This is a genomic window from Pseudonocardia xishanensis (assembly GCF_039541715.1).
Taxonomy (GTDB): Bacteria; Actinomycetota; Actinomycetes; order Mycobacteriales; family Pseudonocardiaceae; genus Pseudonocardia; species Pseudonocardia xishanensis.
The window spans coordinates 223,220-278,328 of sequence record NZ_BAABGT010000122.1; the positions used below are offsets into that span (position 1 = coordinate 223,220).

Annotated in this window: 57 protein-coding genes, 2 tRNA genes and 1 riboswitch (2 of these 60 running past the window's edge); of the genes, 26 read left to right on the top strand and 33 right to left on the bottom strand. The window is 73.6% G+C overall.

The window, feature by feature from the left end:
• Positions 1-206, top strand: partial view of a PAQR family membrane homeostasis protein TrhA gene (gene trhA, locus ABD993_RS35025; protein ID WP_345428626.1) — the 3' end only. The gene continues 424 nt to the left of window position 1, outside the view; 206 of the gene's 630 nt are visible here — the last part of the coding sequence; its start codon lies beyond the left edge, outside the window; it ends in the stop codon at positions 204-206.
• A 247-nt stretch (positions 207-453) separates the two neighbouring features.
• On the opposite strand, the gene ABD993_RS35030 is transcribed toward trhA, so the two are convergent.
• The 4 genes from ABD993_RS35030 to mca form a co-directional block, all read right to left on the bottom strand.
• Positions 454-981 carry a DUF1097 domain-containing protein gene (locus ABD993_RS35030; RefSeq protein ID WP_345428077.1) on the bottom strand — a complete coding sequence of 176 codons (528 nt, stop codon included), beginning with the start codon at positions 979-981 and terminating at the stop codon, positions 454-456.
• 185 nt (positions 982-1,166) lie between these two features.
• Positions 1,167-1,760, bottom strand: coding sequence for a hypothetical protein (locus tag ABD993_RS35035; protein ID WP_345428628.1), 594 nt, complete (start codon positions 1,758-1,760; stop codon positions 1,167-1,169).
• 138 nt (positions 1,761-1,898) lie between these two features.
• Complete coding sequence (locus tag ABD993_RS35040; protein ID WP_345428087.1) at positions 1,899-2,144, bottom strand: hypothetical protein; 246 nt, start codon at positions 2,142-2,144, stop codon at positions 1,899-1,901.
• Between the two features lie 10 nt (positions 2,145-2,154).
• Complete coding sequence (mca, locus tag ABD993_RS35045; protein WP_345428098.1) at positions 2,155-3,060, bottom strand: mycothiol conjugate amidase Mca; 906 nt, start codon at positions 3,058-3,060, stop codon at positions 2,155-2,157.
• A 325-nt stretch (positions 3,061-3,385) separates the two neighbouring features.
• On the opposite strand from mca, the gene greA reads away from it, so the two are divergent.
• Complete coding sequence (gene greA / locus ABD993_RS35050) at positions 3,386-3,874, top strand: transcription elongation factor GreA (RefSeq protein WP_345428108.1); 489 nt, start codon at positions 3,386-3,388, stop codon at positions 3,872-3,874.
• Between the two features lie 30 nt (positions 3,875-3,904).
• Here the strand turns inward: greA and ilvA are convergent, their stop codons facing one another.
• Positions 3,905-5,170 (bottom strand): threonine ammonia-lyase, encoded by a 1,266-nt coding sequence (ilvA, locus tag ABD993_RS35055; protein ID WP_345428118.1) that lies wholly within the window; start codon positions 5,168-5,170, stop codon positions 3,905-3,907.
• A 179-nt stretch (positions 5,171-5,349) separates the two neighbouring features.
• Positions 5,350-6,525: a saccharopine dehydrogenase NADP-binding domain-containing protein gene (locus ABD993_RS35060; RefSeq protein ID WP_345428129.1), complete on the bottom strand. Its 1,176-nt coding sequence runs from the start codon at positions 6,523-6,525 to the stop codon at positions 5,350-5,352.
• Between the two features lie 52 nt (positions 6,526-6,577).
• Between ABD993_RS35060 and ABD993_RS35065 the strand changes: the two genes are divergently transcribed.
• Positions 6,578-7,135 carry a TetR family transcriptional regulator gene (locus tag ABD993_RS35065; RefSeq protein ID WP_345428140.1) on the top strand — a complete coding sequence of 186 codons (558 nt, stop codon included), beginning with the start codon at positions 6,578-6,580 and terminating at the stop codon, positions 7,133-7,135.
• Here ABD993_RS35065 and ABD993_RS35070 read toward each other — a convergent pair.
• The 4 genes from ABD993_RS35070 to ABD993_RS35085 are packed head-to-tail and all read right to left on the bottom strand — an operon-like array spanning position 7,132 to position 12,282.
• A complete protein-coding gene (locus tag ABD993_RS35070; RefSeq protein ID WP_345428150.1) occupies positions 7,132-8,280 on the bottom strand; it encodes a cystathionine gamma-synthase in 1,149 nt (382 codons plus the stop codon). The genes ABD993_RS35065 and ABD993_RS35070 overlap by 4 nt on opposite strands.
• A complete protein-coding gene (locus ABD993_RS35075) occupies positions 8,277-9,215 on the bottom strand; it encodes an endonuclease/exonuclease/phosphatase family protein (protein ID WP_345428182.1) in 939 nt (312 codons plus the stop codon). The genes ABD993_RS35070 and ABD993_RS35075 overlap by 4 nt, the downstream gene beginning before the upstream one ends.
• A gap of 39 nt (positions 9,216-9,254) precedes the next feature.
• Positions 9,255-10,616, bottom strand: a complete 1,362-nt coding sequence (locus ABD993_RS35080; protein ID WP_345428191.1) for a cystathionine beta-synthase — start codon at positions 10,614-10,616, stop codon at positions 9,255-9,257.
• 34 nt (positions 10,617-10,650) lie between these two features.
• Positions 10,651-12,282 (bottom strand): nSTAND1 domain-containing NTPase, encoded by a 1,632-nt coding sequence (locus tag ABD993_RS35085; RefSeq protein ID WP_345428201.1) that lies wholly within the window; start codon positions 12,280-12,282, stop codon positions 10,651-10,653.
• A 407-nt stretch (positions 12,283-12,689) separates the two neighbouring features.
• Between ABD993_RS35085 and shbA the strand changes: the two genes are divergently transcribed.
• Positions 12,690-13,268 carry an RNA polymerase sigma factor ShbA gene (gene shbA, locus ABD993_RS35090; RefSeq protein WP_425569241.1) on the top strand — a complete coding sequence of 193 codons (579 nt, stop codon included), beginning with the start codon at positions 12,690-12,692 and terminating at the stop codon, positions 13,266-13,268.
• 44 nt (positions 13,269-13,312) lie between these two features.
• Here the strand turns inward: shbA and ABD993_RS35095 are convergent, their stop codons facing one another.
• The 3 genes from ABD993_RS35095 to ABD993_RS35105 all read right to left on the bottom strand — a co-directional run bounded on the left by ABD993_RS35095 (position 13,313) and on the right by ABD993_RS35105 (position 15,223).
• Positions 13,313-13,774 carry a pyridoxamine 5'-phosphate oxidase family protein gene (locus ABD993_RS35095; protein ID WP_345428214.1) on the bottom strand — a complete coding sequence of 154 codons (462 nt, stop codon included), beginning with the start codon at positions 13,772-13,774 and terminating at the stop codon, positions 13,313-13,315.
• Between the two features lie 111 nt (positions 13,775-13,885).
• A complete protein-coding gene (locus ABD993_RS35100; protein ID WP_345428220.1) occupies positions 13,886-14,704 on the bottom strand; it encodes a Bax inhibitor-1/YccA family protein in 819 nt (272 codons plus the stop codon).
• Positions 14,705-14,815: 111 nt separating this feature from the next.
• Positions 14,816-15,223 carry a hypothetical protein gene (locus ABD993_RS35105; protein ID WP_345428229.1) on the bottom strand — a complete coding sequence of 136 codons (408 nt, stop codon included), beginning with the start codon at positions 15,221-15,223 and terminating at the stop codon, positions 14,816-14,818.
• Positions 15,224-15,283: 60 nt separating this feature from the next.
• On the opposite strand from ABD993_RS35105, the gene ABD993_RS35110 reads away from it, so the two are divergent.
• Together ABD993_RS35110 and ABD993_RS35115 are read left to right on the top strand one after the other, a co-directional pair.
• The gene (locus tag ABD993_RS35110) at positions 15,284-15,745 is read left to right on the top strand and encodes an NUDIX hydrolase (RefSeq protein ID WP_345428238.1); all 462 of its coding nucleotides are present in this window, start codon (positions 15,284-15,286) and stop codon (positions 15,743-15,745) included.
• Between the two features lie 27 nt (positions 15,746-15,772).
• On the top strand, positions 15,773-16,003 hold the full coding sequence (locus tag ABD993_RS35115) for a hypothetical protein (protein WP_345428247.1): 231 nt from the start codon (positions 15,773-15,775) through the stop codon (positions 16,001-16,003).
• Between the two features lie 138 nt (positions 16,004-16,141).
• Here ABD993_RS35115 and ABD993_RS35120 read toward each other — a convergent pair whose 3' ends face one another.
• Positions 16,142-16,450 (bottom strand): DUF899 family protein, encoded by a 309-nt coding sequence (locus ABD993_RS35120; protein ID WP_345428258.1) that lies wholly within the window; start codon positions 16,448-16,450, stop codon positions 16,142-16,144.
• 90 nt (positions 16,451-16,540) lie between these two features.
• On the opposite strand from ABD993_RS35120, the gene ABD993_RS35125 reads away from it, so the two are divergent.
• The 9 genes from ABD993_RS35125 to ABD993_RS35165 all read left to right on the top strand — a co-directional run bounded on the left by ABD993_RS35125 (position 16,541) and on the right by ABD993_RS35165 (position 23,075).
• A complete protein-coding gene (locus tag ABD993_RS35125; RefSeq protein ID WP_345428267.1) occupies positions 16,541-18,256 on the top strand; it encodes an FAD-binding dehydrogenase in 1,716 nt (571 codons plus the stop codon).
• Positions 18,257-18,269: 13 nt separating this feature from the next.
• Positions 18,270-18,731: a group II truncated hemoglobin gene (locus ABD993_RS35130; RefSeq protein ID WP_345428277.1), complete on the top strand. Its 462-nt coding sequence runs from the start codon at positions 18,270-18,272 to the stop codon at positions 18,729-18,731.
• A gap of 302 nt (positions 18,732-19,033) precedes the next feature.
• Positions 19,034-19,156 carry a hypothetical protein gene (locus tag ABD993_RS35135; protein ID WP_345428284.1) on the top strand — a complete coding sequence of 41 codons (123 nt, stop codon included), beginning with the start codon at positions 19,034-19,036 and terminating at the stop codon, positions 19,154-19,156.
• Positions 19,157-19,173: 17 nt separating this feature from the next.
• On the top strand, positions 19,174-20,325 hold the full coding sequence (locus ABD993_RS35140) for an alpha-hydroxy-acid oxidizing protein (protein WP_345428290.1): 1,152 nt from the start codon (positions 19,174-19,176) through the stop codon (positions 20,323-20,325).
• Positions 20,325-20,852, top strand: coding sequence for a dihydrofolate reductase family protein (locus tag ABD993_RS35145; RefSeq protein ID WP_345428297.1), 528 nt, complete (start codon positions 20,325-20,327; stop codon positions 20,850-20,852). The genes ABD993_RS35140 and ABD993_RS35145 overlap by 1 nt, the downstream gene beginning before the upstream one ends.
• A 71-nt stretch (positions 20,853-20,923) precedes the next feature.
• Positions 20,924-21,277 (top strand): glyoxalase superfamily protein, encoded by a 354-nt coding sequence (locus ABD993_RS35150; protein ID WP_345428304.1) that lies wholly within the window; start codon positions 20,924-20,926, stop codon positions 21,275-21,277.
• A gap of 5 nt (positions 21,278-21,282) precedes the next feature.
• Positions 21,283-21,519 carry a hypothetical protein gene (locus tag ABD993_RS35155; protein WP_345428312.1) on the top strand — a complete coding sequence of 79 codons (237 nt, stop codon included), beginning with the start codon at positions 21,283-21,285 and terminating at the stop codon, positions 21,517-21,519.
• A 72-nt stretch (positions 21,520-21,591) separates the two neighbouring features.
• Complete coding sequence (locus ABD993_RS35160) at positions 21,592-21,996, top strand: cupin domain-containing protein (RefSeq protein WP_345428320.1); 405 nt, start codon at positions 21,592-21,594, stop codon at positions 21,994-21,996.
• Between the two features lie 125 nt (positions 21,997-22,121).
• The gene (locus ABD993_RS35165) at positions 22,122-23,075 is read left to right on the top strand and encodes a cyclase family protein (protein WP_345428329.1); all 954 of its coding nucleotides are present in this window, start codon (positions 22,122-22,124) and stop codon (positions 23,073-23,075) included.
• A 104-nt stretch (positions 23,076-23,179) separates the two neighbouring features.
• Here ABD993_RS35165 and ABD993_RS35170 read toward each other — a convergent pair.
• Positions 23,180-23,253, bottom strand: a tRNA-Leu gene (locus ABD993_RS35170).
• 151 nt (positions 23,254-23,404) lie between these two features.
• On the opposite strand from ABD993_RS35170, the gene ABD993_RS35175 reads away from it, so the two are divergent.
• Positions 23,405-23,743 carry a YciI family protein gene (locus tag ABD993_RS35175; protein ID WP_345428630.1) on the top strand — a complete coding sequence of 113 codons (339 nt, stop codon included), beginning with the start codon at positions 23,405-23,407 and terminating at the stop codon, positions 23,741-23,743.
• Complete coding sequence (locus ABD993_RS35180) at positions 23,740-24,906, top strand: RNA polymerase sigma factor (RefSeq protein WP_345428337.1); 1,167 nt, start codon at positions 23,740-23,742, stop codon at positions 24,904-24,906. Before ABD993_RS35175 ends, ABD993_RS35180 begins: the two co-directional genes overlap by 4 nt.
• A 109-nt stretch (positions 24,907-25,015) precedes the next feature.
• On the opposite strand, the gene ABD993_RS35185 is transcribed toward ABD993_RS35180, so the two are convergent.
• The 3 genes from ABD993_RS35185 to ABD993_RS35195 form a co-directional block, all read right to left on the bottom strand.
• Positions 25,016-26,377 carry an NAD(P)/FAD-dependent oxidoreductase gene (locus ABD993_RS35185; protein ID WP_345428346.1) on the bottom strand — a complete coding sequence of 454 codons (1,362 nt, stop codon included), beginning with the start codon at positions 26,375-26,377 and terminating at the stop codon, positions 25,016-25,018.
• 62 nt (positions 26,378-26,439) lie between these two features.
• The gene (locus ABD993_RS35190) at positions 26,440-27,117 is read right to left on the bottom strand and encodes a uracil-DNA glycosylase (protein ID WP_345428354.1); all 678 of its coding nucleotides are present in this window, start codon (positions 27,115-27,117) and stop codon (positions 26,440-26,442) included.
• Positions 27,118-27,122: 5 nt separating this feature from the next.
• The gene (locus tag ABD993_RS35195; protein WP_345428363.1) at positions 27,123-28,067 is read right to left on the bottom strand and encodes a Ppx/GppA phosphatase family protein; all 945 of its coding nucleotides are present in this window, start codon (positions 28,065-28,067) and stop codon (positions 27,123-27,125) included.
• An 82-nt stretch (positions 28,068-28,149) separates the two neighbouring features.
• Here ABD993_RS35195 and ABD993_RS35200 point away from each other — a divergent pair, with 82 nt between their 5' ends.
• On the top strand, positions 28,150-29,745 hold the full coding sequence (locus ABD993_RS35200) for an acyl-CoA dehydrogenase family protein (protein WP_345428371.1): 1,596 nt from the start codon (positions 28,150-28,152) through the stop codon (positions 29,743-29,745).
• Between the two features lie 42 nt (positions 29,746-29,787).
• Here ABD993_RS35200 and ABD993_RS35205 read toward each other — a convergent pair whose 3' ends face one another.
• Genes ABD993_RS35205 through eno form a run of 3 tightly spaced genes read right to left on the bottom strand, consistent with a single transcriptional unit; the run spans position 29,788 to position 32,081 of the window.
• Positions 29,788-30,267 carry a DUF501 domain-containing protein gene (locus tag ABD993_RS35205; protein ID WP_345428380.1) on the bottom strand — a complete coding sequence of 160 codons (480 nt, stop codon included), beginning with the start codon at positions 30,265-30,267 and terminating at the stop codon, positions 29,788-29,790.
• Between the two features lie 23 nt (positions 30,268-30,290).
• Positions 30,291-30,791, bottom strand: a complete 501-nt coding sequence (locus ABD993_RS35210; protein ID WP_345428387.1) for an FtsB family cell division protein — start codon at positions 30,789-30,791, stop codon at positions 30,291-30,293.
• Positions 30,792-32,081, bottom strand: coding sequence for a phosphopyruvate hydratase (gene eno / locus ABD993_RS35215; RefSeq protein WP_345428393.1), 1,290 nt, complete (start codon positions 32,079-32,081; stop codon positions 30,792-30,794).
• A 163-nt stretch (positions 32,082-32,244) separates the two neighbouring features.
• On the opposite strand from eno, the gene ABD993_RS35220 reads away from it, so the two are divergent.
• The 4 genes from ABD993_RS35220 (at position 32,245) to efeB (ending at position 36,080) form a co-directional block, all read left to right on the top strand.
• Complete coding sequence (locus ABD993_RS35220; RefSeq protein ID WP_345428398.1) at positions 32,245-32,655, top strand: tetratricopeptide repeat protein; 411 nt, start codon at positions 32,245-32,247, stop codon at positions 32,653-32,655.
• Positions 32,656-32,794: 139 nt separating this feature from the next.
• On the top strand, positions 32,795-33,619 hold the full coding sequence (gene efeU / locus ABD993_RS35225; RefSeq protein WP_345428403.1) for an iron uptake transporter permease EfeU: 825 nt from the start codon (positions 32,795-32,797) through the stop codon (positions 33,617-33,619).
• 32 nt (positions 33,620-33,651) lie between these two features.
• Positions 33,652-34,794 carry an iron uptake system protein EfeO gene (efeO, locus tag ABD993_RS35230; RefSeq protein WP_345428412.1) on the top strand — a complete coding sequence of 381 codons (1,143 nt, stop codon included), beginning with the start codon at positions 33,652-33,654 and terminating at the stop codon, positions 34,792-34,794.
• A gap of 92 nt (positions 34,795-34,886) precedes the next feature.
• Positions 34,887-36,080 carry an iron uptake transporter deferrochelatase/peroxidase subunit gene (efeB, locus tag ABD993_RS35235; protein WP_345428632.1) on the top strand — a complete coding sequence of 398 codons (1,194 nt, stop codon included), beginning with the start codon at positions 34,887-34,889 and terminating at the stop codon, positions 36,078-36,080.
• A 77-nt stretch (positions 36,081-36,157) separates the two neighbouring features.
• On the opposite strand, the gene ABD993_RS35240 is transcribed toward efeB, so the two are convergent.
• From ABD993_RS35240 to ABD993_RS35255, 4 genes are all read right to left on the bottom strand, one after another.
• A complete protein-coding gene (locus ABD993_RS35240) occupies positions 36,158-36,853 on the bottom strand; it encodes a lysozyme family protein (protein ID WP_345428419.1) in 696 nt (231 codons plus the stop codon).
• Positions 36,854-36,977: 124 nt separating this feature from the next.
• A complete protein-coding gene (locus tag ABD993_RS35245; protein ID WP_345428426.1) occupies positions 36,978-37,880 on the bottom strand; it encodes a nucleoside triphosphate pyrophosphohydrolase in 903 nt (300 codons plus the stop codon).
• 41 nt (positions 37,881-37,921) lie between these two features.
• The gene (locus ABD993_RS35250) at positions 37,922-38,818 is read right to left on the bottom strand and encodes a hypothetical protein (RefSeq protein ID WP_345428430.1); all 897 of its coding nucleotides are present in this window, start codon (positions 38,816-38,818) and stop codon (positions 37,922-37,924) included.
• A gap of 32 nt (positions 38,819-38,850) precedes the next feature.
• Complete coding sequence (locus ABD993_RS35255; protein ID WP_345428434.1) at positions 38,851-39,453, bottom strand: RDD family protein; 603 nt, start codon at positions 39,451-39,453, stop codon at positions 38,851-38,853.
• 189 nt (positions 39,454-39,642) lie between these two features.
• Between ABD993_RS35255 and ABD993_RS35260 the strand changes: the two genes are divergently transcribed.
• Positions 39,643-40,350 carry a VOC family protein gene (locus tag ABD993_RS35260; protein ID WP_345428437.1) on the top strand — a complete coding sequence of 236 codons (708 nt, stop codon included), beginning with the start codon at positions 39,643-39,645 and terminating at the stop codon, positions 40,348-40,350.
• A gap of 44 nt (positions 40,351-40,394) precedes the next feature.
• Here ABD993_RS35260 and ABD993_RS35265 read toward each other — a convergent pair whose 3' ends face one another.
• The 4 genes from ABD993_RS35265 to mfd all read right to left on the bottom strand — a co-directional run bounded on the left by ABD993_RS35265 (position 40,395) and on the right by mfd (position 47,091).
• Entirely contained in the window at positions 40,395-41,054 is a 660-nt protein-coding gene (locus tag ABD993_RS35265; protein WP_345428440.1) for a response regulator, read from the bottom strand.
• The gene (locus ABD993_RS35270; protein ID WP_345428444.1) at positions 41,024-42,133 is read right to left on the bottom strand and encodes a hypothetical protein; all 1,110 of its coding nucleotides are present in this window, start codon (positions 42,131-42,133) and stop codon (positions 41,024-41,026) included. The genes ABD993_RS35265 and ABD993_RS35270 overlap by 31 nt, the downstream gene beginning before the upstream one ends.
• Positions 42,130-43,239, bottom strand: coding sequence for a sensor histidine kinase (locus tag ABD993_RS35275; protein WP_345428447.1), 1,110 nt, complete (start codon positions 43,237-43,239; stop codon positions 42,130-42,132). Before ABD993_RS35275 ends, ABD993_RS35270 begins: the two co-directional genes overlap by 4 nt.
• Before the next feature lie 261 nt (positions 43,240-43,500).
• On the bottom strand, positions 43,501-47,091 hold the full coding sequence (gene mfd / locus ABD993_RS35280) for a transcription-repair coupling factor (protein WP_345428451.1): 3,591 nt from the start codon (positions 47,089-47,091) through the stop codon (positions 43,501-43,503).
• Positions 47,092-47,281: 190 nt separating this feature from the next.
• Positions 47,282-47,385, top strand: a riboswitch (guanidine-I (ykkC/yxkD leader).
• Positions 47,386-47,425: 40 nt separating this feature from the next.
• Between mfd and ABD993_RS35285 the strand changes: the two genes are divergently transcribed.
• Both ABD993_RS35285 and ABD993_RS35290 read left to right on the top strand, forming a co-directional pair.
• A complete protein-coding gene (locus tag ABD993_RS35285) occupies positions 47,426-48,631 on the top strand; it encodes an agmatinase family protein (RefSeq protein ID WP_345428455.1) in 1,206 nt (401 codons plus the stop codon).
• A gap of 33 nt (positions 48,632-48,664) precedes the next feature.
• Positions 48,665-50,143, top strand: coding sequence for a high affinity choline transporter 1 (locus ABD993_RS35290; RefSeq protein WP_345428458.1), 1,479 nt, complete (start codon positions 48,665-48,667; stop codon positions 50,141-50,143).
• Positions 50,144-50,253: 110 nt separating this feature from the next.
• Here the strand turns inward: ABD993_RS35290 and ABD993_RS35295 are convergent, their stop codons facing one another.
• The 3 genes from ABD993_RS35295 to ABD993_RS35305 all read right to left on the bottom strand — a co-directional run bounded on the left by ABD993_RS35295 (position 50,254) and on the right by ABD993_RS35305 (position 54,641).
• A complete protein-coding gene (locus ABD993_RS35295; RefSeq protein WP_345428461.1) occupies positions 50,254-53,547 on the bottom strand; it encodes a S41 family peptidase in 3,294 nt (1,097 codons plus the stop codon).
• Between the two features lie 6 nt (positions 53,548-53,553).
• Positions 53,554-53,826 carry a DUF2277 domain-containing protein gene (locus tag ABD993_RS35300; RefSeq protein ID WP_345428463.1) on the bottom strand — a complete coding sequence of 91 codons (273 nt, stop codon included), beginning with the start codon at positions 53,824-53,826 and terminating at the stop codon, positions 53,554-53,556.
• Positions 53,827-53,972: 146 nt separating this feature from the next.
• Positions 53,973-54,641 carry a PIG-L deacetylase family protein gene (locus ABD993_RS35305; protein WP_345428467.1) on the bottom strand — a complete coding sequence of 223 codons (669 nt, stop codon included), beginning with the start codon at positions 54,639-54,641 and terminating at the stop codon, positions 53,973-53,975.
• 104 nt (positions 54,642-54,745) lie between these two features.
• Between ABD993_RS35305 and ABD993_RS35310 the strand changes: the two genes are divergently transcribed.
• Positions 54,746-54,816, top strand: a tRNA-Gln gene (locus ABD993_RS35310).
• A gap of 151 nt (positions 54,817-54,967) precedes the next feature.
• On the opposite strand, the gene ABD993_RS35315 is transcribed toward ABD993_RS35310, so the two are convergent.
• Positions 54,968-55,109 carry the 3' portion of an OsmC family peroxiredoxin gene (locus tag ABD993_RS35315; RefSeq protein ID WP_345428470.1) on the bottom strand. It continues 296 nt past the right edge of the window, so 142 of the gene's 438 nt are visible here — the last part of the coding sequence; the start codon falls outside the window, past its right edge; its stop codon occupies positions 54,968-54,970.

Sequence of the window (55,109 nt, forward strand, 5' to 3'; positions counted from 1 at the left end):
ACCTGCTGGCGAACGCCGGGGTCGCGGCGCTGGTCCTGCTCCTGGTCGGCGGCGCCCTCTACACCGTCGGCGCCGTGTTCTACGCCGTGCACTGGCCGAACCCCTGGCCGCGCACCTTCGGGTACCACGAGTTCTTCCACGCGGCCACGGTGCTGGCCGCGATCTGCCACCAGATCGCCATCTGGCTCGCCCTGTTCACCGGTTAGCACCGGCTCCAGGCACATCGTGCTGACCTGGGGGACGGCGTCCCGGGCCACGGCGGTGGACGCGGGCACGTCGGATTGACAGTCGCGACCGCGGCGACCAACCTGGCAGACGGCTGGTCGCCGCGGTCCGTGCGCGTCGCCGGTGTCGGCCGGCAAGCATGAGGCCGACGACGCGCGGTGCGAGCCGAGGTGAGGGCCCGGTGGCGTCGTCCGACCCGAGCGGTCGGATGGCCCACCGTCACCGGGCTCAGGCGGCGGCGGGCGCGCTCTCCGTGGCCGGAGCCTTCGCGACGAGCTTCCCCGCCAGGATGCTGCTCACGTAGCCGAACCCGGCACCGACCAGGAACGACACCAGCATCACCGTGAACGGGCCGGTGGGCAGCGAGAAGTCCGTGCCGGACGCGCTCGTGAGCAGCCCGAACATCACCGTCGTGGCGAAGCCGAGCACCGAGCCCGGGACGAAGCCCAGGGCGGGCACCAGCGCGCCGAGGATGAACACCGCCGTCAAGCCGCCGACGATCACGCCGACCAGCACCGGGCTCGCGACCAGGCCGAGCAGGATGAGCGTGACGGTCCCGCACACGATGCCCCACACGTTCGTGGGCACCGACTTCGCCAGCGCGGCCCGGTCCCCGCCTGCGGCGAAGTAGCTCGCCGCGCCGAGGAACGTGGCCGGGACCATCAGGCCCAGCCCACCCAGCGGGCCGACGTACAGATACGTGATCACCGCGCCGATCACACCGATCACCAGCGCGAGCGCAACAGGCAGCTTCATGTGACGTGTCTCCCTAGATTCCACAGGTCCGAATGGACGAGTGAAGAGTGGCCGCTCAGGGGCCTCACGCCTAGGGATCAGCGCACACGGTGACCGCATGTTTTCCGGTGGACATCATCCGGACATCCTCGGCCGGATCTCGGCGCCGAAACGCCGTCATGCGTCACCTGATCGACACTGTGCCGTTACTCGGGTCCGCGCGCCCGGAGGTCGTCCACCTTGGCCATGGCCTCGCGCAGGTCGGCGAGCCACGCGTCCGCGTTGCGCCCGACGAGACGCACCGCCCAGGCGAGCGCATCCGACCGCGAGCGCGCCACGCCGGAGTCGACGAGCGTGTCCAGGACCATCCGCTCCGGCTGCCGCAGCCGGGTCATCACCGGCACCGAGGCCGTGGTGAACAGCTCCTCGACCTCGCCGATCCGGGCCCCCCAGGCCACCTTGCGCTGGTAGCGGTGCTCGGCCTGGCGGGCGACGTCGATCCGGGCCTCGCGGGTCTCCTCGCGGAACCGGGAGATCCGGCCCGCGGCCGCCGCGGCGCGCTCGGCGCGCCCCTGGTCGGTGTCCGGGTACTCGCCCTCGACCGGAGCCAGCTCACCGACGACGACGATCTCCTCACGGTCCACGGTGATCTCCGGGGCCCCGATGAACCAGCCGTCCGGCAGCCGCCCCGCCAGCCAGGCCGCCAGGTCGCTCACGTCCGGCAGGTCGGCCTGCTGCCAGCCGCCGCGCGGGCCTCCGCGGGCTTGTCCGCGACCGCCGCCGTGCCATCCCTTGTGCATTCGTCCGGTCATCTCGCACCTCCGATGCTTACGAGATTACACCGCAACACCGTCGTGGGGGTTCGCTCTCCGCGAAGACGCGAACGGCACCCTCGCGCAGGCGAGGGTGCCGTGGTGGTCGCCGGGATCCGGGTGGCGCTAGCCCTGCTGTTCGGGCTCCTTCTCGGCGTCCTTGTCCGGCTCGTCGAACGACTGCGGGAGACGCCGGATGCGGCGGGTCATCGACACGATCAGCGCGATGGTGGCCACCGCGAGGCAGAGGATGACCACGAGCGCGACCGGGGACGCCTTGCCGAACTCCTCGCCCTGGTTGGCCGGGGGTTCGGGGTTCTGCGCGAGCACGGTGGCCACCGTGTCGCCGACGGGCACCAGCTCGACCAGCATGGGATCGAGGCTACCCGGCACGCAGGGCGGCGGGTTCGCGCAGGCCTGCGAACAGGTCGTCCTCCGGGATGGGGCTCGGCACGAGCGAACGGACCAGCTCGTACTCCTCCCACGGCCAGATCTCGCGCTGCATCTCCATCGGGGTGAAGAACCAGCGGCTCGTGGGGTCGATCTGCGTGGCGTGGGCCCGCAGCGCGTCGTCTCGGCGCTCGAACCAGTCCGCGCACTCGACCCGCGTGGTGACCCGCTCGGCCAGGTCCGGCCGGTTCTTCCACATCTCGAGCATCTCGGTGTACGGCGACTCCTCGCCGCGGGCGAGCAGCGCCTCGTGGAACGCGAGGACCCGCTTCTTGGAGAAGCCGTGCGAGTAGTAGACCTTCATCACCTGCCACGGCTCGCCGGCCTCGGGGTACAGCTCCGGGTCCGCCGCCGCCGTGAACGCCGCCATCGACACCTCGTGGGTGCGGATGTGGTCCGGGTGGGGGTAGCCGCCGTTCTCGTCGTAGGTCACGAGTACGTGCGGGCGGAACTCGCGCACGAGCCGGACGAGCCGCTCCGTCGACTCCTCCAGGGGGACGAGTGCGAAGCAGCCCTCCGGCAGAGGCGGCTTGGGGTCGCCCTCCGGCAGGCCGGAGTCGACGAACCCCAGCCACCGGTGCTCGACGCCGAGGATCTCCGCCGCGCGGGCCATCTCCTGCTGCCGGATGGCGGACATGTTCTCGAGGACCTCGGGGCGGTCCATCGCGGGGTTGAGGATGCTGCCCGCCTCGCCGCCGGTGCACGTGACGACCATGACCTCGTGGCCCTCGTCGACGTACCGGGCGGTGGTGGCGGCACCCTTGCTCGACTCGTCGTCCGGGTGGGCGTGGACGGTCATGAGCCGCAGCGGCTCGCGGTTCGACTCGCGAGTGGTCATGGTGGGAATCCTTGCAGAAGGGGACGACGCTTTGCTGCCGGTGGTGGCAACGCCACACCGGCGCCGGACCTTCCCGCACAACCTCGACCAGCGAAAACATTCCCGTCGGGAACTCTGCGGGGGCCCTGTCCGTTCGTCGATGGACCGCGACGAACGGTCGACCCCGTGCTAAGGTCGTCGGCACACGGCTCGCACGCGGGTCGTGTTTTTCCATACTCGGGGCCGGTTCCGTGGTCGGTGGCCCAAGATACCCGTGCCCGTGCGTGATGCCGGGCAGCCCGGCCCGCCTGGAGCGGTGCCGGGATCCGCTGGAGGAGTGATGACCGTGACGGAGACTCAGGTGACCTGGCTCACCCAGGATGCCTTCGACCGGCTCAAGACGGAGCTGGACGACCTGATCGCGAACCGTCCCGTCATCGCCGCCGAGATCAACGCCCGCCGCGAGGAGGGCGACCTCAAGGAGAACGGTGGCTACCACGCCGCCCGCGAGGAGCAGGGCCAGCAGGAGGGCCGCATCCGCCAGCTCCAGGAGCTGCTGCGCACCGCCCAGGTCGGCACCTCGCCCACCAGCGCGGAGCAGGCCGCGCCGGGCACCGTCCTCACGATCAAGTACGAGGACGACCCGGACACCGAGAAGGTGCTCCTCGGCTCCCGCGAGGAGGGCAGCCACGGCGACCTGCAGGTGATCTCCCCGAACTCGCCGCTCGGCGCCGCGCTGCTCGGCGCGAAGAAGGGCGAGGAGCGCGCCTACGAGCTGCCCAACGGCGGCTCGATGACGGTCACGCTCGTCGACATCGCGCCGTTCACCGCCTGAGCCACCCGAGCCTGCCGAGCCGCCCGGGCCTCAGCCGCCGAGCCGGGGGTCTCCCTCGGGGACGCCGGTCACCGTGACCTGGTGACCGGCCGCCCGCAGGGCGACCACCAGCTCGCGGCAGTGCTCCGGGCCGCGCATCTCCATGCTCAGGGCCACGTCGACCTCCCCCATCGGGACGGTCGCGCTGATCCGGGTGTGCTCCACGTCGATGACGTTCGCCCCCAGCTCGCCGACTCCGGTGAGCAGGGCGGCGAGCGCGCCGGGGCGGTCCCCCACCCGCACCTGCAGCGACAGGTAGCGGGCCGCGGAGGCCATACCGTTCTGGATCACGTGCAGCAGGACCAGCGGGTCCACGTTGCCCCCGGACAGCACGGCCACGACGGGCGGCTCGAACCGGCCGGGATCGTCCAGCAACGCCGCGACCGGGGCCACGCCCGCGGGCTCGACGAGCATCTTCGCCCGTTCGAGGCTGAAGAGCAGGGCTCGGGACAGGGACTCCTCGCCGACCGTCACGAACCCGTCCACCAGGGCCTCGACCTGCCGGAACGTGACGTCCCCCGGACGGCCGACGGCGATCCCGTCCGCGATGGTGCGCATGGCGCCGAGCGGCAGCGGCTCACCCGCCGCCAGCGAGGCGGGCCACGCGGCGGCGCCCGCCGCCTGCACCCCCACGACCCGGGCCGCGGGCCGCCGGTCCTTGACCGCCGCGGCCACCCCGCCGAGCAGCCCGCCGCCGCCCGTCGCGACGAGCACGGTGGCCACGTCCGGCACCTGGTCGATGATCTCCAGGCCGACCGTGCCCTGCCCGGCGACGACCGCCGGATGGTCGAAGGGATGGATCAGCACGGCACCGGTGTGCGCGCTGTGGTCCAGCGCCGCGGCCAGCGCCTCGTCGACGGTCTCCCCCGCCAGCCGGACGGCGGCGCCGTAGCCGCGGGTGGCGTCCACCTTCGGCAGGGCCGCCCCGGTCGGCATGAACACGGTGGCCTCGATGCCCAGCAGCCGGGCCGCGAGCGCCACGCCCTGGGCGTGGTTGCCCGCGCTGGCCGCGACCACCCCGTGCGCGCGCTCCTCGGCGGTCAGCCCGGACAGCCGGGTGAAGGCCCCGCGGATCTTGAACGACCCCGTGCGCTGCAGGTTCTCGCACTTGAACCACACCGGACCGCCGACCGCCTCGCTCAACGCGCGCGACCGGGCCACCGGCGTGGTGCGGGTGACCCCGGCCAGCAGCTCGCGGGCGGCGAGGATGTCCGCCACCCCCACCGGGGGGCTCACACGCACGACGTCCGGAGTCACGCCCGCATCGTGCCATCGCAGCGGGTAACCTTGCTCGGGCGGGGATCACGGGCTGTGGGGGGTCGGATGCGGGTGCGTGACGGAGGGCTGCGGGCCGTCGTCCCGTTGGCCGCCGCGGTCGTGCTCGGCACCCTGGCGATCGTGACCGTGGACCAGGTCGGCTGCACCGACCCCGGCCGCTACGAGCGGGTCGCGGGCGGGTACGAGCTGGTCGGCGGCTGCTTCGCGCCGGAGGACCTCGTCGTCCCCGTCGCCCCGCCGACCGAGTCCGCCCCGGTCCCCGCGCGCTCCTGATCCCGGTACTCGCCGCCGCAGGTCTCGGCGAGTCCGGGGCCGAACAGCGCGGCGGGGGTGAAGGCGCCCGGCCTGCCGTCGCCCGCCAGGAGCCGACGCGCGACCTCCGCGGCGACCGAGACGGTGAAGGCCTGGGCGTCGCCGAGGCGCAGCCAGCCTTCGCGGACCCGTCCGTCCGACCACTCGACACTCGCGTGCGCCCACGAGTGCTCCCGCGGCCGCGGTCGCGCGGTCAGCCGGAGCCCCGCGACCCGACGGATCGCGAACCGCCGCACGCGCCCGAGGCGCAGGATCGCCCCGATCACCGGCACGATGAGACCCAGCAGCGGTGAGGACGGCACCTCGCTGGTCGCGGAGACGACGTCCGGCGCCCTGCTCGCCCGCTGCGCCGCGACGAGCTCGCCGAACGGCATGGCCACGGTCGTGACCTGCTCGCCGTCCGGCAGCCGGAGGCGCAGCGGATCGCCCGCGAACCGGGTCGGGACGAGCCTGCCGTCGCGATAACGCCTGCCCGGAGACCCACCCTGGGCGAACCCCTCCAGCACGGAGGCGGCGATCGCCTCCCCCAACGGGCCCTCCACCAGTTCCACGGAGGGCACCATGTCCACCCGCACCGCGGTCGCCGCGGGCTCGTCCCGACACAGCCGCACGACGACGCTCTCGGTGGCCGTGACCCCGAACCCGGCGCCTGTCACGACGGTCCGGCCCGCCTCCCTCGCCGCGGTGTCCCGGGAGAGCGTCGCGGTCGCGGCGTCCACGTCGTTGGCGAGGTCCAGGTAGTGGGCCCCGGCCGCCAGCGCCGCCGCGACCAGCGGCTCCGCCGTCCGCACGAACGGCCCCACCGTGTTGACGACGACCGCGGGTCGTTCCCGCCGGATCGCGGCGGCCATCTCCGCGATCGATCCGACCACCACCGTCGGGCCACCCCGGGCTGCGGTGGCGAGCCGCGCGCCGTCCCGCCCCACCAGCACGGGCTCCAGACCTCCCGCCCGCAGCTCCTCCGCGATCGCCCGCCCACTGCGCCCGGATCCGCCCAGCACCCACACGTGATGACATCTCATGTCATCACTGTAGCGCATGATGACATGAGATGTCATCACGTAGGCTGAGCGGATGGCCCGCTGGCAACCGAACACGCGCGAACGGCTCACCCGCGCCGCACTCGATCTGTTCTGTCTGCAGGGCTTCGCGGAGACGACCGTCCCGGAGATCACCGCGCGGGCGGGCCTGACCACACGGACCTTCTTCCGGTACTTCGCGGACAAGCGCGAGGTCCTCTTCGCCGGGGAGGAGATCTCCGGCATCGCGGCCGGGTTGGCGGCGGCCCCACCGGAGCTCGGTCCCGTCGAGCTCCTGATCGGCGGCCTTCATGACGTCGCCGAGACCCGCTTCGAGGGCAGACGCGAGGAGCTGCGGACCCGCCGCACGATCGTGGCCTCGGACGACGGGCTCCGTGAGCGGGAGCTGCGGAAGTGGGCGTCTCTGCGGGACGCGGTCGGGGACGGCCTGCGGGCGAGGGGCGTCGGGGCGACGCAGGCGCGGCTGTTGGCCGGGACGGCCGTCACCCTGTTGCAGGTGGCGCTCGAGGACTGGCTGGACGCCGACGACGACCAGCCCCTCGTCGAGCACGTCGACGGGGGGCTGGCGCTGCTGCGGGCGGCGCTCGCCTAGCGGACGGCGTCCAGGGCGTGGGTGAGGTCCTCGACCAGGTCCTCGACGTCCTCGATGCCCACGGACAGCCGGACCAACGAGTCCGGCACCTCCAGCGCGGACCCCGCGACCGAGGCGTGGGTCATCTCGTGCGGGTGCTCGATGAGCGACTCCACGCCGCCGAGGGACTCGGCGAGGGTGAACAGCTCGGTGCCGCCGCAGACCTTCAGCGCGGCCTCACGACCGCCCGCGACCAGGAAGGACACCATTCCGCCGAAGCGGCGCATCTGCCGCGCCGCGATCTCGTGGCCGGGGTGCTCCGGTAGGCCGGGGTACAGCACCGTCGACACGGCGGGGTGCGCGGACAGCGCCTCGGCCACCCGCTCGGCGTTGTCGCTGTGTCGCTCCATGCGCACCGCGAGCGTCTTCGCACCGCGCAGGGTCAGCCAGGCGTCGAACGGCCCGGGGACCGAGCCGACCGAGTTCTGGGTGAACCTGATCCGGTCGGCGAGCTCGTCGTCCGACAGGATCAGCGCCCCGCCGACGACGTCCGAGTGCCCGCCCACGTACTTGGTGGTCGAGTGCAGCACCACGTCCGCGCCGAGCGCGAGCGGCTGCTGGAGGTAGGGCGAGGCGAAGGTGTTGTCCACGACCAGCCGGGCGCCCGCCGCCCGGGTCACCTCGGCCAGCGCCGAGATGTCCGCGATGCCCAGCAGCGGGTTGGTCGGGGTCTCGCACCACACGACCTTCGTCTCCGGGCGCAGCGCCGCCCGCAGCGCCTCGACGTCCGAGAGGTCCACCGTCGAGTAGGTCACGCCCCACTGGGTCAGGACCTTGTCGACGAGCCGGAACGTGCCGCCGTACGCGTCGTGGGGGATGACGAGGTGGTCCCCCGGCCGGACGAGCACGCGCAGCAGGACGTCCGACGCCCCCATCCCGGACCCGAAGGCGAACCCGTGCCGTCCGCCCTCCAGCGCCGCCAGACACTCCTGCAGCGCGGTGCGGGTGGGGTTGGCCGAGCGGGAGTACTCGTACCCGCCGCTGCGCAGCCCGCCGACGCCGTCCTGGGCGAAGGTGGAGCTGGCGTGGATGGGGACGATGACCGCCCCGGTCGTGGGGTCGGGGTCCTGACCTGCGTGGATGGCTCGGGTGGAGAAACCCTTCATGCGGGCGAGGCTAGCCCCACCAGGACCGCCCGGTGGTCCGACCCCGGCAGGTCGAGGATCTCGTAGCGCGTGGTCGCGCACTCGCGGGGGATCAGCACGTGGTCGATCCGGATGCCCGCCCACCGGGGGATCCACGCATGGTAGGTCCCGGTCAGGCCCCGACCGGTGCCCTCGGCCGCGTCCCGCACCCCGGTCAGGCAGGCCCGCATGGGGGCGTGGTCCAGGGTGGCGTTGAAGTCCCCCGCCACGATCGGGGCGGGCCGCGCGGCCGTCCAGCGGGCGATCGACGCGAGGTCCCGCCGCCAGGTCCGGGCCTGCCAGCGGGCCATGGGGGCCTGGGGGTGCACCGCGTAGAAGGCGCGGTCGCCCAGCAGCCCGCCGCACGCGCGGAGGTACTGGTGGCGCAGGTCGGGGCCCGAGCCGATCTCGAGCTCGCCCATCCGCCCCGAGGCCAGCACGGTGACCGACCAGGCGTCCGGCCTGCCGGGCTCGGTGGAGACCCAGGAGCGGTAGCCGAGCCCGTCGAGCAGGGGCATGAGCTTGTCCCGGAACTCGACCCCGGACTCCGGCAGCGACACCAGATCGGGTCGCTCCCGGGCGATCAGCGTGGCGAGGGCGCCCGCGTCCGCCCGCCCGGCCCAGACGTTCGCGGCGAGGACGGTCAGCGTCGGCTCCGCCGGGTTCGGGGACCGTCGGACCAGCCGGGGAGCGAGGCCCGCGGCGCCGAGCGCGGCCACCGCCCCGACGGCCGCGGCGGCGGGCCGGGTGGATCGGAAGCCGGACAGCAGCCCCGCGACGACCGCACTGCCCGCCACCGCCTGCGGACGCACCGCCGCCAGCGCGGGGAACGGGTGCCACCGGTCCAGACCGAGCCGGTCCGGCAGCACGGCCGCGGCCGCCCCGGCACCGAGCAGCACCGCGAGTGATCTGCGCACGGCCCCGACCGTAGCGACGCCTCCTGAGAACCCCGTGAGTCAGCCGAGGAAGGCCAGGACGTCCGAGCGGGTGACCACACCGGCGGGCTTGCCGTCCACCAGCACCAGCGCCGCGTCCGCCGCGGAGAAGGCCTCCATCGCGGTGTTCAGCGGCTCGTTCGCGCCGATCGTCGGCAGGGGCGGGGACATGTGCTGCTCGAGCCGGTCCGAGAGCTTGGCCCGGTTCGTGAACAGCAGGTCCAGGATGTCTCGCTCCACCACCGACCCGACGACCTCGGCCGCCATCACCGGCGGCTCGGCCCGCACGACCGGCATCTGCGAGACGTGGAACTCCCGCAGGTAGTGCACCGCGTCGGCGACGGTCTCGTTCGGGTGGGCGTGCACGAGGTCCGGCAGCGTGCCGTCCTTGCGCCGCAGCACGTCCCCGACGGTCGCGCCCTCGGTCGGCGGCAGGAACCCGTAGCTCGCCATCCACGAGTCGTTGAAGACCTTGCCGAGGTAGCCGCGGCCGCCGTCCGGCAGCAGCACCACGATCACCGAGTCGGCGGGCGCGGTGGCGGCCACCCGCAGCGCCGCGACCACGGCCATCCCGCACGAGCCGCCGACCAGCATGGCCTCCTCGCGGGCCAGCCGTCGGGTCATGTGGAAGGAGTCCGCGTCGGACACCGCGATGATCTCGTCGCACACGCCCTTGTCGTAGGTGGTGGGCCAGAAGTCCTCGCCCACGCCCTCGACCAGGTACGGCCGACCGGTGCCGCCGGAGTAGACGGAGCCCTCCGGGTCGGCGCCGATGATCCTCACCCGCCCGTCGGAGACCTCCTTGAGGTACCGGCCGGTGCCCGAGATGGTGCCGCCGGTGCCGATCCCCGCCACGAAGTGCGTGATCCGGCCGCCGGTCTGCTCCCAGATCTCGGGGCCGGTGGCCGCGTAGTGCGAGGCCGGGTTGTTCTCGTTGGCGTACTGGTTGGGCTTCCAGGCGCCCTCGATCTCGCGGGTCAGCCGGTCCGACGTCGAGTAGTACGAGTCCGGGTGGTCCGGGTCCACCGCCGTGGGACAGACGACGACCTCGGCGCCGTAGGCCTTGAGCACGTTGCGCTTGTCCTCGCCCACCTTGTCCGGGCACACGAACACGCACCTGTAGCCGCGCCGCTGCGCGATCATCGCCAGCCCGATGCCGGTGTTGCCCGAGGTGGGCTCGACGATCGTGCCGCCGGGGCGCAGCTCGCCGGAGGCCTCGGCGGCGTCGATCATCCTCAGCGCGATGCGGTCCTTCACGCTGCCGCCGGGGTTCATGTACTCGACCTTGGCCAGGACCAGCGGCTCGAGCCCCGCGGCCACGGAGCCCAGCTTGACCAGCGGGGTGTTGCCGACCAGGTCGGAGATGTGCTCGGCGTAGCGCATGGGGCAATAGTTCCACGCCACCGCGGGCCGGGTGCTACCCCGACCCGACGAGCACCCCGACGAGGACGACGACCACCGCCACCAGCGCGACGGAGAGGACCGCCACCGCGGCCGTCAGCGCCCGCGTGCGCCCGGCCTCGCGCGCCCGCCGTTCCGCCCGGCTGGCCGCGAGCAGCTCGCGTTCCATCGGGAACAGCTCCGCGAGGCCCTCCGGGTCGGCGGCGAACGCGCTCGCCTCGTCCAGCAGGCGCCCGGCCAGCAGCGTCCCCGCGTCACGGCCGGTGTGGTGCCACACCCAGGCCGCCTCGGTGATCATGCCACGGGCGGGCCGCCGGTCCCGGTCCTCGGCGATCCAGCCCGCCAACCGGGGCCAGCCCCGCAGGACGACGTCGTGCGCGATCTCGAGCGCGGTCTCGTCCGCGGTCAGCACCCGGCCCGCGACCAGCGCGTCGACCAGGGAGGTCGTCGTCGCGGCGGCGGCGGGACTCTGTCCGTAGGTGACGGCGGACCGGCTCACCCGTCTGCGCACGGTCTCGGCGTCGCCGTGCGTGCCCCGCCCCCGCACCATCCGCAGCAGCAGCGGGCGGACCAGGACGACCTGCTCGGGGGTGAGCGTGGCGTACACCCGCTCCGCGGCCCGCTCGCCGGCCCCGTGCACCCCGCCCGCCTCGTGGTAGTGGGCGATCGTGACGCCCGTGCCGCCGTCCGCGACCGCGCGGTCCCAGGCGGCGCGCAGGGCGTCGGCGACCAGGGGGAGCGCGCCCGGCGGGGAGGAGGCCGCGGCGGGGGAGATGTCGAGCTCGCCCAGCACCAGGTCCGCGACCCCCTCGGCGAGCGGGAACCCCGCCTCCTCCGCGGGCCCGGCCATGATCGCGCGCAGGGCCTCCGCGGACGGGCCCTGCAGCCGCACCGCGGCCACCGGTCGGGCGCCGGGCGCGGTCAAGTCGGCGAGGTCGCCCGCCCGGATCCCCAGCAGCACGCGCGGCCCGCCGTCCGGTTCGCCCGCCAGCAGCACGCGCAGCGCGGCCCGCAGCCGGTCGCCCTCGTCCCGGAGGGCGTGGACGTCGTCCACCAGCACGTACGCGGCGGTCCCGGTCAGCAGGGCGGCGAGCCGTTCCGCAGGCTCCGGCCCGGGCCGCAGCTCGACGACGTGGGGCAGCAGGGGGGCCACCCCGCCCTTGAGCAGGGAGGTGACGCCGACGCCCGAGTGGCCGGTCACCGCGACCACCCCACCGGGCGGGCTCGCGCGCAGCCGGGCGATCACCTCCGCGACCTCGGCGTGCCGCCCGCGGAGGTCCGCGACGACGGGCTCCGCGCCTGCGTAGGGGCGCAGGTCCGAGGGGGGCCGGGCCGGGGCCTCGGTGGCCCGGCGCAGCGCCCGACGCCAGCGCTCCCGGTCCGGATGGTCCGCGGGCATGCCGAACGCGGTGAGGACGGCGTCCAGCCGGGTGGGCGAGGGCAGCGAGCGGCCCTGGACGTAGTCCCGGAAGGTGGTGAACGGCAGCATCGGGACCCCGGACGCCTCCCCCTCCGACTCCACGGTCCGCTTCGCCAGCGCGCGGAAGCTCAGTCCGGAGAGCGCCTTCATCCGGCCGAGCTCGGCGGCGAACCCGGCGCGGTCGAGCGCCGCGTCGGGGTCGGGCGGCCGATCGTCCGGTCTCGACACACTCGTCCTCCCCCAACTCCGACGCGCGGAGGATAGGTCGGCGGCGACTCGCCGTGCGTCGTGTGGCACTGGTGCCGAACGACGCGGCCGCGCTGTACGACGTTGTACGAGTGCCGCTTTCCAGACGACGTGTCACCGCCGTTCGGGCTACGTTCATCCTGATCGTGGGTGGTGCCGGAGGGGCACGCCGTGCCACCCGCCGACGCTCCCCCGGTCCTGCGCCCGAGCGCATCGCCGGTCCTCAGAGCACCCGCGGCGCCCACCACCGCCGGGCGTCGCGGGCCCGCCCACCGTGCCCCGGACGATGTGTGGGGAGTTGCGCACGGGTGCGAGCCGGCAGTCCGCAGGACTCCGCGGAGACGACCGACCGCGGCAGCGGCGGCGGTCGCGCCGCGCCGGGCGGGGAGATGTCGCGCGAGGATCTCGACGCCCGGCTCACCGCGCTCGCCCGCACGGCCGCCCTGGGTGACCGCCGCGCGCTCGACGACCTCCTGCGCGGCGCGGGCCCGTTGCTGCTGCGGTACTGCCGCGGTCGAGTGGGCCACCGCGCGCCCGGCCTGTCCACCGCGGAGGACGTCGCCCAGGACGTCGTGATGGCGGTGTGCACCGCGCTCCCCCGCTACCGCGACCTGGACACCCCCTTCATGGCGTTCGCCTACGGCATCGCCCGCAACAAGGTCGCGGACGCCTTCCGGGCCGCGTCCCGGGACCGCTCCGATCCCGCCGAGGACGTGCCGGACTCCCTGGACGTCTCCGCGGGCCCCGAGCAGGCCGCCGTCGGGTCCGCGCAGCTCGGCGAGCTGATGGGGCTGGTCGACCGACTGCCGCCGCAGCAGCGGGACATCATCGTGCTCCGGGTGCTGGGCGAGCGCTCCGCCGAGGAGACCGCCGCCATCGTCGGGTCCACGCCGGGGGCGGTGCGGGTCGCCCAGCACCGCGCCCTCGCCAAGCTGCGGGGTTGGCTCGCCGAGGGCCCGACCCCGTGAGGGCGGGGCGATCGGCCCGTGGAGGGACGGGCCGATCGCCCCACTCACTCCCGCTCGACGCGGCGCACGCCGCGGCCCTCCCGCCACGACTCGACGACGAGCCGGTCGGCCGCGTCGTTCAGCCGCGTCACGACCACCTCGGTGACGTCCGCGCGGAAGGCGTCCCCGGCGGGGCTGTCCCCGGGACCGTCCACGGAGCCCGTGGACACCGCCCGACCTGCGATCTTGGCGTCCCCCTCCCACTGCGCCTCGTCCTCCGGCGGGTCGTAGGCGGCGCTGTGCAGCGCGAAGCGGGGATCGCGCACCAGGTCCGCGCCCTTGCGCGAGGCGGTCATCGACCCGAAGGTCAGCTCGCCGTCCGCGAACGCGGCCTCGATGCCGGAGATCCGCGGGGACCCGTCCGCCCGCAGGGTCGCGATGGTCTTGTGTCGGAGTGCGTCGAGGATGGCCCGGGCCCGCGCGGCGAGCTCGGGGGCCTGCTCCTCGACCTGCTTCCAGGACGCCATGGGTGAGAGCATGCCGTGAATCCCCGACAGGCACCGACAGCAGAACGGCGCCGCGGGCCCGAAGGTCCGCGGCGCCGCTCCGGCCGGATGGGGGGGGTGATCCGGCCGTGCCTACTCCGACCGCAGGTAGCTCAGCAGGCGCAGGATCTCGATGTACAGCCAGACCAGCGTGGTCATCAGGCCGAAGGCGATGTACCAGGCGAACTTCGCGGGCGCACCCTCCTTGACGGCCCGGTCGGCCATGTCGAAGTCCAACATCAGGCTGAACGCGGCGACGCCGATGCAGACGATGCTGAACAGGTACGCCAGCGGCGACCCGTCCCGCAGGCCGAGCCCGCCCTCGGTGAAGAACCCGGCGAGCAGGTTGACCACCATCAGGATCAGCACGCCGATCGAGGCGCCCATCAGCCACTTGGTGAACTTCGGGGTGACCTTGACCGCGCCGGTCTTGTAGACGATCAACATCCCGACGAACACGCCCGCCGTGCCGACGATCGCCTGGAAGCCGATGCCCTGGAAGTTCGTGCCCGAGAACTCCAGCGCCCCGGTGAGCGCGCCGAGCGCGACACCCATGGACGCCGAGTACAGCAGCACGAGCGCGGGGTTGCTGCTCTGCTTGAAGATCACGATCAGCGACACGACGAAGCCGACGATGATCGCGGGCAGGGCCAGGAAGAACATCCCGGACCAGGCCGTGAGGATCCCGGCGACGAGCGCGACACCGCCGGTGATCGCGGTCTTGACGACGACGTCGTCCACGGTGAGCGGCCGCTCGCCCGCCCCCGCCCGGCCGATCCCGGCCTGCGAGGCCCGGGCGTCGGCGTAGGCGGCCCCGCCGCCCATCATGCCGCCGCCCCGGCGGTCGAACGTGGCGTACCCGCCCTGCCCGTGGGGCAGCTTGCGGAACGCCGGGTTGCTGCTGGTGCGCACCGGTTCCTCCTCGTCGCGTGTGTCGCCGCGCTATGGGTTGAACGTGGGTGGGACCTGCTTGGTTCCCACGTGGGTAAAACCGACTTTACCCTCGCGCGGCGATCATCCGGCTCAGGCGGCGGGGCGGGTGTCCAGCGGCACCCCGGCGGCCTCCAGCGCCGCCTCGGCCTGCAGCCGCGCGAACGGCCGCTCCCGCTCGGGGAGATCGCTCAGCCGCGGCCGGTCGTCACCGACGGCGCGGCAGAGGTCGGAGAGCACGTCGTCGTACGCGGCGAGGGCGGCGACCCGGCGAACCCGGCTGGTGGGCGCGGGCGCCTTGACCTCCCGGCGCAGCCGGTGCAGGTCGCCGACGAGCCGCTCGTACGGACGACCGGTGGGCGCGGGCGGTCGCCTGCGGCTCGCGATCCACTCGGGCAGGTCCAGGAGCAGGGGGCCGAGCCGCACCAGGGCCCAGATCAGGAGGGTGGGTGCGGCGGCGATGGCGGCATAGGACAGAACGCCGGTCCACACGTCCGACACCCCCGCGAGGATACCGAGATCCGCAGGTCAGAGGGGATCTTGGCGCAGTAGACTCGAGGGGTGTCGATCCGTCGCGTCGTCCGACCGGCCGCCTACGTCGTCTGCGAGTCCGAGGGTCGGGTGCTGCTGGCGCGCTGGACCGGGCCGCGGGGGCCGCGGTGGACGCTGCCCGGCGGCGGCCTCGAGCACGGCGAGGACCCGCGGGTGGCGGCGGTCCGGGAGGTCGAGGAGGAGACGGGGTACACCGTCGAGCTGGACCGGCTGCTCACCGTGGACTCGGTACACCTCCCCCTCGTGACCTGGGGCGACGGCTCCGAGCAGGACATGCAGGGCATCCGGATCGTCTACGCCGCGCACGTGACGGGCGGCGCGCTGCGCCACGAGGTCGACGGCACCACGGACATGGCCGCGTGGTTCGACCTCGCCGAGGTCCCCGACCTGCCCCAGGTCTCGCTCGTCGCGCTGGGCCTGGCCGCGGCCCGGGCCACAGACCCCGCCGCGGAGGCCGCGCGGCTACCGTAGGCCCCCCTCGACTCCTGAAGGAGGTACGTGCGCATGGTCTGGGCCTTCTTCACCAAGCGTCTGCGTCTGTGGTTGGTCCTCGCGGTCGCCGTGCCGGTCGGCGGCTGGCTGCTGGGCCGGGTGGCGGACCTGATCGAGCGCCGGAGGGGTCCCAACCAGCTCAGCCGGACGATGCACCAGGCCCGCGGCTGGTTGCAGCGCCGTTCCCGCGGACCACTGGCCGCCCGCACCACCGAGAAGGACCGGCCCGCCCGGTAGAGGTGGGTGCCGCGACCCCTGGAAGGCCGCGGCACCCGGCAGCGCGTGTCCGCTCCCCAGCGACACGCGGTGTATCCGGTGTCTCGTTCCGTGAGGGACCATCGTTACCCCTCTCACACGAACGATCACCGCACGTCGTCAGAACTGATGAAGATCAGCGCTCGAAACTCGGTGTGGCGTCCCGGACGGCGTCGGTGCGGCCGTTCGGCTCCTCCCAGTCCTCCTGTCGTCCCAGGGCGGTGAGGTCCAGGAAGGCGTACGAGCCGCCCGTCCATCGGCTCCGCGGACGTACTGCGAGTAGGTGTGGAAGATCCGGTCGTCCACGCGCAGGAAGCAGGAGAGGCCGGGCTTCTCGCCCGTGACGTCGATCGGCCGGACGTTGTACTCCAGCAGCTCCGTGCGGGCCTTCGCCCACTCGTCGCGGGACACGATCTGCGGCAGGGGCATGGCTCCTCCTCGTCTCGGTTCCTGAGCTGTCGATCGCAAGCGCACCGAGAACTCATCGCGCTCGCGCCACGCCGGCGCCGGCGGGGCGGAATGTCGGGATTGCCGTGGAGCTCGCGCGGGGCCAGGGTGGAGAGCGTGAACGCCGACGTGATCGTCGTGGGGGCGGGCCTGGCGGGCCTGGTCGCCACCGCCGAGCTGGTGGCCGCGGGCAGGCGGGTCGTGGTCGTCGACCAGGAACCCCGGACGAACCTCGGCGGGCAGGCGTGGTGGTCCTTCGGCGGGCTGTTCCTCGTCGACTCCCCCGAGCAGCGCCGGATGGGTATCACCGACTCCGTCGACCTCGCACTGCAGGACTGGCTGGGCAGCGCGCAGTTCGACCGCGGGGTGGACGACCCGTCCGGGGAGGACTTCTGGGCACGGCAGTGGGCCACGGCCTACGTCGACTTCGCCTCCGGCGAGAAGCGCGCCTGGCTGCACGGGCTGGGCGTGCGCTGGTTCCCGCTGGTCGGCTGGGCGGAGCGGGGCGGCTACCTCGCGGACGGGCACGGCAACTCCGTCCCCCGTTTCCACGTCACCTGGGGCACCGGCCCGGGCCTGGTCGCCCCGTTCGCGCAGATCGTGAAGGACGGCGAGCGGGCCGGGCTCGTCGAGCTCCGCTTCCGTCACCGCGTGGACGCCCTGACCAGCACGGGTGGCACGATCACCGGCGTCTCCGGCGCGGTCCTGGAGCCGTCCGGCGCCGCCCGCGGGGTCGCGAGCTCGCGCACCGAGGTGGGCGCGTTCGACCTCTCCGCCCAGGCCGTGATCGTGACGTCCGGGGGCATCGGCGCGAACCACGACCTAGTCCGGGCGAACTGGCCCGCCCGCCTCGGCACGCCGCCCGACGAGATGGTCACCGGCGTCCCCGCACACGTCGACGGGCGGATGCTCGGCATCAGCGAGGCCGCGGGCGCGCGGCTGGTCAACCGGGACCGGATGTGGCACTACGTCGAGGGCATCCGCAACCACTCCCCCGTCTGGGCGGGCCACGGGATCCGGATCCTGCCGGGCCCGTCGTCGATCTGGCTGGATGCGACCGGCCGCAGGCTGCCCGCCCCGTACCTGCCGGGCTTCGACACCCTCGGCACGCTGGCCCACCTGCGCACGACCGGGCACGACCACTCGTGGTTCGTCCTCACCCAGAAGATCATCGAGAAGGAGTTCGCGCTCTCCGGCTCCGAGCAGAACCCCGACCTGACCGGCAAGGACGTCCGCGCGACCCTCGGCCGGATCCGCCCGGGCGCACCCGCCCCGGTGGAGGTGTTCAAGGAGCGCGGGGCGGACTTCGTCGTGGCCTCGACCCTCGCCGAGCTGGTCGACGGGATGAACAAGCTGACCCCGACCCCGCTGCTGGACGCGGCCGCGATCGAGCGTCAGATCGTCGCCCGGGACCGCGAGCTGGCCCACCCCTTCACGAAGGACGCGCAGGTCATGGCGATCCACAACGCCCGGCGCTACCGCGGGGACCGGCTCGGCCGCACCGCAGCGCCGCACCGCATCCTCGACCCGAAGGCCGGGCCGCTGATCGGCGTGAAGCTGCACGTGCTCACCCGGAAGACCCTCGGCGGGCTGCAGACCGACCTCAGCGGCCAGGTGCGCGGCCCGTCCGGCGACCCGGTGCCGGGTCTGTACGCCGCGGGCGAGGTCGCGGGGTTCGGGGGCGGTGGGGTGCACGGCTACCGCTCGCTGGAGGGCACGTTCCTCGGCGGGTGCCTCTTCGGCGGCCGCCAGGCGGGGCGAGCGGCTGGGCGGGCGACCGCGACTTGATTACAGTGTTGCAATGGCTGAACCCACGCTGCACGAGTGGGCGGGGGGCGACCCCGCCCTCCGCCGGCTGATCGACGCCTTCTACGACCGGGTCGAGCGGGACGACCTGCTCGGCCCGCTCTTCCCCGGCGGGGTGCACGAGAAGCACCGCAGCCACGTCACGACCTGGTGGATCGAGGTCTTCGGGGGCGCGCCGGGCTACACCGAGCAGCACGGCGGTTACCGGACGATGCTCGGCCACCACCGGAACCTCGGCCTCACCCCCGACCAGCGGTTCCGGTTCGCCTCGCTGATGAGCCTGGCCGCGGACGACGCGGGCCTGCCGGACGATCCCGAGTTCCGGGCGGCCTTCGTCGGGTACGTGGAGTGGGGGACCCGCCTGGCACTGGCGAACTCGCAGCCGGGGGCGGACGTCGTCGAGCAGGCGCCGGTGCCGCGCTGGGGGTGGGGCGTGGCCCCGCCCTACCAGCCCTGACCACCCGATCGAGGGATGCGGTGTTTCCGTACCGGTGTGGCGGGGTAGCCGAAACGTGATCGGTGCCGGTGACACTGGGGAGCGGAGCCGGTGCCGATCGAGGAACCGGGGACCCACCTCGCGCGCGCCACTGGGGAGCGTCGCGCGCAGCCCCGGAGGTGTTCGCGGCCCGGTCGGCTCGACGGCGGCCGGGCCGCACTCCGGCTCACGGTGCACGTGCATCGCGGGGACCTCGAGGCGGTCGTGGCCGACCACGCCGAGGACATCGTCGAGGACGTCGCGTACGCGTTCGCGCTGCTGCGGTGCGACACCCCGGAGGCCAGGCGCGAGCACCCGACCGGAGGCTGCGGCTCACCCTCGGCCTGCGCAGCGAGAGCGGCCGCCGGGTCGTCGTGCACGAGCACCACTCGTTCCCGCTGGACTGACCTGCCAGGGTGGACGCATGGCGTACGGCGACTTCCAGCTCGAGATCTATCTGGCGGGCACGCGCGGTCTGCTGCCCCGGTTCCCCGTGGACTTCGCCGGGATGGAGCGGCGCGCCGCGGAAGCGCTGCCGCCCTGGGTGCTGTCCTATGTGGCCGGTGGCGCCGGGGACGAGCACACCCAGCGCGCGAACGTCGCCGCGTTCGAGCGCTGGGGTCTGGTCCCGCGGATGATGCGGGCGGCCCGCGAGCGGGACCTGTCGACGGACCTGTTCGGCATCGACCTGCCGCACCCGCTGTTCCTGTGCCCGATCGGCGTGCTCGGGATCTGCTCGCAGGACCTGCACGGCGACCTGGCGACGGCCCGCGCCGCGGCCCGCACGGGCGTCCCGATGATCGCCTCGACGCTGTCGCAGGACCCCCTGGAGGAGGTCGCGAAGGCCCTCGGCGACACCCCCGGCTTCTTCCAGCTCTACACCCCGACCGACCGCGACCTGGCCGTCAGTCTGATCCAGCGCGCGGAACGGGCGGGCTTCCGGGCGCTGGTCGTCACGCTCGACACCTGGGTCACCGGCTGGCGTCCGCGCGATCTGAACACGGCGAACTTCCCGCAGCTGCGCGGCTACTGCCTGGCCAACTACACCTCGGACGAGGTGTTCCGCTCGCGGCTGAAGTCCACCGATCCGGCGGAGGCGGTGGGGCTGTTCGCGCAGGTCTTCGGACACCCCGTGACCTGGGACGACCTGGGCTGGATGCGCGAGGCGACCAGCCTGCCGATCGTCCTCAAGGGACTGAGCCACCCCGAGGACGTCCGGCGGGCGAAGGACCTCGGCGTCGACGGGATCCACTGCTCCAACCACGGCGGACGGCAGGCCAACGGCGGCGTGCCCGCCCTGCAGACCCTGCCCGGCGTCGTCGAGGCGGCCGGGGACACGCCGGTGCTGTTCGACTCCGGCGTGCGCAGCGGCACGGACGTCGTCAAGGCGCTCGCCCTGGGCGCCGCGGCCGTCGGCTCCGGCAGGCCGCACGCGTATGCGCTGGCCGTCGGCGGCGAGGACGGGGTGGTGCACCACCTGCGCTCGTTCCTCGCCGAGGCCGACCTGCTGATGGCCGTGGACGGCTACCCCGACCTCGCCGCCCTGCGCGCGGCCGGACTGACCAAGGTGGACTGATGGCCCGACTGCTCTACTCCGCGACCATGTCGCTCGACGGCTTCATCGCGGGCCCGGGCGGCGACATGTCCTGGCTGACCCCGCACGTCGGCGCCCCGAACCCGACGGCGGACCGGCTGCTCACGCGGATCGGCTGCCTCCTCGTGGGCAACCGGACCTTCGGCGGGGACGACCCGAACGCCGGGACGGACGCCGAGGGCGCCTTCGGCGGGCGGTACTCCGGCCCGGTCGTGGTGCTGACCCACCGCCCGTCGGCAACCCCGGGTGTGGTGTTCACCGACGACCTGCGCACCGCGATCCGGCTCTCCCGGGAGGCGGCGGGCGAGCGGTACGTGAACGTGCTGGGCGCGGACGTCGCGCGGCAGTGCCTGGAGATCGGCGAGCTGGACGAGATCCTGGTGTTCCTCGCGCCCGTGCTGCTCGGCGGCGGCACGCCCCTGTTCCGAGGCTCCCACCAGGTCGACCTGGTCCCGGTACCCGGCGAGTCGGCTCTCTGGTTCCGGGTCGCGACACCCGAGCCCGCGTGAGGCCGGCTCCTCGCACCCCACCCGACCTGGCCGGCAGCATCGGACAACCCCGTCAGCAGAGGAGACCACCGATGTACCTCCACCGCGCCGTGCCCAACCTGTCCGCCGCGGACCCGTCCACCGGCCACGGCTTCTACACCGACTACCTCGGCATGACTGTCGACTTCGACCTCGGCTGGGTCACCAGCTTCCGCTCGCCGACCAACCGACAGGTCCAGCTCAGTCTCGTCGGGCGGGACGCGACCGCCCCGGAGAACGCGCAGGTCAGCATCGGGGTGGACGACGTCGACGCCGCCTACGCCGAGGCCGTCGCCCGCGGCTACGAGATCGTCCACCCCCTCACCGAGGAGCCGTGGGGCATCCGGCGCTTCCTCGTCCGGGAGCCGCACGGCGCCGTGATCAACATGCTCCGCCACCGGGACTGACGCGCGTGGCAGGCGTCCTCCTCGTGCTCGTCGTGGTCGCGCTCGTCCTGGGCTTCCTGGTCTGGGCCGCTCGCCGGGTGCGGCGCCGAGCGGGCGGCGGGTCGCTGATGAACCCGTTCGACGAGATCTGGCACCCGATCGCCCACCACGCCCGACTGACGGTGGAGGTGCAGGACGAGCTCCCCGCCCCGGCCCCGCTGCCGGGCGACGACCCACCGTCGGGGTCCACCGACCATCGGTGAGCGCGCCGCCGGCAGGCCCGGTAGCGCTCATTCGTCCAAGCCACGACAGGCCGGGCTCGCTACGTTCGACCGATGACGCAGCCAGTCGCACGGCCCCCGGTCCACCTCGCGCCCGACGACGGACGCCGGTACGACATGGGCCGCCTCACCGCGGTCTTCAAGGCCGACGGCGCCGAGACCGCCGACCGCTACTCGATCTCGGAGTGGTGGCTCGAGCCGCACACGGAGGGCCCGGGAAGGCACACCCACCCGGAGGACGACGTCTTCTACGTCCTCGACGGCACGCTGACCTTCCTCGTCGGCGACGAGTGGATCGAGGCGCCGAAGGGGTCGTTCGTGCTCGCCCCGGGCGGCACACCCCACGACTTCCGCAACGCCACCGACGAACCGGCCGGCGCCCTCAACCTCTCCGTCCCCGGTGCCTTCGAACAGCGCATGCCCGGCATCGCGGAGTGGTTCCGCGCCCGCGATCGCTGACGCCGGCGAGGCTCACGCCGCGCCGTTGGCGGCCCCCGACGCGATGCTGTCGGAGGCGGGACGAGCGGTCGGTCGTGACGTGCTCTGATGTCATGGCGGACAGCACGGACGGAGGCGGTGCCGAGATGACGACGAGGCGAGCGGTCCCCACGCAGGACGAGGTGCTCGGGTACTTCAGCGCGCTGTCGAACTGGGGGCGCTGGGGTGAGGACGACGAGCGCGGAACGCTGAACCACATCACCGACGCGGTCCGGTTGGCGGCGGCGCGGGCCGTGCGGCACGGCAGGAGTGTGTCGTGCGCCTGGGAGGTCGCCGTCCCGGAGGACATGGAGCGGTCGACGACCTCCTGCCCGTGCGCTGCCGACATGCCCGGCGCCGAGCACATGCCCGCCGCGTTCCACGCCGACCGGCGCTGGGGATTCTCCCACGAGCGGCTCGGCCTCCTGTTCCACGGCAACACGATCACCCACGTCGACTCGCCGTGCCATCTCTTCTGGGACGGCGCGATGTACAACGGGCGGCCCCACTCGCTGGTCGACGCCACCACGGGATCGGCGTGGGCGGCCGTCACGGCGGCGGCGGACGGGATCGTCACGCGCGGCGTCCTGCTGGACGTCGCGCGGGTCCGCGACGTGCCGTGGCTGGAACCGGGTCAGGGTGTGTTCCCCGAGGACCTCGAGGAGGCCGAGCGCCGCCAGGGCGTGCGGGTACGGCCCGGCGACGCGGTGCTCCTGCGGACCGGCCATGGCTGCGCCCGGCACGGGGGAACCGGGAGCGGTGGGATCGAGCAGGCCGGCTGGCACGCGTCCTGCCTGCCCTGGCTGCGGCAGCGGGAGGTCGCGCTGATCGGCGCCGACACCCCGCAGGACGTCCAACCCTCCGGGTACGACGACGTGTTGATGCCGGTGCACGCCGTCGGCCTCGTCGCGATGGGTCTGTGGCTGCTGGACAACTGCGATCTGGAGCGATGCGCGCGGACGGCGGCCGAGCTCGCCCAGTGGGACTTCCATCTCTCCCTCGCCCCGGTCCGCTTCGCAGGCACGTCGGGCAGCCCGGTCAACCCGATCGCCACCTTCTGACCCCGGGAGCGCTCTGACGTCGTGGCCCCCCGACCAGCGCGGACCCTGCTCCCTGCGAGCAACGGGGCACGCATGCGGCGCGGCGCTCGCCGCGATCGGCGAGGTGCCCCCGGTGGGATTCGAACCCACACTGTGACCCTTTTAAGGGGCCTGCCTCTGCCGGTTGGGCTACGGGGGCGCGGCACTCACCCTAAGGCCGCGCCACGGACGCCTGCGGCCCGGCCGAGCGTCCGAGAGGGAACGATGTCGAGATCCGGGCTGCGGCTCCGACCGGGGATGCGAGAGGGTCGCACCCGAGCGGCCCACGAGAGGAGCCACCGGTGAAGTACATGCTGATGATCTACGACAACCCCGAGACGCGCGCGGTGTTCTTCGGCGACGAGGGCGCACCGCTGATGGCCGAGATGGACGCGATCATGGCGGAGCTCCAGGAGTCCGGCGAGCTCGTCACGACGCACGCGCTGGCGGACCCGGCGAGCACCAAGGTCGTCCGCACCGGGCCGGTCGTCACCGACGGGCCGCTCGCGGAGGCCAAGGAGCACTTCGGCGGGTTCCTGATCGTGGACGTCGAGTCCGAGGAGCGGGCGGTCGAGATCGCCGCGCGCTGGCCCAAGGTGAACACGCCGATGGAGGTCCGACCGCTCCTGGGCGACGGCGGGGACGTGTGACCGCCCGCGTCGAGGACCTGCTGCGCGAGCTGGCGCCGCAGGTCCTCGGCGCGCTCGTCCGCAGGCACCGGCAGTTCGACCTGTGCGAGGACTCCGTGCAGGAGGCGCTGCTGGCGGCCGCGCAGCAGTGGCCGACCGACGGCGTGCCGGACAATCCGCACGGCTGGCTCGTCACCGTCGCGAACCGCAGGCTGATCGACGCCGTCCGCAGCGAGTCCGCGAGCCGGGCCCGGGAGGAGCGGCTGGCCCTGTTGGAGCCGCCCCCCGCCGACACCCCCGACACCGACGACACCCTCACGCTGCTGGCGCTGTGCTGCCATCCCGCGCTGTCCCCGCCGTCGCAGATCGCGCTGACCCTGCGCGCGGTCGGCGGACTGACCACCGCGGAGATCGCCGCGGCCTTCCTGGTTCCCGAGGCGACGATGGCGCAGCGGATCAGCCGCGCCAAGAAGACGCTGCGGGACAAGGGCTTCGACACCCCGGGCGACGTCCACCAGGTGCTCTACCTGATCTTCAACGAGGGCTACACCGCGTCCGCGGGCGCCGACCTGGCCCGCGCCGACCTCAGCGCCGAGGCCATCCGGCTGACCCGGCTGCTGCACCGCCTCCGTCCCGAGGACGACGAGGTCACCGGTCTGTTGGCCCTGATGCTGCTGACCGACGCCCGTCGCCCCGCCCGCACGGACGCCGCCGGTGAGCTGGTCCCGCTGGCCGACCAGGACCGGACGCGCTGGGACCGGACCCAGATCGCGGAGGGCACGGCGCTCGTCGCCGAGGCGCTGGGGCACGGCCCGCTCGGCGCCTACCAGCTGCAGGCCGCGATCGCCGCGGTCCATGCGGAGGCGGGGAGTGCCGAGGACACCGACTGGCGGCAGATCGTGGGCCTCTACGAGCTGCTGGACCGGATCGCGCCGAGCCCGGTGGTCACGCTGAACCACGCCGTCGCGCTCGCCGAGCTGCGCGGACCGGACGCCGGGCTCGCCCTGCTGCGCGACCTCGACCTGCCCGGCCACCGCCTCCACGCCGTGCGCGCCCACCTGCACGAACGCGCCGGGCGCCCGGCGGAGGCCCGTGCGGACTACGTCACCGCGGCCGCCCTCACCCGCAGCCTGCCGGAGCGGCGCTACCTCGAACGGCGGGCCGCCGCCCTCGCCGCGGGCTGACCGCCCGCACCGCGGACGGCCCCGGGGAACGCCGACGGCGCCCGTCCCCGGTGAGGGAGCAGGCGCCGCAGGGGGTCGAGCGGGCCGATCTGCTCGGCCCGCTCACTCGTCAGGAGGCCTTGGCGTCCGCCTCCTGCGCGACCGTCGACGGCAGCGGGGTCACCGTGCCGCCGGAGATCCGGGCGAACTCCGCCTTCGGCTCGTGGATCTGGCCCAGCGCGACGACCTCGCGGCCCATCAGCAGCGCCGTGGTCCAGTCCACGACGATGCGGAAACGGCGGTTCCAGGTGGGCATCCGCGACACGTGGTACGTGCGGTGCATGAACCACGCCGGGAAGCCCTTGAGCTTGATCCCGTAGACCTGCGCCACGCCCTTGTACAGCCCCAGCGAGGCCACCGACCCCGCGTAGCTGTGCTTGTAGGGCTTGAGCGATGCGCCGTTCAGGTGGGCGATGATGTTGTCCGCCAGCACCTTCGCCTGCCGCACCGCGTGCTGGGCGGACGGGCTGGTGCGGGCGTTCGGGTCGTCCTTGGTCAGGTCCGGGATCGAGGCGCAGTCGCCCGCGCTGAACACCCCGGTCAGACCGTTCACGGTCAGGTCGGCCGCGCACTCGACGTGCCCGCGCGGGCCGCGCGGCAGGTCGGTCTGCTCCAGCATCGGGTTCGGCTTGACCCCGGCGGTCCAGACGACCGTGTCCGCGCCGAACCGCTGCCCGTCCGAGAGCTCGACGTTCCCGCCGACCATCGACTCGACGCGGGTCTCCAGCAGGACCTCGATGCCGGCGTCGAGCAGGCGGCGCACGGTGTACGCGCCCATCTTCGGACCGACCTCGGGCATGATCCGGTCCATCGCCTCGACCAGCACCCAGCGCAGGTCGCCCGGGACGATGCTCCCGTAGTAGCGGGTGGCGTAGCGGGCCATGTCCGCGAGCTCGGCGAGCGCCTCGACGCCCGCGTACCCGCCGCCCACCACGACGAAGGTCAGCAGCCGCCTGCGCAGCTCCTCGTCGTCCGTGGTGGCGGCCGCGTCCAGCCGCGACAGCACGTGGTTGCGCAGGTAGATGGCCTCGCCGACGGTCTTGAAGGCGATGCCCTGCTCCGGCAGGCCGGGGACGGGGAGCGTCCGGGCGACCGAGCCGGGGGCGACGACGAGGACGTCGTACGGCAGGGTCGTGATGCCACCCGCCGCCGTCTCGACGGTGACCTTCTTCTGCACGTCGGAGATCGCGGTGACCCGGCCGGTCAGCACGTGGCAGCCGCGCAGCACCTTGTGCAGCGGGACCACGACGTGGCGCGGCTCGATCGAACCGGCGCTCGCCTCGGGGAGGAACGGCTGGTAGGTCATGTGGGACTGGGGGTCGATGACCGTGATGTCCGCCCGCCCGCGGCGCAGCTTCTTCTGCAGCCGCAGAGCGGTGTACATGCCGACGTAGCCGCCGCCGACCACCACGATTCGTTGCGCGTGCGCCATGCCCTCATTGGTACTCCGAAGGCGTAAGTGGCGCGCCCCCGATCAGGGTCTTTCGCCCTGGATCACATGAGACCTGCCGCACGTCCGGCCGCGCCGAGGACCTCCTCGAGCATCGCGGGGGTCAGCCTGCCGGTGAAGGTGTTCTGCTGCGAGACGTGGTAGCTGCCGAAGACGTGCAGGTCACCCAGCTGGACGTGCGCCCCGTGGCCGAACCTCGGACGCGGGCTGGGCAGGTCGCCGAGCAGCGGCAGGACCGCCTGCCAGCCGAAGGCCCCCAGGACGACGACGGCGCGCAGGGTCGGGCGCAGCAGGGCGAGCTCGGACTCCAGCCAGTGCCTGCAGGCGTCCCGCTCCTCCGGGGTGGGTTTGTTGGCGGGCGGGGCACAGTGCACGGGCGCGGTGATCCGGGTGCCGCGCAGGGTGAGCCCGTCCCCGGCGTGCACCGACGTCGGCTGCGACGCCAGCCCGACGGCGTGCAGCGCGGCGTAGAGGACGTCCCCGGACCGGTCCCCGGTGAACATCCGGCCGGTGCGGTTGGCGCCGTGCGCGGCGGGGGCGAGCCCGACGATCAGCAGGCTCGCGTCCGCCGGGCCGAAGCCGGGCACGGGCCGCCCCCAGTAGGTCCACTCCCGGTAGGCCGCCCGCTTCTCGCGGGCGACCTGCTCGCGCCACGCGACGAGCCGCGGGCAGGCGACGCAGTCCGCCACCGCGGCGTCGAGGGCGGCGATGCTCGGCTCCATCGGGCTCAGGCGATCGACCGGGCGATCCCGTCCAGGATGTCGTGCTCGCTGACGATCATGCGGTCGATGCCCGCCTTGGCGTGGAACTCGTCCGCCAGGGCCTCGACGACCAGCGCGCCCGCACCGATGACGTCCACCCGGCCGGGGTGCAGCGCCCCCAGCTTCTCCCGCTCGGGGCGCGGGCTGGTGATCAGCATCTGCGCGACGCGATGGACGTCCTGCCTGGTCAGGACGGACAGGTGCACGCGCTCCGGGTCGTACTTCGGCAGGTCCTGTGCGATCCCGGACAGCGTGGTGATCGTCCCGGCGACCCCGACCCAGGTCCGCACGCCCTCGACGGGGACCTCGCGGAAGGCGTCCTCCAGGATGGCGTGGGCGATCTCGCGCGCCTTCTCCACGTCCGACGCCGCGGGCGGGTCGCCGGGCAGGCACCGCTCGGTCAGCCGGACCGACCCGACGTCCACCGACCGCGCCGCCCGCACGCCGTCCGCCGCCGTCCCGACGACGACCTCGGTGGAGCCGCCGCCGACGTCGGTGACCACGAAGGGCCCGTCATCCGGGTCGAGGTCGCCGACCGCGCCCTGGAAGGACAGCCGGGCCTCCTCGTCCCCGGAGATGACCTCGGCCTCGATCCCGAGGGTGTCACGGACCATCCCGAAGAAGTCCTCGCGGTTCTCCGCGTCCCGGGTCGCCGAGGTCGCGACCATGCGGATGCGCTCGACGCCCTTGCGCCGGACCGCCGTCGCGTAGTCCACCAGCGCGACGCGGGTGCGCTCCAGCGCCTCCGGGTCCAGCCGCTTCGTGGCGTCCACCCCCTTGCCGAGCCGGACGATCCGCATCTCCCGGTGCAGGTCGCGGAGGTCCTTCGTGCCGTCGAAGCTCTCGGTCACGTCGGCGATCAGCAAACGGATCGAGTTGGTCCCACAGTCGATGGCGGCCACCCGGGACATACGTGCTCCTCGCGGTCGGGGTCCTACCCCGCCACCGTAGCGGTGGGGTCGGGGAGGCGCCGTCGGCATTACCCTCGGGTAGGTGTCCGTTCCTCCCAGCGTGGTGAGCACGCACGACGTCACCAACCAGGTCCCGCCGCTGGCCGGGTTCGACCCGCTGGCCTGCGATCCGGCGCTGGCCGACGCGCTGCGGCGCGAGGGCGCGGCGCCCGACCTCGGGGTGCTCGCCACGGCCGTCGGATCGGCGGAGTACCGGGAGCAGGCGCGGCTGGCGAACGTGCACGAGCCCGTCCTGCACACCCACGACCGCTACGGACACCGGATCGACGAGGTCGAGTTCCACCCGTCCTGGCACGCGCTGATGCGGCTGTCGGTGGAGCACGGGCTGCACGGGACCCCGTGGGCGACGGGCGAGCACGTCACCCGCGCCGCAGGGTTCTACCTGGTCAGCACGCTGGAACAGGGCCACTGCTGCCCCATCTCGATGACGTATGCGGCCGTGCCCCCACTGCGCGGGACCTCGTTCGCCGACGGCCTGACCACACGCGTCTACGAGCCCGGGCTCGCGCGCGACAAGCGCGGCCTGCTGGCCGGGATGTCGATGACCGAGAAGCAGGGCGGCTCGGACGTCCGCACCGGCACCACCCGCGCGACCCCGCAGCCGGACGGGACGTACACCCTCGTCGGGCACAAGTGGTTCACCTCGGCACCGATGAACGACCTGTTCCTCACCCTGGCCCAGGCCCCCGGCGGGTTGACCTGCTTCGTCCTGCCCCGGGTGCTGCCGGACGGCACCCGCAACGCGCTGCGCATCCAGCGGCTCAAGGACAAGCTGGGCAACCGGTCGAACGCCTCGGCCGAGCTCGAGTACGCCGACGCCGTCGGGTGGCGGGTCGGGGACGAGGGCCGCGGCGTCGCGACGATCATCGAGATGGTCTCGATGACCCGGCTGGACTGCGTGCTCGGCGCGGCCGGGACCACCCGCGCGGCGTTGTCCGAGGCGGCCCACCACGTCGCGCACCGCTCCGCGTTCGGCGCGCGGCTGGCCGACCAGCCGCTGATGCAGGCCGTCGTCGGGGAGCTGGCGGTGGAGTCCGAGGCGGCGACCACGCTCGCGATCCGGCTGGCCGGCGCCGTCGAGCGGGGCGAGACCGCGTTCCTGCGGCTCGCCCTGCCCGCGGCGAAGTACCTCGTCTGCAAGCGGACCTCGGCGGTGGTCGGCGAGGCCCTGGAATGCCTGGGCGGCAACGGCTACGTCGAGGAGTCGCCGATGCCGCGGCTGTTCCGGGAGAGCCCGCTGAACTCGATCTGGGAGGGCTCCGGGAACGTCACCGCGCTGGACCTGCTGCGCGCGCTGTCCCGCTCGCCGGAGTCCGTCGACGCGGTGCTGGACGAGATCGCCCTCGCCCAGGGCGCGGACGCCCGCTTCGACCGGGCGTCGACCGTGTTGCGCACCGAGCTCCAGCACGCCGAGCCCCGCCGCGCGCGCAGGCTGGCCGAGCTCATGGCGCTGTGCCTGCAGGGCTCGCTGCTGCTGCGCACCGCGCCCGTCGAGGTCGCGGACGCCTTCCTCGCAGGCCGCCTGCACCCCGACGGCCCCTGGCGCACGGCGGGCACCCTCCCCGACGGCGTCCCCGCCAAGCCACTGCTGGACCGCGTCACCCCCGCAGTCGGCTGAGCAGGACGCCGGCCACGGCGGCGGGCTGCTCCTCCTCGGCGCTCAGGCGCAGTCGGTGCCGGTCCACCAGTCGCCGAGCAGGACCAGCGCCTCGTCGCCGAAGGGGTTCACTCCCGGGCCCTTCGCCAGCGAGTGGGCGACGTGGACGTGCAGGCACTTGACCCGTTCCGGCATCCCACCCGCGCTGACCGCCGTGCCCAGCGACTCGATCGCGTCCCGTTCGGCCAGGTAGGACTCGTGCGCGCGGCGGTAGCGGGCCGCGAGCTCGGGGTCCTCCGCGAGCCGGTCCGTCATCTCCCGCATCAGGCCGGACGCCTCGAGGGTGCCGATCCTCGACGCCAGCCGCGGGCACGTCAGGTAGAACATCGTGGGGAACGGGGTGCCGTCCGGCAGCCGCGGCGCGGTCTGCACCACGTTCGGGTGCCCGGACGGGCAGCGGGCCGCCACCGCCAGCATCCCGCGCGGGGCGCGGCCCAGCTGTCCCTCGATCGCGTCCCGGTCGGCGGTGGTCACCGTGCTCATGCCGACCAGTGTCCCAGGACGGATCAGCGGGGCGCGCCCTCGGTGACATCGCTCCACAGGGTGCGGTACCAGGGCGTGGCCCGGCGGGCGGCCTCGACCTCCTCGGCCGTGGGCGTGTTCGGCAGTTCGACGACGTACGGCACCTCGCCCGGGCGCACGTAGCCCAGCCGCGACCGGGCCTCGGCCGCCACCTCGTCCGGGTTGGACAGCCGGGCCCGCTTGTCGGTGAGGTCCTGGACCTCCGCCTGCAGCGCCTGCTGCTGGGCGGTGACGGCCGCGAGCTCCTGCCGCTGCGCCACGTAGTTGCGCAGCGGCACGGCCACGGTCAGCGCCAGCGCGCAGACCACGATCGCCAGGATCGCGGCGCGCCGGGTGGAGGACAGCCCGAGCTTGGCCGTGGTGGCCGCCACGACCCCGCCCGCCCGGGTCCTACTGCGGGTGAGCTGCGGTTCCCGGGTACGCCGCGTGGCCGCGGGGCGCGCACGCCCCGCGGCCTTCGGCGCGCGTTCCCGGGAGGCGGGCACTCAGCTGCCCGGGGTGTACCGCGGGAAGGCCAGCTCGCCCGCGTAGCGGGCCGCGTCCCCGAGGCCCTCCTCGATGCGGAGCAGCTGGTTGTACTTGGCGACCCGCTCCGACCGCGCCGGGGCGCCGGTCTTGATCTGCCCGCACCCGGTGGCGACGGCGAGGTCCGCGATGGTCACGTCCTCGGTCTCGCCGGAGCGGTGGCTCATCATGCAGCGGTAGCCGTTGTTGTGCGCCAGGGTCACGGCGTCCAGCGTCTCGGACAGCGTGCCGATCTGGTTGACCTTGACCAGCAGCGCGTTCGCGGCGCCGCGGTCGATGCCGTCCTCCAGCCGCTCGGGGTTGGTGACGAACAGGTCGTCCCCCACGAGCTGGACCTTGTCGCCGATGGCCTCGGTGAGCGAGACCCAGCCGTCCCAGTCGTCCTCGTCCAGCGGGTCCTCGATGGAGACGAGCGGGTACGAGCCGATCAGCTCGGCCCACACCTTCGCCATGTCCGCCGAGGAGAGCTGCTTGCCCTCGTAGCTGTAGACGCCCTCGGAGTGGAACTCGGTGGCCGCCACGTCCATGGCGAGCACCACGTCCGTGCCCAGCGAGAAGCCCGCCTTGCCGATCGCGGAGGCGATCAGGTCCAGGGCGCCCTTGGTGCCGCCCGGCACGTCCGGGGCGAAGCCGCCCTCGTCCCCCAGGCCGGTGGCCAGGCCCTTCTCCTTCAGCACCGCCTTGAGCGCGTGGTAGATCTCCGCGCCCCAGCGCAGCGACTCCCGAAAGGACTCCGCGCCGATCGGGGCGACCATGAACTCCTGCACGTCCACCGAGGTGTCCGCGTGGGCCCCGCCGTTGAGGATGTTCATCATCGGGACCGGCAGCACGTGCGCGTTCGGTCCGCCGATGTAGCGGTAGAGCTCCAGCCCGGACGACTCGGCGGCGGCCTTGGCCACCGCGAGCGACACGCCCAGCAGCGCGTTCGCGCCGAGCCGGGACTTGTCCGGGGTGCCGTCCAGGTCCACCAGGCGCTGGTCGACCAGACGCTGGTCCACCGCGTCCATCCCGGTCAGCTCCGGGCCGATCTCGTCCAGCACCGCTGCGACGGCCTTCTCGACGCCCTTGCCGCCGTACCGCTTCGGGTCCCCGTCGCGGAGCTCGACGGCCTCGTGCTCGCCCGTCGACGCGCCGGACGGCACCGCCGCACGCTCCAGCGTCCCGTCGTCCAGCGCGACCTCGACCTCGACCGTGGGGTTCCCCCGCGAGTCGAGGATCTCGCGTGCGCCGACCTGCTCGATGACCGCCACCCAGTCACTCCTGTTCTCGGGTCCGCCGGATCTCGCGGGCCAGCGTAACCACCCCGCCCGACGATGCGGTCGGCGAACCGCCGACGTCACGCCCCTTGTCCACGGGTCGGCCCCATGTCAAGCCTCGCGATCGCCGCGCGCGGGCTTTACCGTGGACAGGACCATGACGAGCCAGCCTGCAGGTCCAGCCCCCAGGCCGTCGGCGAACCGGGTGTTCCAGGGGTTCCGCCGGGCGGAGCGGCTGCTGGCCGAGAACCGTCCCCTCGACGCGCTCCAGGCACTCTCCCCCGCCCTGGAGAGCCAACCGAACGACGCGTCGGTGCACCTGCTGGCGGGCCGCGCCTACCTCGACTCCGCCCAGCTGCACCGCGCGGAGCAGGCGTTCACCCGAGTGCTGGAGCTCGATCCCGCGGACCACTACGCGCGGTTCGCGCTCGGCAAGGCGCTGCAGCGGCAGGGCAGGCTCGGTGAGGCGAAGGGCCAGCTGCACCTGGCCGTGGTGATGGACCCGCGCCCCGAGTACCAGGAGGCGCTCGGCGAGGTGCGGGCCCGGATCGCGTCGATCACCGACTGAGCACACTTGGCGGGAGAACTCGCTCAAATAGGACAAATCGTCACCTGACCTGCGAAGACGCGTCTACCCGTCCTCCGCGGGAGAAGCTAGCCTCACCTCTGTCCGCTGAGCCTTCCCTCAGCGATCAGAGGAGGTACGGGTGCTGGGCAATGCGCTGATCGGGCTGCGCGAAGGGCTCGAGGCCTCGCTGGTCGTCAGCATCCTGGTGGCCTTCCTCGTCCGCACGGACCGGCGCCGCGAGCTGCCGAAGGTGTGGGCGGGTGTCGCGTTCGCGATCCTGGTCAGCGTCGGGGTCACCCTCGGGCTGACCCTCGCCGAGCAGGCGCTGACCTTCGAGGCGTCGGAGACCCTCGGCGGGTCGCTCTCGATCATCGCGGTCGCGTTCGTCACCTGGATGATCTTCTGGATGCGCTCGAACGCGCGGGCCCTGAAGTCCGAGCTCGAGGGCAGGCTCGAGCAGGCCATCTCGATGGGTCCCGCCGCCGTCGTCGTCATGGCCACGCTGGCCGTCGGGCGCGAGGGGCTGGAGACCGCGGTCTTCTTCTTCGCCGCCGCCCAGGCCGCGGGGGAGACGGCGCAGCCGCTGATCGGCTTCCTCGTCGGCATCGCGATCTCCATCGTCATCGCCTGGGCCATCTACAAGGGCGCCATGCGCATCAACCTGGCGAAGTTCTTCACCGTCACCGGGTTCTTCCTGATCTTCGTCGCGGCCGGGATCCTGGCCTACGGAGTGCACGACCTGCAGGAGGCCGGGGTCCTGCCCGGTCTGAGCACGCTGGCGTTCGACGTCAGCGCCGCGATCCCCCCGGACTCCTGGTACGGGACCCTGCTCAAGGGGATCTTCAACTTCTCGCCGCAGACCACGGTCCTGGAGGCCGTGGTGTGGGGCGCGTACGTCGCCGTCGTCCTGACGCTGTTCCTGTCGCCCCAGCGCACGCGGTCCACCACCTCGACCTCCGCGTGACCTCACCCAGTTCGTCGATGAGGAGTAGAACCATGTCCCGCAGGATCCCCGGCGTCGTGCTGACGGCAGGCGCCGCCCTGCTGCTCGCCGGTTGTACGTCGACCGCGCAGCCGCCCGCCGCCGAGGGTGGCGGCGGCCCGATCACCGTGACGGCCTCCGACACGGCCTGCCAGGTCTCCGCCGTCGAGGCGCCCGCAGGCAACATCAGCTTCACGATCAAGAACTCCGGCACCAAGGTCACCGAGTTCTACCTCTACGGCACCGGCGACCGGATCATGGGCGAGGTCGAGAACATCGGGCCGGGGCTGTCCCGCGACCTGCTGGTCGAGGTACCGGACGGCGGCGCCTACACCACCGCCTGCAAGCCCGGCATGGTCGGCGACGGCATCCGCGGCGCCTTCACCGTCACCGGCACCGCCCAGCGCTCCACCGACCAGAACGCCCAGCTCGCCGAGGCCACCGCCGGGTACACCCGGTACGTGACCTCGCAGATCGAGGCGCTGGTGGCGAAGAACACGGAGTTCACGACGGCCATCAAGGCCGGGGACGTCGAGCAGGCCAAGGCGCTGTACCCGGTCTCGCGCACCTACTGGGAACGGATCGAGCCCGTGGCCGAGTCCTTCGGCGACCTCGACCCGAAGATGGACGGACGCGAGGACGACGAGCGGGACCCGGGCGTGGCGTTCACCGGCTACCACCGCCTGGAGAAGGACCTGTGGGTGGACGGCCTGCAGCCGGACTCCGCGGCCATCGCCGACCAGCTCGACGCGGACATCGCCGACCTCCAGAACCGGGTGAAGACGATCGAGCTCACCCCCGTGCAGCTCGCCAACGGCGCCAAGGAGCTGCTCGACGAGGTCGCCACCGGCAAGATCACCGGTGAGGAGGACCGCTACTCCCACACCGACCTCTGGGACTTCAAGGCCAACGTCGAGGGCAGCCAGGCCTCCGTCGCCGCGCTGCGCCCGGTGATCGACGCGAAGGACCCGAGCCTGGGCCCGATCCTCGACCAGCGCTTCGCCGCGGTCGAGACGCTGCTCGAGGGCTACCGCGCGCCGGACGGCGGCTTCGTCCTCTACACGCAGCTCACCGAGGCGGACACCAAGAAGATGACCGACGCCGTCGACGCGCTCGCCGAGCCCATCTCGCAGGTCGCGGGAGTCGTCACGTCATGAGCTCCACCCGGCCCCCGCAGACCGAGACCCCGCCCGTCGATCCCCCCGTGTCCGATCCCCCCGTGTCCGATCCGCCGGGCTCCGGTGGCGGGATGTCGCGGCGACGGCTCATCGGGTACGCGGGGGCCGGGGTCGCGCTCGCCGGTGCGGGTGCGGCCGTCGGGTACGGGGTCGCGTCCTCCGGCTCGCCCGCGACGCCGGGTGTGGTGCCGTTCCGCGACACCCACCAGGCCGGGATCATCACCCCGGCCCAGGACCGGCTGCACTTCGTCGCGATGGACCTGACCAGCACGGACCGCGCCGAGATCCAGCGGCTGCTGCAGAAGTGGACCTCGGCCGCGGAGCGGATGACGCTCGGTGAGGAGACCACCGAGAACGGCGCCGTCGGGCTGAACAAGTACGCGCCGCCCGCGGACACCGGGGAGGCGCTGGGGTTGCCCGCGGCGTCGCTCACCCTGACCGTCGGGTTCGGGGCGTCGTTCTTCGAGAAGCTGGGCATGCCGGTGCCGCCCGGGCTCGCTCCCCTGCCGACGTTCACCGGCGACCGGCTCGACCCCGCCAAGTCCGGCGGCGACATCTGCCTGCAGGCCTGCGCGGACGACCCCCAGGTCGCCGTGCACGCCATCCGCAACCTCGTGCGGATGGGCTTCGGGACGACCTCGGTGCGCTGGTCGCAGCTCGGCTTCGGCCGGACCTCCTCGACGTCCACCACCCAGGACACCCCCCGGAACCTGTTCGGCTTCAAGGACGGCACGAACAACCTCAAGGCCGAGGAGCCGTCGTTGCTGGACCAGCACGTCTGGGTGTCCGACGGGCCGGACTGGCTGGTCGGCGGCACCTACCTGGTGGCGCGGCGGATCCGGATGCACATCGAGATCTGGGACCGCACGTCGCTCGACGAGCAGGAGCAGATCGTGGGGCGGACCAAGGGCGTGGGGAACGCGTTCGGACAGCAGGGCGAGTTCGACCAGGCCGACCTCTCCGGGACCACCATCCCGGTGGACGCGCACATCCGGCTGGCCTCCTCCGAGTCGCTGAACGGGGTCAAGATCCTGCGCCGGGGCTACAACTTCGTCGACGGCACGGACGGCTTCGGCCGCCTGGACGCGGGCCTGTTCTTCCTCGCGTTCATGAACAACCCGCAGACCCACTTCGTGCCCATGCAGAGCGCACTGGCCCGCAACGACAAGATGATGGAGTACCTGGAACACAACGGTTCCGCGGTCTTCGCCATCCCCCCGGGCCTCGGCCAGAACGAGTACTGGGCACACCAGCTCTTCCAGTGACTCACTCCCGACACGCGAGTCGCCGGTTCCGACACGGGAGTCGGACGGTGGCAGGGGGGCCCGTCGCCTGCCCGTCGTCAGGCGGGGGACGCGGCGGAGGCGTACCGGTCGGCCGCGGCCCACACCCGCTGGGCGTAGGCGACGGAGCGGTTGTAGGCCAGCACCCCGTCCCACCACCCGGCCCCGTCGGCGACGTCCCGGTCCGCGGTGCAGAGGTAGGCCGCGGCGGCGCGGGCGGCCGCGTCGATGTCCTGCGGATCGCCCCGCCCGAAGCGCTCCCACGTCTGCGGCAGGAACTGCATCGGCCCGACGGCCCTGTCGTACGTCGGGTCCCCGTCCAGCGTGCCGCCGTCGGTGTCGGCGATCTCCCGGGTGCCGCTGCTCCCGTCGAGCGGGATCCCCACGATCGCCGGCTGCGCGACGCCGTCGACCAGCGACGATCCGTGTATCCGGGCGTGGTCGGACTCGATGCGGCCGATGCCCGCGAGCGTCGCCCAGGAGAGGTTGCAGCCCGGCGTCGCGGTGCGTTGGGCGAGCTCCGCGGCGGCGTAGGCCGCCAGGACGCGCTCCGGGATCCCGACGGCGTCGGCCCGGTCGGCGGCCCAGGCCGCCGGATCCGCCTCGGCCGGGACGGCGGGCGCGGGGGTCGCGGGCGTACCCCGGGCGACGGGGCCGCGCCCCGGCTCCCGCTCCGAGGTGCCGAGCCCCGCGATCCCCAGCACCAGCAGCCCGACCGCGGTGAGCACGCCGAGCAGGATCGCGAAGGGCCGCATGACGTCGACGCTACGGATCGGAGCTGAGAGCGGTCTGAGCCGGCGTGTCCGACTCGCACGTCGAGAGTGGTGGGACTCGCGGGGTTCGCGGCCGGGAGAGGGGGACTCGCGGGCGGGAAGGGGGTCAGGCGGGCCAGGTGCGGCGCCAGGTCTGCTCGTCCAGCGCGTGCACGTCCGTGCCCTCGGTGGCCGCCGCCCGTTCCGCCTCGCGGACCTGCTCGGCGAAGGCCTTCGCCGTCGTACGGAGTGCGGACTCGGGGTCCTCGCCCGCGCGGACCGCGTCCGCGATGCGGCGGAAGAGGTCCTCCCCCACGCCCGCGCCCTCGGGGAGCAGGTCGGCGGGCAGGCCCGCGCGGCGGGTGCGGGAGACGAGCTTGGCCGCCAGCGCGACGGCTGGCTGGCCCAGCGGAACACCGTCCACCGAGGACGCGCGCTGCTTCTCCGCGCGCTTCAGCTCCTCCCAGCGCCCCTCCTGGGCGGCGGCGGTGTCCACGCGCTCCGAGCCGCCGAACACGTGCGGGTGCCGACCGACCAGCTTCGCGACGAGGCCGTCGGCGACGTCGTCGATCGTGAAGGGAGCCGGGTCCTCCGCTGCGACCCGAGCGTGGAACAGCACCTGGAGCAGGACGTCCCCGAGCTCCTCGCGCATGTCGACGCGGTCGCCGTCCTCGATGGCCTGGTAGAGCTCGTAGCACTCCTCGACCAGGTACTTCAGCAGCGTCTCGTGGGTCTGCGCGGCGTCCCACGGGCAGCCCCCGGGCGAGCGCAGCCGGTCCATGACGGCGACGGCGTCCAGCAGGGCGGAACCCGCGGGCTCCGGGGTGGGCAGGCCGCCCGGCTCGAGGGTCAGGACCACCGAGTCCGGCGCGGGATCGGCGGGCAGCGGGGTCGCCCCGGCCGCGGCGGCGAGGTCCGCGGGGACCGACGGATCGGCGTGGACCGCGGACGCGGCGCGCAGCGCGGGCAGCGCGGCGGCGGGCAGGACCGCTCCGAGCCTGCGGGACAGGGTGATCACCGTGGGAGCCACGACTCCAGTCTCCCAGCCCCGATCCCCGGCCCGGGAGGCCGTCAGGACGGCGAGAGCACCGAACCGGACTCCTGGCCCGGCGCGACGACGGCCATCCGCACCGGGTCCCACACCCCGAACCTCGGGTTGACCTCGACGGGGCCGCCCTCGGGCTGGGCGAGCCGCTCGCCGATCGAGGCGAGCGTGCTGCGGTCGATGGTGCCGCCCGCGGGGGCCCCGTCGGCTGCGGCGTCCGTGGTGCGCTGGGCGACCCGCACCACCAGCCAGAACCCCTGCCCCGGCGAGGGCTGGAAGCTCACGACGCTGCCGGCGGGCACACCGAACACGACGGTCGTCGCGGAGTCCGGATCGGTGGCGGCACGGTAGGTCTGGCCCGCCTGTCCGCTGCGCGGATCGGCGAGCAGGCGGTCGGCCTCGGGGCCGCCCGCGGCGAGCACGCGGGCCTTGGCGTCCGCGTCCTCGCGGGAGGTGGCGGCGGCGACGTCCACGGTCACGGCGAGCCGGTCCACGTACTTCTCGGCCAGCGCGATCGCGAGCTCCCGGTCCCGGGCGCGCTCGCGCAGCGCCTCGCCGGTGAACAGGATGCGGTCCAGGCGCAGGCTCTGGTCGTCCTGGTTGGCCAGCGCCGCGTCGACCGCGTCCTCACCGACGGAGACGCCCGCCCGGGCGGCGGCGGACGCCAACAGCTCGTGGGTGGTCTCCCGGCTCACCACGTACCGGGCGATGTCGGAGTCGGCGACGTCCTGGCCCGCCTGCGCGGTGATGTCGGCGCGGTGCGCCAGCGCGAGGTCGATCGAGGACTGCACGTCCGCGAGCGCCACCGTGCGGTCCCCGACGATCATCGCCGAGCCGACCTGACTGGGCGCACCACATCCCGCGAGCACGGCCACCACGAGCGCCGCGCCGCCACCGAGCCTGGTCAGGCGTCCGATTCCCACGCGGACACCCTCTCACGCCCGCGTGGGCTGGATCACCCCACCCGGACGACGACGGTGTCGCACACCTTGTCGGCGAAGGTCTGGCGCCGCTCGTCCCACAGCGGCCAGAGGTAGCCGAGGTAGAAGGGGAGGCTGTCGAGGACGTGCGCGAGCTGGCGCCCCAGCGTGGGCCAGAAGCCCAGCGGGCCGCCGTCCCGCAGCCGGACGAGCCGGGTCCCCATGACCTGCTTGCCCAGGCTCTGCCCGGTCCGCCCCTGCCGGTAGCAGGAGTTCCACAACGCGAACGCGAACGCGGCGACGTAGCAGACCGAGGCCACGATCAACACGACGTCGAGGCTGCCGAACAGGACCGACAACGCGCCGACGCCGGCGATCACTCCCGGGATCAGCCCGTCGATCAGCGCGGAGCCGACCCGAGCACCCCAGGGCGCGTAGTCCGGGATGGGGAGCGGCGGGAACTGCGGCGACGGGTAGGGAGCGTAACCCGGGGCCTGGCCGTACTGAGGGTACTGGCCGTACTGCGCGTACCCGGGCGCCTGGCCGTACTGCGCGTACCCCGGCGCCTGGCCGTACTGCGGGTGGCCGGGCGCCGGGTAGGGCTCGCCGTAGGGCTGCTGGGGCGGCGTGACGGTCATCGGTGCCCTCCGGGGCGCGGGGCGCCTCGGTCGGGCGCGGACACCGATCTCACGCGCGGCCCCCGGTCGGCGTTAACCGGTGTCGGGCGATCGCCGGACCGCCCGGTGCCCGGTGCTGCCCTACCGTCGAACGGGCCCGGTGCCTGCGGACCACCGCCCCGCAGGTGCCGGGCCCTCTAGGCTCACCCGGTGCCGAACCGCCTGGCGAACATCGTCGTCGACAGTGCCGATCCCGCTGCGCTCGGTCGGTTCTGGTCCGGGTTGCTGGACTGGCCGATCGGCTTCGAGACCGCGGACGAGGTCTGCGTGCGCTCCCCCACCGCGCCGCACGAGTTCGACCTCGTGTTCGTCCCGGTACCCGAGCCGAGGACCGGGCGGAACCGGGTGCACCTCGACCTGGCGAGCGCGAGCCCCGCCGAGCAGCTCGCCCTGGTCGAACGGGCCGTCGAGCGGGGCGGGCGCCCCGCGGACGTCGGGCAGGACGGGGTGCCGTGGATCGTGCTCGCCGATCCCGAGGGCAACGAGTTCTGCGTGCTGGAGCCGCGGGAGGTCTACCGCGACACCGGTCGGATCGCGGCGGTCGTCGCCACGAGCCCCGATCCGGGCGCCGCGGCGGAGTTCTGGTCGGCGGCCCTGGACCGGCCCCGCTCGGAGTACGGCGTGGTGCCCGGGCCCGGCCTGCCGCACCTGGAGTTCCTCCCGGGTGCCCCCAAGACGGTCAAGGACCGGGTGCACGTGGACCTGCTCCCCGAGGACCGCGAGCAGGCCGTCGCGGCGCTGCTCGGGCTCGGGGCGCACCGCGTCGACCTCGGAGGCGGGGACACACCCTGGACCGTCCTGGCCGACCCGACGGGCGGGGAGTTCTGCGTGCTCGCCGCCCGCGAGCCGAGAAGCTGACGGGAACCCCGGCCGCGCAGTGGGTCGGGTTCGTCAGCAGGCTCTCAGAGCCCGGCCAGGTCGATCAGGCCGTCCTGGAGCGCCCGCGCGACCAGCGCCGCCTTGGTGCCCGCGGGCCGTCCGGCGTCCGCGTACTTGATCCGGACCCGCGCGATGTAGGTGTCCACGGTCTTCACCGACAGGTGGAACCGCTGCGCCACGAGCTGTTTCGAGTCGCTGGAGAACCACGCCAGCAGCACCTCGCGCTCCCGCTCGGACAGCACGGGGCGGTCCGGGCGCGGGTCCGCGGCCATGGCACCGCCGAGCACCGGCGGGGTGTACGGCCGGTCCTCCACGGCGGCCCGGATCGCCGGGATGAGGTGCTCGTGGCCCTCCGCCTTGGTCAGGTAGGTGGCGGCGCCCAGCTCCAGGCAGCGCAGCGCGGTCTCGCTGTCCGCGTGCTGCGAGTAGACGACGACGCGCCTGCCCTCGTCCGCCAGCCGCGTCAGGTCGTCCCAGGCGGGCCCGGCGCCGAGCTGCAGGTCGAACACCACCGCGTCCGCCTTGGCGCCCGGCCCGCGCAGGGCCACCTCGGCCCGCGCCCCCGCCGCCACGACGGCGATGCCTGCCCGGGCGCACCAGACCCGCACGCCGTCGACCACGGCCGGATGATCGTCGACGATCACGACCCCGATCATCTCGCCACCCACCCCCTCGGTGCCCATCTCGCCTCCACCCATGTCTGTCCGTCTCCCACCACGGTCGCCGTCTCCACCTGCGGGGCCGCGGCGGCGACCGGCCCCGGGTCCCCGTCCGTCACCACCCCGACGACGATGGCGCCGTCCACCCCCGCGAGCGTCACCCGGGCCGCGGACCGGGCCGCATGCAACGCCGCGCCCGCTGCGGCGAGCAGGTCCTGCGCAACGGGCGGCGGCGGCTCCGGGCGCCCCCCGCGCTGCGAGTACTGCACGTCGACCCCGCGCCGTTCGGCGATGTCGATCAGGGCGGCGAGCTCGGCGGCCAGCGGGTCCCGGTCGTCCCCCTCCTCGGCGAACATCCGCCGCAGCCGGGCGGCGGCCCCCGCCGCGGCACGCTGCACCCCCGGGTCCGCCGGGTCCGCCGATCCCGCGGCGAGGCGTTCCAGCAGCGGCAGGGCCACGGCCCGCACCTGTGAGTAGCGGCGCTCGCGGTCCGCGTGGACGACGGCGGCGAGCTCCTCCGCCGTCCGCGACTCGGCCTCCTCCGCGGCGGCCGCGGCGGCCTGCCGGGCCACGGAGTTCATCGCCGACCCCGCGATGCCCACGGCCAGCTGGAACGAGGTGACGCCTAACGCGGTGATCCCGAACGCCACCAGCGTGACCTGGTCCGTCCGGCCCGCCGCGACCAGGAACCCGAGCATGACCGTCAGGTGCACCCCGACGAACCCGACGAGCTCGCCGATCCGGGCGAACAGCAGCACCCCGAACCAGCCGATCACCCCGAGCGTGACGTGCGGGGGCCCACCCAGCTCGGCGGGCGAGAGTGCCAGGGTCATCGCGACGGCGACCCCGAGGACGAGGACCGCGGCGGGCCACCGCGCCACGCCCCAGAACCGGTGCCGCGCCACGAGCACGGCGTCCGCCGCGGCGACGGCGACGAGCACGGCCCACCCCGCGTAGCCGGCCCAGCCCGGGTGGTACGCGGCGCTCCCCGCGACGAGGTTGGGCAGGTTGAGCCCCAGCAGGATGGCCAGCACGATCACGGTGCGCGCGACCCGCAGGCCGCGCTGCAACCGCGCGGACAGCTCGCGCTCCGCCGGGGTCACCGCGGCCACTCCAGCCGGACCTCGGTGCCCCGCCCCGGCACGGACTCGACGACGGCGCGCCCGTCCACCAGCGCCATCCGTTCCCGCACCGACCGGGCCAGACCGAACCGGTCCGGCGGGACCGTCTCCGGGTCGAAGCCGCGGCCGCGGTCGCGGACGGTCACCCGCACGGCCGCGGCGTCGACCTCCAGGAGGACCTCGGCGCGGTCGGTCCCGGCGTGCCGGACGACGTTCTCCAGGCTCTCGGTCAGCGCCCCGCCGAGCGCCCCGGCCGCCGGGCCCGGCAGGGTGAGGTCGCCGTCGCCTTGCACGTCGACGGGGATGCGCGCGCCGTCCACCACCCGGCGGACGGTCTCGCGGACCCCGGCCGCGGGCGTCGGCACGCCGTGCAGGGCGGAGACGTCCCGACGGAGCTGGCCCGCCAGCCACGGCTCGTCCCCCCGCACGGACCCGAGCCCGACCATGAGCAGGGTGCTGGCGGCGGTGTCGTGCACGGTGGCCCAGTGGGCGCGCTGCTCGCCGCGCCGGGCGCGGGCGAGCACGGCCGCCCGATCCGCCTCGAAGCGGCGGGCGATGCGCTGGTCGGCGCGGGCGCCGCCGCGCCGGACCAGCAGCCACACCAGCCGCGACAGCGCGACCTCGACCGCGGTCCAGAGGCCTCCGACCGCCAGCGCCTGAGCCACGGTGACCTCGGGCGACGCCGCCGCCCCGATCACGAACGACGCACAGACCAGCACCGCCGCGACGGCCCCGGGCAACGGCCGGACGTGCCACTGCAGCGCCACGACGGCGAAGGACGCGATCGGCGAGACCCACCCGAGCGACCGCACCAGCAGCACCGGGTCCACGAGCAGGGGCTGGGCCAGACACAGCCCGCACAGGAAGGCCGTGTCCGCGACCCATACCCAGGTCGCGGGCCGGGTGCGCATCAGGGAGAGGTAGACCGCGCTCCACACCGCGAGCACCGCGGCGACGGCGGCCACGCAGGCCATCCCGCCGGGCGGGTCGGCGAACGGGGCGGCCACCGCCATGAGCACGCCGACGACCGCCCGCGCCCCCGCCGCGAACCGCAGACCGAACCGGTCCAGAAAAGCCCCTGTCGACATGTCGCGACGAAGTTCGCGCCCAGCGACGGCCCCGTTACTCGCCGCAGCTCAGAGCTGGACGGTCGTTCAGCTCGGTCCGCCGCTGACGCATGGGGACCCCAAGCGTCGCTGCGTGGTGCTCGGGGACCCCAAGCGTCAGATCACCCCGCGACTCGGGGACCCCAAGCGTCGCTCCGTGGTGCTCGGGGACCCCAAGCGTCAGATCACCCCGCGACTCGGGGACCCCAAGCGTCGCTCCGTGGTGCTCGGGGACCCCAAGCGTCAGGTCGCGACCGGGACGGGGGTGGTCAGGTCCTTGACCAGGGCCGTGAGCCAGTCGAGGAGCTCCAGGTCGCGGAGCGGCGCCCCGCCGATGCGGTTGCCCGCCGCCGGCTTCGGGACCGTGACCAGCCTGGCCGCCGGCTTGTACTGGCCCTTGGGGTGCATCCGTTTGAACCGCATCTGCTTCGAGTCCGGCAGGTCCACCGGCCCGATCCGGATCGTCGTGCCCGCCACGGCGACCTCCGCCAGCCCCAGCTCGCGACAGAGCTGCCGGAACCGGGCGACCGCGAGCAGGTTGAGCACCGGCTGCGGCGGCTCGCCGTAGCGGTCCTTCAGCTCCTCCACGACGGCCTCGAGGGCCGCGGGGTCGCCCGCCTCGGCGATCTTGCGGTAGGCCTCCAGACGCAGCCGCTCCCCGTCGACGTAGTCGTGCGGGACGTGGGCGTCGATCGGCAGGTCCACCCGCACCTCGGCCAGCGGCTCGACCTCGTCGCCCTCCTCGGCCCCGGCGTGCTTGCGGAACGTCGCGACGGCCTCCCCCACCAGCCGGATGTACAGGTCGAACCCGACGCCGGCGATGTGCCCGCTCTGCTCCGCGCCCAGGATGTTGCCCGCGCCGCGGATCTCCAGGTCCTTCATCGCGACGGCCGCGCCGGACCCCAGCTCCGAGTGCTGCGCGATCGTGGCGAGCCGGTCGTGCGCGGTCTCGGTCAGCGGGTGCTCCGGCGGGAACAGGAAGTACGCGTACCCGCGCTCTCGCCCACGCCCGACGCGCCCGCGCAGCTGGTGCAGCTGCGACAGGCCCAGCGTGTCCGACCGCTCCACGATCAGCGTGTTCGCGTTGGAGATGTCCAGCCCGTTCTCGACGATCGTCGTGCAGACGAGGACGTCGTACTCCTTGTGCCAGAACGCGTTCACGGTCTGCTCGAGCAGGTCCTCGTGCATCTGCCCGTGCGCCACACCGATCCGGGCCTCCGGGACGAGGTCCTGGATCGTCTTGGCCGCCCGGTCGATCGAGGTGACCCGGTTGTGCACGTAGAAGACCTGGCCGTCCCGCAGCAGCTCGCGGCGGATCGCGGCGGCGACCTGCTTCTGGTCGTAGGCGCCGACGTAGGTCAGCGTGGGGTGCCGGTCCTCCGGCGGGGTGGTGATCGTGGACATCTCGCGGATGCCCGCGAGGCTCATCTCCAGGGTCCGCGGGATCGGCGTCGCGGAGAGCGTGAGCACGTCCACGTGCGCGCGCAGCGCCGTGATGTGCTCCTTGTGCTCCACGCCGAAGCGCTGCTCCTCGTCCACGATGACCAGCCCGAGGTCCTTCCAGCGGACCCCGGTCTGCAGCAGCCGGTGGGTCCCGACGACGACGTCGACCGTCCCGTCCGCCAGCCCCTCGATCGTCGTCTTCGCCTCGGCGGTGTCGGTGAACCGCGAGAGCCCCTTCACCGTGACCGGGAAGGCCCGCATGCGGTCGGCGAAGGTCGACAGGTGCTGGGTCGCGAGCAGCGTCGTCGGGACGAGCACGGCGACCTGCTTGCCGTCCTGCACCGCCTTGAACGCGGCCCGCACGGCGATCTCCGTCTTGCCGAACCCGACGTCCCCGGTGATCACCCGGTCCATCGGCACCGGACGCTCCATGTCCCGCTTGACCTCGTCGATCGCGGAGAGCTGGTCCGGGGTCTCGGTGAAGGGGAAGGCGTCCTCGAGCTCGCGCTGCCAGGGGGTGTCCGCGGCGAAGGCGTACCCGGGCGACGACTGCCGCGCCGCGTAGAGCTGAACCAGGCCCGCCGCGATGTCCCGGACCGCCTTGCGCGCGCGGCCCTTGGTCTTCGCCCAGTCCGAGCCGCCCAGCTTGTTCAGCGTGGGCTGCTCCCCGCCGACGTAGCGCGAGATCTCGTCCAGCGCGTCCGTGGGCACGAACAGCCGGTCCGCGGGCTGCCCCCGCTTGCTCGACGCGTACTCCAGCACCAGGTACTCGCGGGTCGCGCCCTGGACGGTGCGCTCCTTCATCTCGATGAACTTCCCGATGCCGTGCTGGGCGTGCACCACGAAGTCCCCGGGCTGCAGCGCGGCCAGGTCCACCGCGTTCCGACGACGGGCGGGCAGCTTCCGCGCGGTCGCGTCCAGCCCCGCGCGGGTGCCCGTCAGGTCCGCCTCGGACAACAGGACGAGCCCGATCTCGGGCGCGGTGAACCCGTCCGCGATCCGCCCGCAGGTGACCGTGACCAGGCCCTTCTCCGGAGCCTCGGTGATCTCCTCCAGCAGCGTGGCCGGGACCTCCGCCTCGCCGAGCTGCTCCAGCGACCGCTGCGCGGTGCCCTGCCCCGCGACCACCAGCACCGCCGAGCCGCCGGCCGCGGTGTGCGCGCGGAGGTCGACGAGCGCGCGGTCGGTGTCCCCGCGGTAGGACTCGATCTCGTGCATCCCGGGGACGATCGCGTCCTGGGAGCCGGACAGCAGCGGCGACAGGCTCACCACCGCGCGACCCGTCGTCGTCGCGTGCCGCAGGACCTCACCGAGGTCCTGGTAGGCCGAGGCGCCGACGTCGATCGGCGCGGCCCCACCGGTCCCCGCCGCCAGCCAGGAGGCCTCCAGGAACTCCTGCCCTGTCCGGACGAGGTCGCGGCTGCGGGTGCGGATGCGCTCCGGGTCGGCCAGCAGCACCCGCGCGCCCGCGGGCAGCAGGTCGGTGAGCAGCTGCAGCTCGCCCTGCATGGGGTCGGTTCCGCCGGCTCCACCGCCGCCCACCAGGGCCGGGATCAGCGACTCCATGCCCTCGGTCGGGATGCCCTGCGCCAGCTGCTCGAGCACCTCGCGCAGCTGCGGGTTGTTCTCGTGCTCGCGCGCCAGCCGCTCGGCCCGCTCGCGCACCGGCGCGGTGAGCAGCAGCTCCCGACACGCGGGCGCGACGACCTCGGTGACCTCCGGCTCCTCCATCGAGCGCTGGTCGGCGACGGAGAAGGCCCGCACCTCGGAGACCTCGTCGCCCCAGAACTCGATGCGGACGGGGTGGTCGGCGGTCGGCACGAAGAGATCGAGGATGCCGCCGCGGACGGCGAACTCACCGCGCGCGGTGACCATCTCCACGCGCGTGTACGCCAGCTCGACCAGCCGCTCCAGCAGCGCCTCGAACTCGTACTCGGTGCCCTCGCGCAGGACGACCGGGTCCAGCGTGCCCAGCCCGGGGGCGATCGGCTGGATCAGGCTGCGCGCGGCGGCGGCCAGGATCCGTGGCGGGTTCTCCCCGCCCAGCGCCCGGAACAGGGTCAGCCTGCGCCCGACGGTGTCCGGCCGCGGGGAGAGCCGCTCGTGCGGCAGGGTCTCCCAGCTCGGCAGGACCGCGACCTCCCCGTCGATCAGCTCACGGGCGGCGACGGCGAGCTCCTCGGCCTCCCGGTCGGTGGCGGTGATCGCGAGCACCGTGCCCTGCCCGGCGAGCCCGGCGGCGACGAACGGGCGCAGGGCGGCGGGCCCCTCGACCGTGACGGCCGGCGTCTCGGCGGTCCGGGGATCGACGGCGGCGGAGGCCTCCAGTGCGGCGCGCAGGCCCGCGTCGGACAGGGCGGAGGTGAGCAGACCGGACAGTGCGGCGGGCACGGGACTCCTCGAGCGAACGAGCACATGCGGACACACCCCTGCCTCGGCCGAGGGGCCCGCAGGGGCTCTGCACACGACGATACGCGCGCCGCCGCGCCCGACGGCAGCGCGGGCCGCCGTGACACTGTTTCACCCCGCAGTGACACGGGGGCAACATCCGGGTCGTTCACTCGTACCCGACTCACCTCCGGTGAGGCGCGTCTAGGGTTCCGCCCCGCTCGCGGGGGCCTGGTCCGAGAGACGCAGGCGGTGCGCACGCACGCCGCCCCACGGCGGGACAAAAGCCCGGGAGACAGCTGGCGGTACCGGCTGCTCTCCCGCCGGTGCCCCGACCGTGAGGGAACCGCCCGTGCACTACAACCCGAACCGCCCGGACCACACCCCCGACGGCACGCCGATCGACCCGGTCGAGGCCGAGACGCTGGCCAAGCAGCTGCACGGCAACTACGGGCCGGAGGCCGCGTACGCCGTCGCGGCCGAGGCCGCGCTACCCAGCACCAAGTACGAGCAGGAGATCGCCCGCGGCCTGGAGCTGGGGCTACAGGGCGCGGACTCCATCGTGGACCGCTCGATCCCCACCTTCTCCCGCGGCGAGCTCCCGCACTTCGCAGGCATCAACACGTTCCTCAAGGCCCCGTACGTCGAGGACGTGCGGCGCTGCGGGGAGTACGACGTCGCCGTCCTCGGGGTCCCGTTCGACGGCGGCACCACCTACCGCTCCGGCACCCGCTTCGGCCCGCAGGGCATCCGCAAGATCTCCGCGCTCTACGGGCCCTACTCCTTCGAGCTCGGCGTGGACCTGCGGGAGTCCATCACGATCGCCGACCTCGGGGACGTCTTCACCATCCCCGGCAACATCGAGAAGTGCTTCGACCAGATCACCAAGGCGGTCTCGCACGTCTACGAATCGGGCGCCCTCCCGGTCGTCCTCGGCGGTGACCACTCGATCGGTTACCCGACCGTCCGCGGCGTCGCACCCCACCTGAACGGCGGGAACCTGGGGATCATCCACTTCGACCGGCACGTCGACACCCAGGAGACCGACCTCGACGAGCGGATGCACACCACCCCGTGGTTCCACGCCACGGACATCCCGAACGTGCCCGCGAAGAACCTGGTGCAGATCGGGATCGGCGGCTGGCAGGCCCCGCGGCCGGGTGTGAAGGTCGGCCGCGAGCGCGGTACCACGATCATGACCGTCACCGACTGCGTGGAGATGGGGATCGAGGAGGCGGCGCAGCGGGCGCTCGACGTCGCGTGGGACGGCGCGGACGCCGTCTGGCTGTCCTTCGACGTGGACTGCCTCGACGCCGCCTTCGTCCCCGGCACCGGCTGGCCGGAGCCCGGCGGGTTCCTCCCCCGCGAGGTACTGAAGTTCATCCAGATCATCGCCGACGCCCGCCCGCTCGCCGGGATCGAGGTCGTCGAGTGCGCGCCGCCCTACGACAACGCGGAGATCACGGCGCTGATCGCCACCCGCGTCATCTGCGACACCCTCGGCTGCCTCGTGCGGTCCGGCCACCTGCCGAAGAACTCCTGAGCACGTCCTCCCTCATCCGGACCGGAGACAGTCATGATCATTCTCGGTGTCGCGATCGGCGTCGTCCTCGTGCTCGCGGTGGGGCTCGCCGTCGCCCGCAAGGTCGACGGCGACTCGACCAACTTCCTCGTCGCGGGCCGCGCGCTCGGGCTCCCGCTCGTGGCGGCGGGGCTGATGGGCCAGGCCGTCGACTCGAACGCCACGCTCGGCAACACGGACCTCTCGGCGGGCTTCGGCTTCTGGGCAGGCGCGTCGCTGCCGCTCGGGCTGGGCCTGTGCCTGCTGCTGACGGGCATCTTCTTCGCCAAGAAGATGAACGCGATGGGCCTGCTCAGCCTGCCGGACTTCTACAAGATCAAGTATGGCCGGGGCGTGGAGATCACCTCGTCGATCCTGATGATCTTCAGCTTCTGCATCCTGCTGGCGGGCAACCTCGTCGCGGGCGGGTTCCTGTTCGAGCGGTTCCTCGGCACCAGCTACACGGCAGGCGTGCTGATCATCGTGGGCGTCGTGCTCGCCTACACGATCACCGGCGGCATGTTCTCCGACGCCTACACCGCGTTCATCCAGGTCATCATCACCGTCATCGGGTCGGCGGCCCTGCTGGTCTGGGTCGCGGTCACCTACGGGATCACCGTGCCGGAGGGCATGGGGCCCTTCGACCTCGGCCAGCTCGGCGATCCCGCGCAGGGCGCCGTCGTGAACTGGGCGACGCTGATCGCGCTGGGCATCGGGGACATCGTGGCGATCGACTTCATGCAGCGGATCTTCTCCGCGAAGACCCCGGAGATCGCCCGGCGGGCGTGCTTCGTCGGCGCGGCGGGCACCGCGCTCGTCGGGATCCCGTACGCCCTGGTCGCGCTGTCGTCCGGCGCGATCTTCGGCGACACCCCGGCCGACGGGCCGGTGCTGTTCGTGCTGCTGGAGCAGTACGCACCCGCCGGGCTGACGATCATGGTGCTGTCCGCGATCGTCGCCGCCTCGTGCTCGACGGCCAACGGGGTCATCCTCGGCACCGCCGCCGTCGCCGTCCGGAACATCGCGGGCCGCGAGCAGCAGCACGACGAGAGGACCGGCAAGGACCCGCTGCTGCGTCGGGTCCGGCTGACCATGCCGTTCGTGGTGGGCGTCGCGATCCTGTTCGCGCTGCGCGTGCCGCAGACCGGCATCCTGCTGACCCTGGCCTTCGATCTCATGCTCGCCGGGCTCGTCGTGCCGTTCGTGCTCGGGCACTGGTGGCCGACCCGGATCACGACGGCGGCCGCCGCCGCGGCGATCACGGTCGGCCTGGTGGTGCGGCTGGCTCTGTTCGTCCTCACGCCGACCATCTACGGCGTCGACAACACGCTGCTCCACATCCCCAACGACGTCTTCGGCCCCGGCTTCGACGGCTGGCCCACCTTCATCGCCCCGGCCCTGAGCCTGGCGGCGTTCGTCGGGGCCGCCCTGCTGCGCCCCCGCAAGGCGCCGGTTACGGCCCCGCAGCCCGCGACGGCGGCCGAGCCCGCCTGACCAGCCCCGGCGTGGCAGGCGCCGGTTCCGTACGCCCCCAGTTTTCGCACGAACGGCACTTTTGTGCGGACCTAGCGCACAAACGGCACTTTCTTGCGTAAAGGCGGGGGTCAGGGGCGGGGCGGCAGGGGGCGTTTCGCGCGGCTGGGGCGGGTTCCGGGGTCCGGTGGGGTGACCGCCGGAGTCCGCTCCAGGGCCTCCAGGGCCAGATCCACCGCCGTCTCCAGTTGGGGGTCGCGGCCCGCCACCCAGTCCTGGGGCGTGGTGACCACCTCGACGTCCGGGTCGACGCCGTGGTTCTCCACCGACCAGTGCACGTCGTCGAACCAGAACGAGTACCGCGGCTGGGTGACGCGCGTGCCGTCCACCAGCGAGTAGCGGCTGTCGATGCCGATCACCCCGCCCCAGGTCCGCACGCCGACCACCGGCCCGAGCCCCATCCGCTTGAACGCGGCGGTGACGATGTCGCCGTCCGACCCCGCGTGCTCGTCCGCGACCAGCACGATCGGCCCACGCGGCGCGCCCTCGGGATAGGTCGCGGGCGCGGCGTGGCGCACCACGTCCCAGCCGATCACCTTGCGGGCCAGCTTCTCGATCACCAACTGCGAGGTGTGGCCGCCGGAGTTGTCCCGGACGTCGAGCACCAGGCCCTCGCGCCGCGCCTCGCGCGCGAAGTCCCGGTGCAGCTGCGCCCACCCGCTGGCCACCATGTCCGGCACGTGCAGGTACCCGAGCCGCCCCGCGGAACGGTCCGCGACGAAGGCCCGCCGCCCCGCGACCCAGTCGTGGTAGCGCAGGTTCTGCTCGCCGGCCAGCGGCCGGACCACCACGCGTCGGATCTCGCCGGAGGTCTTGCGCACGGTCAGCTCGGTCAGCGTCTCCGCGCGACCCAGCAGCAGCGGGTTCGGACCCAGCTCGGGGTCCACGCGGCGACCCGCGACCTCCAGCAGCACGTCCCCGGCCCGGACGTCCACGCCCGGCTCGGTGAACGGGCTGCGCGCGTCCGGCGCGGAGGTCTCGGGCGGGAGGACCCGCGCGACCCGCCATTCGCCCCCGCTCGGCTCCAGGTCCGCGCCCAGGAAGCCGGGGCGCCCGCCGAAGTCCCCGCCGCCCCCGCGGCCGACGACGTAGGCGTGCGACGAGCCCAGCTCGCCCTGCAGCTCGTAGAGCAGGTCGACGAGGTCGTCCGTGCTGCCGACGGCGTCCACCAACGGCCGGTAGCGCTCCAGCTCGGCCGCCCAGTCGACTCCTGCCATGTCCTCGATCCAGTAGTGGTCCCGCATGAGGCGGCCCGCCTCGTCGAACATCTGGCGCCACTCGGCGGCCGGGTCGATCGTCACCGAGATGCGGCGGACGTCGATCTCGAACTCGTCGCCGTCGGAGTCGGACGGGGCGGCGGAGCCGGTGCGGTCGCTGCGCAGGACCCGCAGGGTGCGGGACTCGCGGACCACGAGCCGAGCGCCGTCCCCGCTGACCGCGTAGCCGTGGGCGGGCTCGGCGATCGCGTCCACCTTGCGCTTCTTCAGGTCGAAGCGCTCCAGGACGGGATGGGGGTCCTCGCCGTCCGCGCGGCCGTCACCGAGCACCCCGGTGACCGGCACGGACAGCCACAGCAGGCAGTCCTTCGCCGCGCCCAGCCCGCGGTAGCGGCCCTCGGCCACCGGGATCGGGACGACCCGGTCGACCAGGCCCTCGACGTCCACCACCGTCTCCGGCGGGCCGTCCTCGTCGGCCTTCGCCGCGGGCTTCTCCTCGGCCGCCTCCGACTCCGACTCCTCGATGGCGGGCGGGTCCTCCGGGTCCTCGTCCTCCCCCGAGGTCGGGCGCCCATCCGGCCCCGCCCCGAACGGCGACGGGGTGCGCGCCGCGAGCGGCACCAGGAACGGACGCCACGAGGCCGGGAAGGTCAGGTCGAACGAGTGCTCGTCGTAGATCGGGTCGAAGCTGCGTCGCGACAGGAAGGCGAGGTACCTCCCGTCGGTGGTGAACACCGGGTCCGTGTCGACGAACCGCGGCTCGGTCACCGCGACCAGCGAGTCGTCCCGCAGGTCGACCAGCATGATGCGGCTCAGGCCGGGCTCGACCGGGTCCTCGTAGGCAAGCCAGCGCGAGTCCGGTGAGAACGCCAGCCCCGCGATCTCCCCCGCCGCCCCGCGCGCGGGCTCCCGGACGGCACCGGTGGCGGTGTCCAGCAGCAGCAGCCGGTTGTCGTGCGTGGCCAGCGCGGCGAGCGTCCCGTTCGGTGCGGCCGCCAGCTCCAGCACCCGTCCGACCTGCCCGTCCGCGTACCGGACGAGGTCCGGCGCTCCCGCGGCGTGCGGGTCCAGCGGCGAGATCGCGACGGCGTCCTCGCCGGTGTGGTCGTCCACCCAGATCGCCCGGTCCCCGCCCAGCGGCTGGGCCATCCGCGCGCGGACGCCCTGCTCGGCGAGCAAGGTCCGCGCAGGCCCGTCCCGGTGGGTCAGCCGGTGGACGGTCCCCCGCACGGTCACGACGCTGGACCGCCCGGTCGTGTCCGGCACCGCGCCGCCGAGCCAGCGGGCGGTCGGGACCCGGTGGGGCTCGCGGCCGGTGCGCGGTCCGCCGAGGCGGATGTCCAGGCGGCGCGCCGTGCCGTCCAGGGAGTCCAGCAGGTACAGCTCGCCCGCGGCCTCGTAGACGATCCGCTCGCCGTCCGTGCTCGCGTGCCGGGCGTAGAACTCCGGGGCGCCAGGGAGACCGTGGTCGGTGTGCCGGCGCAGGTCGCCCCCGGCCGCGTCCACCGAGTAGACGTTGCCCCAGTCCTCGTGGTCGGAGAGGAAGGCGATCCGGTCCCCGACCAGCATCGGGGCGTCCAGCTGCCCGTCCAGGTCGGCGAGGATCCGGGTGAACGCACCGGCCCCCGCCGGGTCCCACCAGATCTTCCCGGCCGTGCCCCCGCGGTACCGCTTCCACCACGCCATGTCCCGGGCCATGGTGCGGCCGATCAGCACGCCGACGCCGCGGTAGGACACCGCCGACACGGGCCCGTAGGGCAGCTCGTGGGGCCGCCCGCCGAACGCGGGGACGGCGTAGGCCCAGGTGTGGGCGGAGGTGTGCCTGCGCGTCGCCGAGGTCGCGACGACCCGCCCGTCCGGCGTCCACCCCGCGAGCCGGGTGCGCAGGTCGCCCCAGAACGTCACGCGGCGGGCCGCGCCGCCGTCCGCCTCGGCCACGCGGATCTCGGGCGCACCGTCCTTGGTGCTGCTCCACGCGACCAGCGCGCCGTCCGGGGAGAACCGCGGGTTCCTGGCCGGGACGCCGTCCGCCGTCAGCCGGGTCGCGCGACCACCTGCGAGCGGAGCGGTCCAGACGTCGTCCTCGGCCACGAAGACGACCGTGTCACCGGACAGGTGCGGGAAGCGGAGGTAGCTAAGGGCCACCATGCGACATTAGTCGCGGGCGTACCGTTCCTGAGCACGGGCGCGGGCCTTCGCCGCCTCCACCTCGCGGTCCTTCGGCGGGGCCGTGGTCACGAGATCGTCCAGCAGGTGCCGGGTGACGTGCGCGATCTCCGTCACCGCCCGGTCGAACGCCTCCTGGTTGGCCTGCGAGGGCTTCGCCGCCCCGCTCACCTTCCGGACGAACTGCAGCGCCGCCGCGTGCACCTCGTCGGAGGTCGCCGGCGGGTCGAAGTTGTGCAGGGTGCGGATGTTGCGGCACATGACCCGAGTGTCCGGGCCCGATGGTCGGCGCCGCAAGCTCCGCCTCCGGGCCCGATGGTCGGCGCCGCAAGCTCCGCCTCCGGGCCGGATGGTCGGCTCCGCAAGCTCCCCCTCCGGCCCGATGGTCGCTTTGCGAGCTCCGCCTGTCAGAGCGGGTCGAGTCCGGTCAGCGGCGCGACCCCGAGCACGATCCGCCCCGTGTGGAAACCCTCGGCGTAGCGAGCGTGGCACTGGGCCCCGCGGACCCGGGCCAGCCCGGCGAAGGTCTCGGCGTCGAACCACGCGCGGTCCTGCTGGCTGCCGTAGTGCTCGTGCAGCTTCGCGATCTTCTCCCGCAGGACCGGCTCGGCGAGCGGGAGGAACGCCGTGGGCTGTACGAGGTCGCCCTCCCAGGTCAGCAGCTCGTAGCCCAGCGTCAGGTGGTCCCGGAACACCGACGGGACGATCCCGGCGAGGACCCGACGGTCCGGTTCGGCGTCGTGCGGGGAGGGGCCGAGGACGAGGTCCGGCTCGCCGCGCCTGCGGACCTCCTCCACCGCCTGGCTGACCCGCTCCCAGCGGACCGGGAGGCGCCCGTCCGGCAGGTCGAGGACCACGACCTCGAGCGCCGCGCCGGGGCAGAACGCCGCGAGCGCGGCCCGTTCCTCCTCCTCGCGCAGCGACCCGCCGCCGGTCAGCACGAGCGCGGTCACCGTGACGCCCGGATGGGAGCGGCACAGCTCCAGCAGCGCCCCGCCCGCCCCGACCGCGATGTCGTCGCAGTGGGCGCCGAGCAGCACCATCCGGTCCAGACGTTCGGGCAGCAGGCTCAGCACGCCCCCACCTTCTCGTCTGGGGCCGTGCTCCGGAAGGCCGACGGGGAAGATCTCCTCATCCTGGCTGAGGAGATCACCTCATCCGTGACAGGATGGACGCGTGGTCCGCCGTGGTGTAACGGCAGCACCTCTGATTTTGGTTCAGATGGTTCAGGTTCGAATCCTGGCGGCGGAGCGGACGACGAAGGGCCGCCCACCGGATCCCGGTGGGCGGCCCCGTCTGTCAGTCGGTCGGTTTCGGTGGCGGGGGCGGCGGCTCCTCGCGGCCGTTCCCGGTGCACCCGAGGACGTTCATGGATCGCATGTCGTCTCCTCCCTGCCCGATCTCACTCCAGGGCAGCGTCCAGCGTGATCGTGGTGCCGGTCAGCGCCTTGCTGACCGGGCAGCTCTCCTTGGCGGCCTGGGCCGCCTTCCCGAACGCGGTCGCGTCCATTCCGGGAACCTCGCCGCGGACCTTCAGGGCGATC

Excerpts from the sequence above, each read along its gene's own strand:
- ABD993_RS35265 (WP_345428440.1), bottom strand. The coding sequence starts at position 41,054 with ATGGGCACCGAGGGGGTGGGTGGCGAGATGATCGGGGTCGTGATCGTC.
- ABD993_RS35300 (WP_345428463.1), bottom strand. The coding sequence starts at position 53,826 with ATGTGCCGCAACATCCGCACCCTGCACAACTTCGACCCGCCGGCGACC.
- ABD993_RS35290 (WP_345428458.1), top strand. The coding sequence starts at position 48,665 with ATGATCATTCTCGGTGTCGCGATCGGCGTCGTCCTCGTGCTCGCGGTG.
- ABD993_RS35165 (WP_345428329.1), top strand. The coding sequence starts at position 22,122 with ATGACGACGAGGCGAGCGGTCCCCACGCAGGACGAGGTGCTCGGGTAC.
- ABD993_RS35040 (WP_345428087.1), bottom strand. The coding sequence starts at position 2,144 with ATGCTGGTCGAGCTGGTGCCCGTCGGCGACACGGTGGCCACCGTGCTC.
- ABD993_RS35195 (WP_345428363.1), bottom strand. The coding sequence starts at position 28,067 with ATGTCCCGGGTGGCCGCCATCGACTGTGGGACCAACTCGATCCGTTTG.
- ABD993_RS35065 (WP_345428140.1), top strand. The coding sequence starts at position 6,578 with ATGGCCCGCTGGCAACCGAACACGCGCGAACGGCTCACCCGCGCCGCA.
- ABD993_RS35190 (WP_345428354.1), bottom strand. The coding sequence starts at position 27,117 with ATGGAGCCGAGCATCGCCGCCCTCGACGCCGCGGTGGCGGACTGCGTC.
- ABD993_RS35070 (WP_345428150.1), bottom strand. The coding sequence starts at position 8,280 with ATGAAGGGTTTCTCCACCCGAGCCATCCACGCAGGTCAGGACCCCGAC.
- mca (WP_345428098.1), bottom strand. The coding sequence starts at position 3,060 with ATGACCACTCGCGAGTCGAACCGCGAGCCGCTGCGGCTCATGACCGTC.
- ABD993_RS35185 (WP_345428346.1), bottom strand. The coding sequence starts at position 26,377 with ATGGCGCACGCGCAACGAATCGTGGTGGTCGGCGGCGGCTACGTCGGC.
- ABD993_RS35205 (WP_345428380.1), bottom strand. The coding sequence starts at position 30,267 with ATGAGCACGGTGACCACCGCCGACCGGGACGCGATCGAGGGACAGCTG.
- ABD993_RS35150 (WP_345428304.1), top strand. The coding sequence starts at position 20,924 with ATGTACCTCCACCGCGCCGTGCCCAACCTGTCCGCCGCGGACCCGTCC.
- ABD993_RS35220 (WP_345428398.1), top strand. The coding sequence starts at position 32,245 with ATGACGAGCCAGCCTGCAGGTCCAGCCCCCAGGCCGTCGGCGAACCGG.
- ABD993_RS35080 (WP_345428191.1), bottom strand. The coding sequence starts at position 10,616 with ATGCGCTACGCCGAGCACATCTCCGACCTGGTCGGCAACACCCCGCTG.
- ABD993_RS35035 (WP_345428628.1), bottom strand. The coding sequence starts at position 1,760 with ATGCACAAGGGATGGCACGGCGGCGGTCGCGGACAAGCCCGCGGAGGC.
- ABD993_RS35095 (WP_345428214.1), bottom strand. The coding sequence starts at position 13,774 with ATGGCGTCCTGGAAGCAGGTCGAGGAGCAGGCCCCCGAGCTCGCCGCG.
- ABD993_RS35255 (WP_345428434.1), bottom strand. The coding sequence starts at position 39,453 with ATGACCGTCACGCCGCCCCAGCAGCCCTACGGCGAGCCCTACCCGGCG.
- ABD993_RS35130 (WP_345428277.1), top strand. The coding sequence starts at position 18,270 with ATGGCTGAACCCACGCTGCACGAGTGGGCGGGGGGCGACCCCGCCCTC.
- ABD993_RS35120 (WP_345428258.1), bottom strand. The coding sequence starts at position 16,450 with ATGCCCCTGCCGCAGATCGTGTCCCGCGACGAGTGGGCGAAGGCCCGC.
- ABD993_RS35160 (WP_345428320.1), top strand. The coding sequence starts at position 21,592 with ATGACGCAGCCAGTCGCACGGCCCCCGGTCCACCTCGCGCCCGACGAC.
- ABD993_RS35030 (WP_345428077.1), bottom strand. The coding sequence starts at position 981 with ATGAAGCTGCCTGTTGCGCTCGCGCTGGTGATCGGTGTGATCGGCGCG.
- ABD993_RS35145 (WP_345428297.1), top strand. The coding sequence starts at position 20,325 with ATGGCCCGACTGCTCTACTCCGCGACCATGTCGCTCGACGGCTTCATC.
- efeO (WP_345428412.1), top strand. The coding sequence starts at position 33,652 with ATGTCCCGCAGGATCCCCGGCGTCGTGCTGACGGCAGGCGCCGCCCTG.
- ABD993_RS35295 (WP_345428461.1), bottom strand. The coding sequence starts at position 53,547 with ATGGTGGCCCTTAGCTACCTCCGCTTCCCGCACCTGTCCGGTGACACG.
- ABD993_RS35175 (WP_345428630.1), top strand. The coding sequence starts at position 23,405 with ATGCTGATGATCTACGACAACCCCGAGACGCGCGCGGTGTTCTTCGGC.
- ABD993_RS35060 (WP_345428129.1), bottom strand. The coding sequence starts at position 6,525 with ATGAGATGTCATCACGTGTGGGTGCTGGGCGGATCCGGGCGCAGTGGG.
- ABD993_RS35140 (WP_345428290.1), top strand. The coding sequence starts at position 19,174 with ATGGCGTACGGCGACTTCCAGCTCGAGATCTATCTGGCGGGCACGCGC.
- shbA (WP_425569241.1), top strand. The coding sequence starts at position 12,690 with ATGTCGCGCGAGGATCTCGACGCCCGGCTCACCGCGCTCGCCCGCACG.
- efeB (WP_345428632.1), top strand. The coding sequence starts at position 34,887 with ATGTCGCGGCGACGGCTCATCGGGTACGCGGGGGCCGGGGTCGCGCTC.
- ABD993_RS35275 (WP_345428447.1), bottom strand. The coding sequence starts at position 43,239 with ATGTCGACAGGGGCTTTTCTGGACCGGTTCGGTCTGCGGTTCGCGGCG.
- ABD993_RS35240 (WP_345428419.1), bottom strand. The coding sequence starts at position 36,853 with ATGCGGCCCTTCGCGATCCTGCTCGGCGTGCTCACCGCGGTCGGGCTG.
- ABD993_RS35125 (WP_345428267.1), top strand. The coding sequence starts at position 16,541 with ATGTCGGGATTGCCGTGGAGCTCGCGCGGGGCCAGGGTGGAGAGCGTG.